Below are 57,671 nucleotides of genomic sequence, written 5' to 3'. Positions count from 1 at the left end.
GTAAAGCGTTTAAGGTCAGCTTACGTGAGGCTTCCCGTTTTCAGGTCTCTTGCTGCTCAGTTTTACCTTGCTGGATTGTTTCGCTGGCTTCGCTACGCTCTTCGGTATTAGCTTCGGGTGTTTCATGCTCGTTTTGGCGCGAGGGGCGATAGCAAAAGGTGGCCAGTATCGGAAAGTGGTCGGAGCCGAAGTAGCTAAGGCGCTGCATGCCGACTAAGGTGAAGTGCTCGGTCACAAAGATATGATCTAGGGGCCAGCGCAATACTGGATATTTTGCGTGAAAGGTGCTGAATAAGCCACGTCCCCGGCGTGGATCGAGCATGCCGCCAACACGGCAAAACAGTCGTGTTGTGCGTGACCAAGCCACATCGTTCAGATCGCCAGCGACCAATGTCGCTTGTGGATCTTCATGAATCTTTTTACCCACCAGCAGCAGCTCTGCATCCCGCCACAGGGATTTTTCACTTTCGCTGGGCGCTGGTGGTCGGGGGTGGAGTGCGTAAAAGCGAATTCTATCGCCGTTGGCTAGCGTTACGCGGGTATGAATGGACGGAATGTCGTCTTGAATCAGCCACTCGACGGAGGTGTCGGAGAGTTCGAGGTGCGAGTACAGGTGCATGCCGTAGAGGTTGTCGAGTGGGATTTTAACGCTGTGCGGCCACTGTTCTGCGAGCGCAGGATCCAGTTGATCCTGCCACCACTGATCTGACTCTAGGGTCAGTACAATGTCGGGCTGATGCTGTTTAATCATATCGATCAAGGGTTGAACTTGCCGATTCGGGGTCAGCACGTTAGCGATCAAAAGCGTGATCTTTTTATCTGCATCGTTACTCTCTGCCGCCTTAACCTGCACAGGCCACAACGTTGTGAAGGGCAAAATGTAATAGCCTTGAAATAGCACAGTGATACCCGAGGCGAGTAGGGCCACCCATAGCCAGGGGCCTGATTCAACCAAGGAAACGGCTAATAACCAGTTGATTAGGGCTAGGAAAGCGATCTGCAGGCGTGGGAATTCAAAACTGCGAATCCACCACCAGTGCAAATGTATGCGTGCTATCAGCGTCGCCAATAACAGCACGATCGCTATGCTTCCTAGCAAAATACCTGGCATGGTTTATCTCCCTGTAGATAACGACCAACAAATTGAAGCGCTAAGCCTAGCGCTAGAAGGTTGTAGGTGTCGAATTGAACATCTATTCGACATGGGAGTAAAGCCGGTGGGAAGAGGGCGCACAATGGGAAAGAGCTTGCAATTCAGTGATAAAAGCGTAAGATATGCATCCGTTGCAAGGCGTGCAGCTATCCAAATAGCGCACTCCAGATAGACTAATAGCAGATAGACAGATAGATGGCGTAATAGAACCATAGCTCAGTTGGTTAGAGCGCCACGTTGACATCGTGGAGGTCGGCGGTTCAAATCCGCCTGGTTCTACCAGTCTAATGTCGAGCCTTTTTTCAGGACCATAGCTCAGTTGGTTAGAGCGCCACGTTGACATCGTGGAGGTCGGCGGTTCAAATCCGCCTGGTCCTACCAGCTTTTATCAAAAACGCCCCAGGCATTTACTGCTTGGGGCGTTTTTGCGTGGACGTTATGTAGCGGCAGGCTCTATCAGGTCGGGCAGCTCGGTCTGGCGCATAAACGTTGCTACCAGCGCTTCAACACCGGCTTGATCTTGTTGAGTAAAGCGCGCATGCATTGGGCTATCCAGATCCAAGACGCCCCACAGACGGCCATCCACTACGATGGGAACCACTAGCTCAGAGCGAGAGTTGGCGTCGCAGGCAATATGGTCGGCAACCGCATGCACGTCGTCCACTCGCTGGGTGGTTTGCAGTCGGGCAGCCGCGCCGCATACGCCTTTGCTAAAGGGAATTGGATGGCAAGCGGGTTGACCCTGAAACGGGCCTAGGCCTAATACATTTGGCTGGCGCTGAAGGTAAAAGCCCACCCAGTTTAAGTTGCTAAGCTGTTGGTGAATAAAGGCACAGGTTTGCGCGCTGTTGGTCAGCCAATCGCGGGTATCGAGCAGTGCTTCAAGCTGGCGATTGAGGAGGGGGTAGTCAACACTGTTTTGCATTTGGCATCCTTCGCTACTAATGCAGCAGGCCGGCACTTTTGCATAGGGGGTTACCTATGCGTGCCGGCCTGCATGTTATCTATTGATGGCTAGTGTGCAGTGTTACTCGATCCAGCCAGGTACGGCTGCGCCTTTGAATAGCTCTTCGGCTTTCTCGATCACTTCATCGCGCTGATAAGCGTCGACCAGCTGGCGAATCTCTTCACGATCTTCGTCGCCGCCGCGCACTGCAATCAGGTTGACGTAAGGGGACTCGGGGCCCTCTTTGATTAAGGCATCATCCAGGCTTAAGCCAGCCGGCTGTGCGAAGGTGTTGTTGATGAACGCCATGTCCACATCGGGCAGCACGCGGGGTAGCTGGGCGGCTTCAATTTCGCGGAAACGGAAGTCGCGGGGGTTTTCCGCGATATCGATTGGTGTGGATTCTAGGAATTCAGGATCATTAAGGGTGATCAGGCCCTCGTTGTGCATCAAAATCAGCGCGCGTCCTTCATTGGAAGGGTCGTTGGGCAGCGCGATCTGAGCACCGTCAGGCAAGTCATCAATGCTGTCATATTTTTCGGAATAGGCGCCAATCGGGTAAACGAACGTATAGCCAGCGATGGCCAAATCATAGCCACGGTCGTCGACCATCGACTGTAAATAGGGCTCATGCTGGTAGGCATTGGCATCTAAGCTGCCGTCGGCCAGGGCGGCATTGGGAGTGACGTAGTCGGTAAACTCGATGATTTCGACATCAAGGTTGTACTCTTCTTTGGCAATGCGCGCTGCCACTTCCATCACTTCAGTTTCAGGGCCCGCAACAGTGCCCATTTTGATGCTGCGCGTTTCAGCATTGGCGACGTTAACCGCAAGCGCCAGGGCGGTAAGGCTACCGATAATTAGTTTTTGCATAAGATCTCTCCAGTGACGTTGTGCTTAATGGTGCAATGATGCGGCAATAAAAAACCGCTGTCTAATGCATTTTTGTTATAAAGGATGATTGATGTACGCAATGTCACTTACGGTCACTTTTGCGTACCAAGTAGTCGCCCAGGCTCTGAAAGCCCTGCACCATGATGACCAAGATCACCACCGTAATAAGCATGATGGTAGGGTTGAAACGGTTATAGCCGTAGCGAATGCCTAAGTCGCCGAGGCCGCCGCCGCCCACTGCGCCTGCCATGGCGGAGTAGCTGACCAGCGTCACAACGGTAATGGTTAAGCCTGTCATGATCCCACCGCGAGCCTCTGGAATTAGCACTTTGCGAATAATTTGCCAAGGCGTAGCCCCCATGGCTTGGGCGGCTTCAATTAACCCCGGCGAGATTTCATTAAGGGCCGCCTCGACCAATCGAGCGACAAACGGGATAGCGGCAATCGTCAGCGGTACCGACGCGGCATTAATACCAATCGAGGTACCCACCAGCATGCGTGTAAAAGGAATGATCGCCACCATCAAAATAATAAACGGGATGGAGCGGCCAACGTTGGTGACAATGCTCAGCACCTGATTAAGTACCGGCTTGGCTAATATTTGTCGCGGGCGAGTAACATAGAGCATCACCCCGAGAGGGAGGCCGACGAGGGTAGAGATCAATCCTGAAACGGCCACCATATAAAGGGTATCCAGCGTGGCCTGTAAAATTAAATCAATCATTGCGCTGGACATGGCCGAGTACCTCCACTTGCAGTTGATGAGATTCGAGATAGTGCATGGCTTGCTGGGTTTGCGTCGGCGAGCCTAGCAGCTCCGCAATCATCAGGCCCAGGGTGCGTTCCTGAATGGACTCTACTTTTGCTTGCAGAATGCTCACATCGACCCCGCATTCGCGAGCTAAGCGCGAAATCAACGGAGTTGAGACCGCGTCGCCCGAGAAGGTTAAGCGTACCACTGGATGGGTATGTTCACCGGGGGCATCAAGGAGCCTTTCGATTAGCTCTTTGGGGGGTGTTAGCTGTAGGAAGTCGTTGAGAAACTCACGTCCAAGTTGGGTGCGCGGGGCGGTAAAGAAGTCGCCGACTTCTGAATCCTCCACCAATTCGCCATCCGAAATCAGGCTCACCCGGTGGCAAATCGATTTGACCACTTCCATCTCGTGGGTAATCAGCAAGATGGTAATGCCCAGTTGATGGTTAATATCGCGCAGTAGCTCCAGTATGGAGCTGGTGGTTTGTGGGTCTAGCGCGGAGGTTGCCTCATCGCAGAGTAGTACTTGTGGTTTGCTGGCTAACGCTCGGGCGATTGCGACTCGCTGCTTCTGGCCACCGGAAAGCTGAGCGGGGTACTGATTGGCTTTATCTGCCAGACCGACCATTTCCAGCAGCGGAACAACGCGCTCTTGCACGGCACTCTGTTTTTGCCCCATTAATTCAAGCGGGAGTGCAACGTTGTCGAAAACCGTACGTGTAGTGAGCAGGTTGAAGTGCTGAAAAATCATGCCAATACGATGGCGTGCCCGGTTTAAGGCCGCGTTGCTCAGGCGGGTCATTTCTTGACCATCTACTGTGACGCTGCCGCTAGTCGGGCGTTCTAGCAAATTCACGCAGCGAATCAACGTGGACTTACCTGCGCCAGAAAGGCCGATGACGCCATGAATGGTGCCTTTAGGCACAGTGAGGTTTGCTGCTTTGAGCGCATGGACGGCGCTTGTGCCGCTTCCATATGTTTTACTGACGTTGCTAAGTTCAATCATGGCGTCTGCCTTGCTGGTAGGCCGAAGACGAAGTGCGGGAGAATAGGAGCAGGCGTAGGGCGGGGATAAAAAAAGCCACCCTCGTGGGTGGCCATTAACGCTGGACACACCCTTTTAGCTGCACTTCACTAGGCTGCTGGCCTGGTGGACGCCCGCAAGATGGGTACAAATCGGCGTCGTTTCATTTGCGCCAAAAGTCTAAAGATAGGCGGTTGGCATGTCAATTAGAAGCGAGGTGACTGCACAAAGATGAGGCACCAGTAGTAAGCTTGCAGATTACATCCATGATTTTTACGAGCTTAAGGAGCAGGGCGCTATGTTTACCGGCATTGTGCAGGGTGTGGCTACAGTGGAGGCGGTGCGCGAGCTAGATGATTTTCGCGTGCATGTGATAAAAATGCCGCCTGCGATGCGTGAGGGTCTTGAGATCGGGGCGTCTGTTGCTCATAACGGTGTTTGTTTAACGGTAACGTCGATAGAAGGCGATAGCGTTAGTTTTGATTTGATGCGTGAAACGCTACGTTTGACTAATCTTGGTGCAGTCACTCCTGGGCAATGCGTCAATATAGAGCGTGCTGCTCGTTTTGGTGATGAGATTGGTGGGCACTCGATGTCGGGGCACATCATTTCCATGGCAGACGTAGTGGCCATTGAAGAGGCGCCTAACAACCGTCGGCTGTGGTTTTCACTGCCGGAAAGACTGGGCCGATTTGTGTTTGAAAAGGGCTATATCGGGGTAGACGGTATCAGTTTGACGATCGGTGATGTACGCCACGCTGAGAACGGAGCTGTGGAGTTCAGCGTCAACTTAATCCCTGAAACGCTATCGCGCACCACACTTCAGGAGCGCGCGCCCGGGGATCAGGTCAACATCGAAATTGACCCACAAACTCAGGTGATTGTTGAAACCGTTGAGCGCGTGCTTGCTAAGCAAGGTAGGGCTCAGTAAAGCGGGACTAACAAAAAGCGGGGCACGGCAGCATCAGTAATGGTGTTTGTTGGTTTTTGGTTGACCGATCGGTTAGGTTGTGGCCTAAAGATTGCTTGGTATTCACTGGTGGGGCTCGCCCCGTCAATATTGGTCGCCTTGCTGAGGCGCTCGCATCAAGGCGAGCGTTTCGGTAGTATGTGCGGCTTTTCTCAGCACCCGAACGCATACAAATCATGCGGCGTTAGCGCTAAGGACAACAAACTTCATGAAACTTCTGGATAACTATTTCAAGCTCTCCGAGCAAAAAACCAACGTGAAGACAGAAGTTATCGCCGGGATTACCACCTTCCTGACGATGGCCTATATCATCTTTGTTAACCCGAGCATCCTGTCACAAGCAGGGATGGACTACGGCGCGGTGTTTGTGGCGACTTGCCTGGCGGCAGCGATTGGCTGTTTTGTCATGGGGCTGTGGGCCAATTATCCCATTGCTCAGGCACCAGGCATGGGGCTAAACGCCTTCTTCACCTACGGCGTGGTGCTGGGCATGGGATATACTTGGGAGGCCGCGTTGGGGGCGGTCTTCTTCTCTGGTTTAACGTTCTTCTTGTTAAGTATTTTTAAAATTCGCGAGTGGATCATTAACGCCATTCCAATGACGTTACGGCTGGGGATCGCCGCCGGTATTGGTCTGTTCCTGGCGATGATCGCGTTGAAAAACGCCGGCATTGTGGTTGCCAATCAGGCTACCTACGTGACGCTGGGTGATCTATCTCAACCACCGGCTATTTATGCGCTGCTAGGCTTTTTTGTGATTACCGCGCTGGCATACCTGAAAGTCACCGGTGCTGTGATGATTGGTATTTTGGGTGTGACCGTAGCGGCAATGGTGCTTGGCCATAATGAGTACGGTGGTCTTATGTCGATGCCACCCTCTATCGCGCCGACCTTTATGGCCATGGATTTAATGGGCGCCCTGGATGTGGCGATGCTCAGCGTGATCTTTGCCTTTCTATTTGTGGATCTATTTGATACTTCAGGCACGCTGGTCGGTGTTGCCCATCGTGGCAAGCTGCTAGACAAAGATGGCAAGTTGCCGCGTATTGGTCGTGCCATGATGGCTGACAGTACTGCGTCAATGGCGGGCGCCGCCTTGGGTACTTCCACGACAACAAGCTATATTGAATCAACCGCGGGCATCGCATCGGGTGGCCGTACTGGCTTGACGGCGGTAGTCGTGGGTGTTTTGTTTCTGATCAGCCTGTTTTTCGCACCGTTGGCGGGTTCGATTCCGGCCTACGCTACCGCGGGTGCGTTGCTGTATGTAGCGGTACTGATGGCGGGCAGCTTGGCCCACGCGAACTGGGAAGACCCCACCGATGCAGCGCCTGTGTTGATTGCTGCCCTAGCAATGCCGCTAACATTCTCGATTGCCGAAGGAATCGCGCTAGGCTTTATTAGCTACGTGGCGATCAAGACGCTTTCGGGCCGCTTTAGCGACCTGAACCCGGCGGTGATTATTTTGTCACTGCTGTTTGCGGCAAGATATCTTTTCTTGGTTTGATTAAACACCACCCCTTTTATTACTCAATGAGAGACGCGATGAGCATCTACGGCGACTATATTAAGTCCGTTATTCGCACGGTTCCCGATTGGCCTGAAAAGGGCGTGAATTTTCGCGATATTACCCCCTTGTTGCAAAATAGCGCTGCCTTTCGCAAGCTGATCGATAGCTTCGTACACCGCTACCAAGAGATGAACCTGGATGCCATTGCGGCCATTGATGCGCGAGGGTTTATTATTGGTGCGCCGCTCGCCTATGAGTTGGGCTGCAGCTTTGTGCCGGTGCGCAAGAAGGGCAAATTACCCTTCAAAACCATCAGCGAGACCTACACCCTGGAGTACGGTCATTCTGAAGTGGAACTGCACTCCGATGCGTTCCAGAAAGATGACCGTATCCTGCTAATGGATGACTTGATCGCCACCGGTGGCACCATGCTGGCAGCGGCCAATCTGATTCAGCGCAGCGGTGGTCAGGTGGTTGAAACGGCCACTATTATCGATCTGCCCGAGCTTGGCGGTTCACAAAAAATTCGCGATGCCGGTTACAGCGTATTCGCCGTTTGTTCTTTCACCGAAGACGAGTAATTCCCCATGAGCAGCGATCGTTATCACCAGCATTTCACTGTCTCCTGGGATCAGTTGCACCGGGATGTGCGCACCCTGTGTCATCAGATGATCGAGCGTGATTTCAAAGGCATTGTAGCGATTACCCGCGGCGGTTTAATTCCTGCCGCGCTAATAGCTCGAGAGCTTAATATCCGCTTGATCGATACCGTGTGTATTAAAAGCTATGACCATATGGATCAAGGCGGCCTGGATATTATGAAAGGCGTTGATCATGACGGTGAAGGCTGGTTGCTGGTCGATGACTTGGTGGATACAGGCAAAACAGCAAGGGCAGTGCGCAAAATGTTGCCAAAAGCTCACTTTGTGACTATCTACGCCAAGCCGGACGGTCGCCCCCTGGTGGATCAATACCTGACGGAAGTTTCCCAACAATGCTGGATTCAGTTCCCCTGGGATATGGGCGTTGCGTACGTTGAGCCGCTTGTCGATCAAATGAAGAGGTAATGATGGCCAATCCACTTCCCGGCGATTGGAGTCAGTGGCTGGGTAATGAGTTTCAGGCTGACTATATGCTGGCGCTAAAAGCCTTTTTGGCGCAGCAGAAAGCGGCCAAGAAAATTATCTACCCACACTCCACACAATGGTTTCGCGCATTTGAGCTGACGCCGTTGAGCGAAGTGAAGGTGGTTATTTTAGGCCAAGATCCCTATCACGGCCCTAATCAGGCTCATGGCTTATGTTTTTCCGTGCAGCCCGGTGTTCCTGTGCCGCCATCGTTGGTCAATATCTACAAAGAGTTGGCCACCGATGTCGGTTTCACCCCTGTGCGCCACGGCCATCTGGAAGCATGGGCCAAGCAGGGCGTGCTGTTGTTAAACACCTCGCTTACCGTTGAGCAGGGCAATGCGGCCTCGCATCGCGGTAAAGGGTGGGAGCCGTTCACCGACCGCGCCATTGAAACTGTTAGCCAGCACGCGCCGCCGTGTGTATTTCTGTTATGGGGAAGTCATGCGCGCCAGAAGAAGGCGTTAATCGACCAGGGGCGCCACTTAATACTTGAAGCCCCGCATCCTTCACCGCTCTCTGCGCACCGGGGCTTTTTCGGTACTCGGCATTTTTCCCAAGCCAATCAGTTTCTGCAGGCCCAGGGTCGAGCCCTCATTGAGTGGCAATTGCCGGAAACCCCTTAACCTCGTAAGTGGTTGCGGGTAGAATACGCGCAATTTTGTGCCTAGCTGATGCAACCCTGGTTGCCATTCTGAATCCCCCTGCAGTGAGGAAGTCCCATGAGTGTTTACGCCATTAACCATCCGCTTGTTCAACATAAGCTGGGACTGATGCGCGAAGCTGACTTGAGCACTAAAAGCTTTCGTGAACTGGCAGGTGAAGTCGCCAAGCTGTTGACCTATGAAGCAACCAAAGGTCTGGAGCTGGAAGATCATGAAATCCAGGGATGGAACGGCGAGCCGATTGCCACCCGTCGGCTAAAAGGTAAAAAAGTCACCGTTGTACCGATTCTGCGTGCTGGGCTCGGCATGCTGGAAGGCGTAACGGATCTGATTCCCAGTGCCCGGGTAAGCGTTGTCGGTCTATACCGCGATGAAGAGACGCTACAGCCGGTGCCTTATTTTGCCAAGTTTGCCAACGATATCGAAGAGCGCATGGCCATCGTGATTGACCCCATGCTGGCGACGGGTGGATCGATGGTGGCGACACTGGACATGCTGCGTGAACGCGGCTGTGAAAGTATGAAGGTGATTGTGCTCGTCGCCGCCCCTGAAGGCATCAAACGGGTACAAGATGCCTACCCTGATATTGAAATTTACACCGCCTCAATCGATGACCGGCTGGACGAAAATGGTTATATCGTCCCTGGGCTGGGTGATGCTGGCGACAAGATTTTCGGAACTCGCTAAGCGTCTTTAAATATATTGCCCCTTACGCCCAGCGTCAGGGGCATTTTTTTGCACTCCTGCTATCGAATAATTACTAGGGATTCACTTATGCGTGAAGCTACCAGTCAGGCTGAGTCGTGGCCGAAAGTCATCTTAACCGGCGCCCAAATGTTGTTTGTGGCGTTTGGTGCCCTGGTGTTAGTGCCTCTTCTGACCGGTCTTGACCCAAGTGTTGCACTGTTCACGGCCGGGGTGGGAACCCTAGTATTCCACGCGGTGACCAAACAGAGCGTGCCGGTTTTTTTGGCCTCATCGTTTGCTTTTATTGCCCCGATTCAAGGCTCTGTGGCGAGCTTCGGCGTGTCAGCGACCATGGGCGGGCTTATGGCGGCAGGGTTGGTCTATGTGGCGATCTCCCAGGCCGTGCGTTTAAAAGGTACTGCTTGGCTGCACCGCTTGCTTCCCGCTGTAGTGGTGGGGCCGGTGATTATGGTGATTGGCCTGGCGCTGGCACCGGTGGCGGTTAGCATGGCAACCGGGGAAACCAGTGACAACATCGGCTATGGCGCGGCAATCTTTCTCTCGATGACCAGTTTATTAGTGACGTTAGTGCTGGCCGTGTTTGGACGGGGGCTTCTTCGCTTAGTGCCGATTATCGGCGGCATTGTCACCGGCTATTTTTTAGCGCTGCTGATGGGTGTTGTGGACTTTACGCCTGTGCGTGAGGCGGCGTGGCTATCGATACCCAGCTTTACCGCACCCAGTTTTCACTGGGCGGCTATTCTGTTTATGATTCCGGTCGCGATTGCCCCGGCGGTAGAGCATATTGGCGATATGGTGGCGATTGGCTCGGTGACCCGCAAAAACTACCTGGAAAAGCCTGGTCTACATCGCACGCTGTTAGGCGATGGGTTGGCGACCAGCGTGGCAGCGCTATTCGGCGGGCCGCCGAATACGACCTACTCGGAAGTCACAGGGGCGGTAACCCTCACTCGGGCGTTTAATCCCAAGTACATGATCGTCGCCGCTATTATTGCCATTGTGCTGGCGTTTGTGTCCAAGCTTGGCGCGCTATTGCAGACCATTCCGGGCCCGGTAATGGGCGGTATAATGACGCTGTTGTTTGGCTCCATTGCGGTCGTCGGTATGAATACGCTGGTGCGCGCTGGTCAGTCGCTGACGGCACCCCGCAATTTAGTGGTGGTCTCACTAATACTGGTGTTCGGCATTGGTGGTATGCAGTTTGGCGGTGGCCAGTTCACCCTGCAGGGCGTTAGTCTTGCCGCCTTGGTGGGTATCGCGTTGAACTGGCTGTTACCCCGCGAGCAAGAGGGCGAGTAAGCTAATCGCCAGTAACACCGTGTGCATCGCAAGGATGACAGGTCATGTAAAGTGCGTTTAGAGATCATCAGGAGTGTCGGCAGCATGGAAAACGAACTAACCGCAGCTTTTCCAGTTCTGGGGATTGCTGCCTGGAGCGGTACCGGTAAAACCACGCTGTTAGAGAAGCTGCTGCCACGATTAGCCGAGTATGGTTTGAAGGTCGCTGTGATCAAGCATGCACACCACTCGTTTGATGTCGACCAGCCCGGCAAAGATAGCTTTAAGCTGCGCAGTGCAGGTGCCGCACCGGTACTGGTAGCTTCTCGTCAACGATTTGCGCTGATGCAGGAAACCCCCGGCCAGAAAGAGCCGGATTTAGCCCAGTTAATTGCCATGATGGCGCCGCACCAACCCGACTTGGTGATTGTCGAAGGTTTCAAGGCTTGGCCGATTCCCAAGCTGGTGTTATACCGCGATGGCATTGGTGATACGACTATTTTAACCGGCCAATGGGTTGAGGCAGCCGCGCTGAGCGCACCACCGCCTATAGACCTAGCGGCTACGGTGACCCAGTTAAATCTAGACGATAGCGAAGCAATAGCGAGCTGGATAGTCAGTTGGTTAAGCGCGAAAACCGACGCTAGATTCTCAAGTTCTTCGGCTTCAAGTATCTAAATTTCAAGTGCTTGGGCTTCAAGTGCTTGGGCTTTAAAAAAGAAACGGTGACAACATGTATCTAACCCATCTCAATACCCGTGGCGAAGCCAATATGGTAGATGTCGGCGATAAGCAAGAAACCCGCCGCGAAGCCGTCGCCTCGGGCCGCATTGTGATGCAGCCTGAAACGCTGAAATTGCTTAGCGATGGTGAATTGCCCAAGGGCGATGTGCTGGCCACAGCGAGAATCGCCGGTATCCAGGCCGCCAAGCGCACCCATGAGCTGATTCCTCTCTGCCATTCACTGGCGCTCTCCAAGGTGTCAGTTGAGTTCGATATTGATGTTGCCGAATCCTGCGTTCACGTGACCTCATTGTGTCGCTTAAATGGCCGCACCGGGGTTGAAATGGAAGCCCTTACTGCCGTCTCGGTAGCCTGTTTGACGCTTTACGATATGTGCAAAGCGGTCGATAAAGGTATGCGGATCGAGGCCATTCAGCTCGATAGCAAGCAGGGGGGGCTGCGCGGTGACTACCAGCGTATGAACTCCCAGGCGCCCATTGTTACTGGCGACGGTGTGGCTGGAGAAGTCAGCTTGGGCGAGCGCTGCCCTTCACCCTGCGTGCGGGTTAAGTTTTTAGCCGAACTGCGCGAGCGAGTAGGCGAAAGCGAGGCGGTTGTGAGCCTTGATCAACTGGCTAGCCGCGACATTAGCGGATTAAAGGCCGCACTAGTCGAGCAGGATAGTCGCTTTAAACAGCTCACTGACCAGCGCACGCTGTGTGCAATTAACCAAGTCATGTCCAATGACGAAGCGTTAGTGACCGATGATGACGAAGTGGCATTTTTCCCGCCAGTTACAGGGGGGTGAGTGTGGATAATAAGCTGGATATTAAAGTAGCGATTCAAGCAGCCCCATTCTCAATGGCCTACGGCTATGACGATGCCTTAGCGGGGCGTAGCGATATTGGCGCGGTGGTGAGTTTTACCGGCTTAGTGCGTGATTTTAATGAAAAACCGGATGTCACGGGGTTAACGCTGGAGCATTACCCGGGCATGACCGAGCGCACGTTGACAGACATTGGCGAACAGGCTTGGCAGCGCTGGTCGCTCCAGGCAGTGCGGATTATCCATCGCGTTGGCTATCTGGCGCCGGGTGACCCAATTGTGCGGGTGCTGGTGGCTAGTGCACACCGGCGTGAGGCATTCGAAGCCTGCGATTTTATAATGGATTACCTGAAAACCCAGGCGCCCTTCTGGAAGAAAGAGCATTCTACCCAGGGTGAGTATTGGGTCACAGAACGCCACTCTGATCAGCAGGATGCAGCGCGCTGGGAATGAGTTGCCGGGTCGCTGCGCTCCTCGCCGTGACACGAAACTGTCATTGCGAACGCAGTGAAGCAATCTCGGGGTTAGGCGTCAACGCTGGTTGAGATTGCCGCGTCGCTGCGCTCCTCGCAATGACAAATAAGAAGGCTCCTCGCAATAACACGAAACTGTCATTGCGAACGCAGTGAAGCAATCTCGGTTTTACTGCCATCTTGGTTTAGTTTGCCGCGTCGCTGCATTCGTTGCAATGATGCGGCTCTAACGGTTTGCGGCGCTTTCATACGCAGCAGATTCGGGCATTTCGGCGGCCATAATCTGTAGGTGCACGTCGGGCAGGTGCTGCATATGCTCCGCCAGCCAGTGAACCAACCGCGGCTGCAGTGCCTGACGCAAGTCGGAAAGCGTCTCAGCTGCAATCTCCTCAAGCTGATCATCCAACCAATCGCTAAAGCTATCTTCATCCAGCGGGCTGGCCCCAGAGGCATCCAACATCAAGCGGCCAATCCGTGCCCAGCCAGTGTCAGTCGCGGTCACCGGCAGCGCAAGATACAAGCTGCCGCGACGGGCCTTATTGACGTCATTCACCTCAAGACCGGGGTGGGGCACCACGCTGTTCTGGCTGACAATGCAGGGCGGCTGCGGGTAGCGTGTTTCACAGTGCAACCCGTGGCTATCAAAATTGATCATATCGCCGTTTACCGGCGTCAGTGGGGCGCTAATGCCCAGCTGGTTGGCGATGGCCTGGTGGGCCTGCTGATGGCGTGCTTCGCCATGCACCGGCATAAGATGCTTGGGCCTAACCCATTGATAGAGTTTGATCAGCTCATCCTGAGCAGGATGCCCTGTGGCGTGCAATTCAGGGTGATTGAACTCGTCATAGATGCTGACACCGAGATGCGCCAAACGCTTTTTAAGCTGTTCGATGGGGCGCTCATTGCCAGGAATGGCTTTGGCCGAGAAGATGACGTTATCGCCCGGCTGAAGATCCACATAGGGGTGACGGCCCTGGGCGAGACGCTGAAGTGCGGCGCGGGGCTCGCCCTGACTCCCGGTGGCGATAATCACCACTTCATCCCGAGGCAGGTAGCCAAGGTCGTGGTTGGGCACCAGCGGCGGCAGATCATCCATATAGCCTAACCCACGCGCGACGCTGACCATGCGCTCCATGGAGCGTCCCATTAAGCTGATACGACGGCCGCATCGATGCGCCGCGCGTCCTATCGCTAACACCCGGGCAAGATTGCTGGCAAAGCAAGAGATCACCACGCGGCCCTGGCAATTGCTGAGGGTTTTTGCCAACGCCCGGGCGACGTCCCCTTCGCTGCCAGAGTGGCCAGGCATTGGAGCGTTGGTGGAGTCGCCCACGACTAAGTCAATTGGTGCAAGCGCCTTGAATTGGGTGGCGCTGATCGGCGTGCCGATGATCGGTTCGGGGTCGAGTTTCCAGTCACCGGTATGCAAGACACGGTAGCCACCGGCGATCATCATTAACGCACAGCTCTCTGGGATCGAGTGCGTTAACAGCAAATAGCGCAGCGTGAACGGTCCGCTTTCCAGCGCCTCGCCAGGTTCAATGACATGGATAGCCGCGCTGCTAAGCTGATGCTCGGCAAACTTTAGCCGCAACAGGCCCGCCGCTAGCGGGGTGGCATAAATCGGACAGTTCCACACCGGCCAGAGCCAGGCCACCGCGCCAATGTGGTCTTCATGGCCGTGGGTGATAAACAGCGCTTTGGGTACAATCCCTAATGCTTTCGGCGTATCGAGATTGGGCACTTGTAGCGGTGAGTTGGGAAGATCCTGGCGGATCGTCATGCCGCAGTCCACGGCTATCCAGTGGTCGTCATAGCCGTATAGCGTTAGATTCATTCCAATCTCACCGCAGCCCCCCAGCGGCAAGATGCGCAGCGGTGGACGACGACGGGGACGAATTTGAACGCGTGGTGAATGCATCTGTTATGAAAAACCTAAAAAGTAGTGACTTAACTATACGGGAAGGCAGGGGCGGCTAACAATCATCCTTGGCCTTCCGATACAATATGCAGCCTAAGCCGCTGGTTTGTCATAATTACCTTAGAAATAGGTCAAGAGTAGCTCACATGTCTCATTATTATCGTTTAGTGGTTTCCTGTCCTGACCGGGTGGGGATTGTTGCAAGGGTCTCGAGTTTTATTGCCCAGCAGGGCGGCTCTATTACCGAAGCCAGCCAGCACTCTGATTTAGAAACCGGCTGCTTTTTTATGCGCTATGAAATTTTGGCGGATTCGGTAGGTATGACCGTAGAAGCGTTGCGTGAGGCGTTTGCGCCGGTAGCCAGCGAATTCAATATGCAGTGGTCACTGGTGGATACCCAACAACGTCGGCGGGTAGTACTGATGGTATCGCGAGAGTCACACTGCTTGGTCGATCTACTTTACCGCTGGCAAGCGGGTGAGCTGGATTGCGATATTGTTGGCGTTATCTCCAATCATGACGATATGCGTTCTTTGACAGAGTGGTACGGCATTCCATACCACCATGTGCCGGTAGACCCTGACAATAAGCAAGCCTCCTTTGCCAAGGTACAGGCCGAAATCGACAGCGCCCGCGCTGACTGCGTGGTGTTGGCACGCTATATGCAAATTCTGCCCCCTGATCTGTGTGCACGCTATGCGGGACGCGTGATCAATATCCATCACAGCTTTTTGCCCTCTTTTGCCGGGGCAAAACCCTACCACCAGGCTTACCAGCGGGGCGTAAAACTTATCGGGGCTACCTGCCATTATGTGACCGAGGAGCTCGATGCAGGCCCCATCATCGAACAGGATATTCATCGCGTTAGCCACTGTCATACGCCCACTGATCTAGTCCGCTTTGGCCGTGATGTAGAGAAGGCGGTGCTCGCTCGCGGGTTGCGTTGGCACTTAGAAGATCGCGTGCTGGTGCACGGCAATAAGACAGTGGTCTTTAGCTAGAGGCTCCCTAACGCCATCAACCCGAGAGGCCGCCATGTCATTCGCGCAAAGTGTTTTAGCGCCCTGGGCGCTGCTGTTTACCTGGCTACTCTCGCTAGGCGTTTTAGCGTGGGCACTTTGGGGGCGGCCCTGGCAGGTGTTGCTAGCGGATACGGCGCTTCAGCACCGCTGGCTAGGCGCCACGCTGGCAGTGCTGCTGATGTGGCAGCTTCGTGCGCAGGCGGTTGATTGGCTCACGCTGCACCTTGTTTTCACAGTATTAATGACACTCGTTTTTAAAGCACCATTAGCGCTGATTAGCAACGTGCTGATTAATATCGCTATGGTGGTCATTGGTCGCAACGAGTGGATGCTAATGGGGGCAAACGTACTGGTTACTGGTGTCGTCCCGGCGGCCGTTATTGGCACGGTATGGCGGTTGGTGGATCGCCGCCTACCGGATAACTTGATGGTGTTTCTATTTGCCTGTGGCTTTTTTGGTGCGGCGCTGGCAACGCTGGGAGGTGGGCTGGCGGCGGTACTGCTCATTATTGTTGCAGGTACTGATCCTGAGGCGATCTATCTCGCCCAGGAGTATGCGCGCTTCTTGCCTCTGTTAATGCCTTCAGAGGCGTTCATCACCGGCATGCTGTTGAGTATCCTGCTGGTCTATCACCCTAACTGGGTGGCCACCTTCAATGACCACCGCTATATCGACCTGCAATAGTGGTGGTTGCTAGCCGAGTGCCTGGCCATTACCGCCACGAATTACCCCTACACCAACGCCTTCGATATCGAGCGACTGGGATCGCAGGTCGATTTCAATGGGCGCAAAGTCGGGGTTTTCAGCAAATAGCGTCACTTGGTGCCCCTGGCGTTTGAAGCGTTTGACCGTTACTTCATCATCTAGTCGTGCTACTACAATCTGGCCATCGCGCACCCGGTCGGTGCGATGCACCGCTAATAAATCGCCTTCCAAAATACCAATATCTTTCATCGAAAGCCCGCGTACGCGCAGCAGGTAGTCGGCTTTGGGTGTAAAATACTCGGCTGGCAGGGGGCAGTAACGATCAATATGTTCAGCGGCTAAAATGGGGCTGCCAGCGGCCACCTCACCGATTACGGGCAGTCCAGTCGGCAGCGTCTCAACGTTGGCAGCAGGTAACGAGGTGACGGCGTTTTCCAGGACGTCTTGAGGTTCCTGGTTGGGCAGGCGGATGCCACGAGAGGTGTTGCGGATAATGCGAATAACGCCTTTGCGTTCCAGCGCGCGCAGGTGCTCTTCTGCAGCGTTGGGAGAGCGGAAGCCAAGTGCTTTGGCAATTTCGGCGCGGGTAGGAGGGTAGCCAAATTCGCCCATAGTCTTAACGATAAAATCAAACACGTGCTGTTGGCGAGCGGTTAGCGGACGCGACATACCAGACTCCATAAATTGTGAATAGACAGTAACAAGTTAAATGTCGACTTAATCAATGAGTGGTTAAGTATACAGTATGTTCCTCTGTCCAGTATATGGCTTGTCAGCGCCTATCGGTGATGCCTATGCAATTTTCCTAATCGTTTGAAACTAAGTTTCTGCTTATTTAACCAGCCACATTTTGTCAATAAATCAAGCGTTGAGCCCGGCAAAGTTATGGCATAGTATTTTGCTATGTTTTAAACACCTGTTTCCCTGGAGAGCGACATGGCTCAATCTGATACGGTGACACGTATACTCGATACCGCTGAGGTGCTGTTTGCAGAGCGGGGTTTTGCCGAAACGTCGCTGCGTAACATCACAAGCAAAGCGCGCGTTAACCTGGCCGCCGTCAATTACCACTTTGGTTCCAAAAAAGCCCTGATTCAGGCCGTTTTTTCGCGTTATCTGGATCCTTTTAATCAGCGTTTTCACACCGCTTTGGATGAGCTGGAAGGCCAACACGCTGGGCGCGTTATCCCGCTTGAAACACTGCTCGAAACCATGGCCACAACTGTTCTTGCGGTGCCAGCTGAGCGCAACAGTTTAAAAGTGTTTATGCGTCTGCTCGGTCTTGCCTACAGCCAGGCCCAGGGACATCTCCGGCGCCATATCCAGCAAGAGTACGGCGATGTATTTACCCGCTTCACCGAGCTTGTCCGTAAAGCAACGCCAAACCTGCCTGACGCAGAGCGTTTTTGGCGGCTACACTTTATGCTTGGCACGGTTATATTTACCCTGTCTGGCCTTGATGCACTGCGCGATATCGCGGAGAAGGATTATCACGAACAGGTCTCTGTGCGTGACTTGGTAAGGCGGCTGCTCCCGGTCGTTGTAGCTGCCATGAATGCGCCTTTACCTCTGACCCTTGAAGAAGCCAAGCCTGAAGAAGGAAAACATGCGAACGCCTACGCTAGCTGAGCTACCTCCGACTGATAATATCTGGCTGGAAATTGATACCACTCAACAGCAACTGCGCTGTTGGCGAGGACCTAAAGTGCTCCACGAGTGTGCAATTTCATCCGGTGCCGCTGGAAGCGGGGAGCTCAGTGGTAGTGGTCAAACGCCCCACGGCTGGCACTATGTGCGAGCCGCTATTGGTGGCAACATGCCCGAAAATGCCGTGTTTCGAGGCCGCCGCTGGACGGGCGAGATATTTTCAGCCGCGCTAGCTGAAGCTTATCCTAAACGTGACTGGATTTTGACCCGCATCCTGTGGCTGTGTGGATTGGAGAAGGGGGTGAACCGCGGTAAGCAGGTAGACTCTCAGCGGCGCTATATTTATCTTCACGGCACACCACCTGAGGAGCCCATGGGCGTTGCTGCTTCCCACGGCTGTATTCGTTTACGTAATAGTGATTTGCTGACCATTTTTTCTTTAGCGTTGCCGGGTACCCCTGTTTGGTTGCACGGTGGCCGTCAATGCTTTGATTAATCAGATTTTGACACCGCTAGACGATCGTCTAGAATCATCGCCCCTTTCAATGGATCTCTCACGATGACTCAACCGTTAGGCCCGGTCATGCTTGACCTTGAAGGCCCAAAATTGACGGCTGCAGAGAAACGCTTGTTGCTAGAACCGACGGTAGGGGGTGTCATTTTATTTGCCCGCAATGTCGAAAATGGCTATCAGGTGCGCCAGCTTTGTAGCGATATTCGCCGCGTGCGGGCTGATTTACTGCTTGCCGTGGATCAGGAAGGCGGTCGCGTGCAGCGCATTAAGGAGGGCTTAACACGTCTTCCTGCCATGGCGCGTATCGGCGAATGTTATCACGCTACCCCGGAAGATGGCCTGGCGTTAGCCAAAGATGCTGGTTGGCTGCTGGGGATGGAGATGGCCGCCTGCGGGCTGGATCTAAGCTTCGCTCCGGTATTGGATGTTGAGAGCGGCCTATCCAGTGTTATCGGTGACCGTAGTTTTAGTAGTGATCCTCTGCACGTGGCCCAACTGGGCAGTGCCTTTATTCAAGGGCTTCACGATGCCGGTATGGCCGCTGTGGGTAAGCATTTCCCGGGTCATGGCGGCGTTGCAGCGGACTCCCACGTTGCGCTACCGGTCGATGACCGCCCGCTAGACGTGATTAAACAGCATGATCTTGTGCCCTTTACCCAGTTAGCCTCACAGCTGGATGGGGTTATGCCTGCGCACGTTATTTATAGCGCTTTCGATACGCGCCCAGCGGGGTTTTCACCCACTTGGCTGGGCATGCTACGGGAATCGCTAGGCTTCAAAGGCTGCATTTTTTCAGATGATCTAAGTATGGCGGGCGCCCATGAAGCAGGAGACCCCAAAGCGCGTGCCCAGGCCGCACTTGCAGCAGGTTGCGATATGCTGCTGGTGTGTAATGACCGTACCGCCGCGCTTGATGTCATGCAAGCATGCCAAGGGGTCAATACCAAACGCCCCGCAAAGCTACGTTATGGCCGTGCGCGACCAGACCTGGACGCACTGAGTGCGCTGGGCCGTTGGCGGCGTGCCCACGCCAAGTTGGAAGCGCTAGCGGACAAGCCCAAGCCAAGCGCTGAATAGATCTCTTGCTCAAATAACTGAAGCTTTTAACCCGCGTGGAGTTGGTAGATGTCAAAGCTGGATAAAGAAGCCTTAGAGTCGTTGGACTCGATGCGCGAATTGATGGATAACGCCGACTGCCTTATTTCACAGCAAGAGGTAGAGCGGGCGCTTGACCGCATGGCGGAAGCGATCACACGAGATTTAGGCGATAAACTGCCAGTGTTTTACTGCGTGATGAATGGCGGCTTGATTACCACCGGGCACCTGCTGACCCGCTTGGGCTTCCCGCTGGAAGTGGATTATTTGCATGCCACCCGCTACCGCAACGAGCTGCGTGGCGGCGAGCTATTTTGGCGCGTTTCCCCAGAAGTGCCGATGGCCGGTCGCCATGTGGTTATTGTAGACGATATTTTGGATGAGGGCGCGACCCTGGCGGCGATTCTGGCTTACTGCGAAGAAGCCCAGGCCGCCAGTGTCACTACGGCAGTGCTGGTAGATAAACAGCACAACCGCAAAGCCGTACCCGGTTTAAAAGCTGACTATTGCAGCCTGGAAGTTGCCGACCGCTACGTGTTTGGCTTTGGCATGGATTACAAAGGGTACTGGCGCAACGCACCGGGAATTTTTGCCCCCAAAGGTATGTAATCCGCTGAGGGCTTGTGGTGATTTTTTACGCTTAGCGGGGCGAGAAACGCCTCGCTAAGCCCGTTTCGGCAATCATCCGCGTCGAAATTTCTTCTACCGAGAAGCGCGTTGCGTCAATAAACGGAATGTGCATAGTACGGTAGAGCGACTCTGCCTGTTCCACTTCTTGCAGGCACTTATCCATAGAGCTGTAACGGCTATTGGGGCGTCTTTCGTTGCGAATCGCCGATAAGCGTCGCGCATCGATGGTTAGGCCAAACAGCTTTTGCCGATGGGGTGCTAACGCCTTGGGTAGCTTGAGCATGCCGTCTTCATCTAGATCATCTTCTGTTAGCGGATAGTTAGCCGCTCGAATGCCAAACTGTAACGCCAGATAGAGTGAGGTAGGGGTTTTACCGCAGCGCGAAACGCCAACCAGGATGATATCGGCCTTATCATATTGGTGGGTGCGGGCACCATCGTCGTTATCCAGCGCAAAATGCACGGAATGAATACGATCCATATAGACGTCGTCGCTGCCAATCGAGTGAGTGCGGCCAACGCTGTAGGAAGAGTGCGTCTCTAACTCTTGCTCTAAGGGTTCTAAGAAAGTTGAAAATATATCGACTTTAAACCCGGATGCCTGACGAATAACGTCGCGAATCTGTTGATCCACAATGGTGTCAATGATGATCGGGCGGTGGCCGTCGCGGCTAGCTGTTGACTCAATAATCGCGGCTAATGCCTGAGCTTTTTCCAACGTGTCAATATAGGGCTTGGTCTGCATGTCGATCTCTACATCGCTGAACTGGGCCAATAAGCTTCGCCCTAGACTTTCCGCCGTAATCCCGGTGCCATCTGAAATAAAAAAAGCCGTACGCTTCATAACGCAATCCACTGGTGAGTGATTCGCCTATTGTGTGCCGAGGCGTTTGCCAGCACAACGTGTCATCGGCTGTCAGGACGGCGTCAAAGGCGTCTGACTACATAAATAGCCCAAAAAGCGCCGCTGTTGTAAAAATCCTCCACTCTCTTCGCTATTAGACCAATGGCGAATGTATCGGCGCGGTGCTAGGGTAGCTCAGTGTATTATCCATGGCCTACGGCATTAATGCCCATATCAGTGGCCATGCCGATATCTATGAGAGAGGGGGTTACGTGGAAGAGTACATTCTGTGGTTCGATCAGTTGGGCATGGCGGACGTCGAACGCGTAGGTGGTAAAAACGCCTCTCTGGGTGAAATGATTTCCAACCTGTCCGGTGCTGGCGTAACGGTTCCCGGCGGCTTTGCGACTACCGCCCATGCTTACCGTGAATTTCTCTCCCACGAAAGCTTAAACGAACGCATTAATACCACCCTGGCCCGCCTTGACGTCGACGATGTTAAGGCACTGGCTGAGGCGGGCCGCACCATTCGCCAGTGGATTATCGATACGCCGCTCCCCCCTAGCTTTGAAGCAGCCCTGCGTGATGCTTACGGCCAGTTGCAGCAACAGCACCCGCAACTGAAAGTGGCCGTGCGCAGCTCAGCGACCGCCGAAGACCTGCCTGATGCCTCCTTCGCAGGCCAGCAGGAAACCTTCCTCAATATTGAGGGCTTCGAGAATATCAAGCGTGCGGTGCATGAAGTCTTCGCCTCGCTATTTAATGACCGTGCGATCTCTTATCGTGTGCACCGCGGCTACGCCCACGAAAATGTCGCCTTGTCGGCAGGCATACAGAAAATGGTGCGCTCAGAGACCGGCGCAGCTGGCGTTATGTTTACTCTAGACACCGAATCCGGCTTTAAAGAGGCCGTTTTCGTCACCGCCTCTTGGGGCTTGGGTGAAACCGTGGTGCAGGGTGCCGTCAACCCCGATGAATTCTACGTGCACAAACCGACCCTGGCAGCAGGTCGCCCGGCCGTGCTACGCCGGAACCTAGGTTCCAAGCTAATCAAGATGGTTTACGGTCAGGACGCCAGCGCGGGTAAATCGGTGGAAACCGTCGATGTGCCGCACCAGGATCGGGGTCGTTTTTGTCTTAATGATCAGCAAGTGATGGATCTTGCTCGCCAAGCGATGACCATTGAACAGCACTACCAGCGGCCTATGGATATTGAGTGGGCGTTAGATGGTGATGACGGTGAGCTTTACATCGTTCAGGCGCGCCCTGAAACGGTGGTCTCCCAGCAGGAGGGCGGCAAGCTCGAGCGCTTTCAACTGCGTGAAAAAGGCCGCACGTTAATTACTGGCCGGGCAATTGGTCAGCGCATCGGCCGAGGTACTGTCAAAGTCGTACTCAGCCCTGACGATATGGATAAGATCCATGATGGCGATATCCTGGTCACTGATATGACTGACCCGGATTGGGAGCCAATCATGAAGCGGGCTTCCGCGATCGTCACCAATCGCGGCGGACGAACCTGCCACGCGGCGATCATCGCCCGTGAACTTGGCATTCCCGCAGTGGTCGGCTGTGGCGATGCCACTACCCAGTTAAAAGAAGGGGTCGACGTCACGGTCTCTTGCGCGGAAGGCGATACTGGCAATGTCTATGAGGGGCTGTTGGAGTTTGATTGCAAGGTCTCCAGCGTCGATGCAATGCCGGAAATTCCCTTCAAAATTATGATGAATGTGGGTAACCCTGATCGCGCCTTTGGCTTTGCCAGTTTGCCTCACGCTGGCGTGGGGTTAGCGCGTCTCGAATTTATCATTAACCGCATGATCGGCGTGCATCCCAAAGCGCTGTTGGAGTACAGCACGCTGCCAGTGGACTTGCAGCAGGTGATCGATTTACGTACCGCGGGCTATAGCGATCCGGTCAGCTTCTATGTCGATAAGCTGGTTGAAGGCATCTCTACATTGGCGGCGGCGTTCTATCCCCAGCGTGTCATCGTGCGGCTGTCAGACTTCAAGTCAAACGAATACGAAAACCTGATTGGCGGTAAACTCTATGAGCCGGGTGAAGAGAACCCCATGTTGGGTTTCCGGGGCGCATCACGCTACATTTCAGAGGCATTCCGACCCTGCTTTGAGCTTGAGTGTCGCGCGCTGAAGAGGGTGCGTGAAGAGATGGGTTTCGAGAATATCGAAATTATGGTGCCTTTTGTGCGTACCACCGACGAAGCGCGTGAGGTGGTAGAGCTACTGGCTGCAAACGGCCTGGAGCGCGGCGGCCCAACAGGCTTGAAAGTGATTATGATGTGCGAGCTGCCGGCTAACGCTTTGCTCGCCGATGAGTTCCTGGAGTATTTTGACGGTTTCTCCATCGGCTCAAACGACCTGACCCAGCTAACGTTAGGATTGGATCGTGACTCGGGTATCGTGGCGCATCTGTTTGACGAGCGTAATGGGGCGGTTAAAAAGCTCCTTGCCATGGCAATTCAGGCGTGCAAAGCGAAGGGTAAATATGTCGGTATCTGTGGGCAGGGGCCGTCAGACCATCCTGATCTGGCTAAGTGGTTGATGGAGCAGGGCATTGACTCTGTATCACTCAACCCCGACGCAGTACTGGAAACCTGGTTTATGCTCGCAGGCCAAACAATCGAATAGTTACATTTATTTTAACTAATTTACCGCCCGGCCATTGTGCCGGGCGTCGTTGTTTTTATAGGCTACTCTTTTGGAGTAGTTTTTCCGGAGTGGTTTTTCTGGAGTAGTCTTTTAATTTGTCGCGGAGAGCGCTGAGATGTCCCCAAAGTCAGTTAAGTTCGCGCTACCTGTTTTGCTGGTGGCGCCTTTATATAGCTGGGGGTTTAGCTATGAGACTCCTTCCATTTCGCCTGAAAGCGAGTCTGGTTACGAAGAGAAGCCGGGTTGGGCGGCGGAGTCGTTCGCGGTGGCCGCAGCCAACCCGTTAGCCACCGATGCCGGTTATCAAGTCCTTAAAGCCGGAGGCAACGCCATTGATGCGGCCATTGCGGTACAAATGGTGCTGAATTTGGTGGAGCCACAATCAAGCGGTATTGGCGGCGGTGCTTTTTTGATGCACTACGACGGCGACGAGGTTCGCGCCTACGATGGACGTGAAACGGCCCCCCAGGGCGTTAACGGCGAACTATTTTTACAGGATGGTGAGCCACTGGCGTTTAACGATGCCGTGGTTAGTGGTCTCTCCGTGGGCGTTCCGGGCACGCTGCGTATGCTTGAGAAGGCTCACGCTGAGCATGGTGAACTGGAATGGGCGGAGCTGTTTAAGCCAGCGATTACCTTAGCGGAAGAGGGCTTTGCTGTGAGTAATCGGCTGCACACCAGCCTTGAAAGCGATGAATTCTTGCGCCAAGACCCTCTGGCGAGCCAGTTTTATTACGATGCTGAAGGCGAGCCCATCGCCGTGGGCGAAATGCTCAAAAACCCTGCCTTAGCAGCGGTATTTCGCCAACTCGCTGAACAAGGCAGCGCCGCTCTGCATGAAGGAGCAGTGGCCGAAGATATCGTTGAGCGCGTTCAGAACCACCCTGAACGCCCAGGCAGCTTATCGATGGAAGATATGAGTGGCTATGAAGCGCTTGATCGCGAGCCGCTGTGCACGCCTTGGCAACAGTGGGAAGTATGTGGCTTCCCGCCGCCCTCGTCGGGTCATCTAACCATCATGCAGATTTTGGGCATGCTTGATCAGCAGCCGCTACTTGAAGCCCCGCTAGATGATGGTGCTTCCAGCAGCGGGTGGCTGCACCAGTTTTTAGAAGCTTCGCGCTTAGCGTTTGCGGATCGTGGCCGTTACATTGCCGACCCAGACTTTGTCGAGGCACCGGGTGGTGACTGGTCTCTGATGCTGGCGCCCAATTATCTTGAACAGCGTAGTGCACTTATCGACGAGATGAGTATGGGCGATAGCGCTGAACCCGGTAATCCTGGCGAGCTAAGCGTTAGCTGGGCAAGCCAGCCCGAACAGCCTGAGTACGGTACCAGCCATATCAGCATTATCGATGAGGAGGGTAACGCGGTGGCGATGACTACCACCATCGAGCAGGCATTTGGCTCGCGGATCATGTCTGATGGCGGCACGGGGCTAACCGGTGGTTTCCTGCTTAATAACGAACTCACCGACTTTTCATTTGTACCCGAGGTTGATGGCGAACCGGTGGCAAACCGAGTCGAGCCCGGTAAACGTCCGCGTTCGAGCATGAGTCCGACCCTGGTATTCAATCAGGACAGCGGTGAGTTGGTGGCAAGTCTTGGTTCTCCAGGCGGTGCTGCCATTATTCATTATACCGCCCGTACTTTAGTGGCCATGCGTGACTGGGGCTTGAGTGCGCAGGAAGCGCTCAACCTTCCCCATGCTATTACGCTCGGCGGGGATGTCTATGTGGAGGAGGGACGTTTCCCTGAGGCGACTATCGAGTCACTGCGCGAACGCGGCCATACGGTCAGCGAGCGCGAACTCACCAGCGGTCTCCAGGCCATTATGCGCCTTAGCGATGGCACCCTGTTTGGTGGCGCTGACCCCCGTCGCGAAGGTGTGGTAATGGGTGATTAAGTAAGCGCCTATTGGCGAAGCCAATTGCGCAACTTCACCAACATCAGCGCCCCGTCGCTCAATTCGCGCCGGTCTTGAATGAGTTCGCTTAAACGATCTGGGTAGTCGGTAATGATCGCATCGACACCCAGATCAATCAGCGTCGACATTCGCGCTCGATCATTGACAGTCCAGGCATGTATTTCATAGCCATATAGACGCGCTAAACGAACTTCTCCTTCCGTGATGCGGTTATGACGCAGTCCCAGTGCATCAAAGTCACGCCGGTTCAGTGTGCCAGGCAGTATCAGCTGGGCCAGCAAGGTCACGCGGAGTTCCGGTGCTTGGGTTTTGATATGCTTAACTAATGAAGGTGACATGGTTGCCATGCGCATGTCTAAGAGCGCATGGGGGAATCCGCACGCTGTATAGCCGTCGAATGCGCTTTGTTGGGTCGCCCAGCAGCGATAGCGCACGTCGCTCTCTGCATGTAAGGCCTCAATAACGGCATCGGCTAACGCCTGTTCTTGACCTGGTAGAGGCTTGATATCAATCATTAACCCTGCTTTGCCACGAACCCTTTCGAGTGCTTCGTCCAAGCCGGGAATATTCTCGCCTTGAAAAGCATCACCAAACCAACTGCCCACATCGAATTGACTAAGCTGCTCTCTGGTCAGTTCACCAAACTCACGGCTATCGCCGGTTAGCCGCGCCATACTGCGGTCGTGGTAGAGCATTACCTGCTGGTCACTGCTCAAACGTACGTCGATTTCGATATAGTCAGCGCCATCAATCAGTGACTGCTCTAACGCGGCTAGGGTGTTTTCAGGCGCGACCATAGAGCTGCCGCGGTGGGCAATCACCGCGACGTTGTCGCGTATCTCAAAGCTATTCAGGATCCACCACGCTTGAAGGCCGGCAAAAATCAGCACGCTGAGTTCAACCGCCCAGGCCAATTTGCCTGCGTTAATGTCTTCAGGAGGGGCTGCTGGACGGGGTTCGCGGTGAGCCAACTGCATATACAGGCAGGCGGAAAGCAGCGCATTGGCGGCAATACCGATAAACGTAATGGCCAGGGTGACCAGTACATAGCCGAGTAAGTAGGCGAGCATCGCCGGGATAAGCACGGCATTATATTCGGGTAGCCACCACAGTAACGGCGTAAATAGCCGGTCAAACAGCAGTGTCACCAACAGCGGCAGGCTAACGATCAGCACCAAAAGCAGCAACACCGCAGCGCCAATAGAGCGGCGCCAGCCACGGGTTAGGTTGACGCTGCGCTTAAGTGCCTGCCACGGGCTGCAGCGTTCCAGTGCCACTAGGGGCAGCGCCAATAGCCAGCGTAGGTAGAGCCATGACGCAGCCCATGCCCAAGCGACAATCAGCGGCAGTGCGCAGGCAATGAAATACCACAGGGCAGGTGGGCGCACGCGCTGTAGATAGTAGGGGTCTATACCGCTTAGCCAGACATCGTAAAGCCATGCGAGCCCGGCCATAAAGGGTGCCAGCAGTAATAAGTGAGTGCCTACTTGGAGTATGACCAGGCCTGCCAAAGCAGGCAGCCGTCGGGTACTCAGCCAGAGTGCTTCAAGGGCTAGCCGATAGTGATTGTCGCGGGGTCTGACGGCTACCTGCAGCATGCCCGCCTGCTGCCAATAAATAATCACAAAAGTGAAGCCAAGCCCTACCAGCATTCCGAGCAGTCCCAGCGGGCTGAAGAGTAGCCCAATCAACTCGTCGTTGGTGACCACGGTGCGGTTAAGTTGGGCTAGCAGCCCACGCGTCACCCAGGTGATCGCTGGCAGCAGCAAGGCTGAGGCGAGCAGGGTAAAAAACAGGTGGTAGGCGATCAGTGGGCGAAGATGATCGCGTAAGGTACGCAGTAAGGCTGAGCCAAGGTAGGTCAAAGGCTGCATCGTCATTAAACGGTAAGAATGAACCACCAGGGTGGCAGTAACCGCCACACCTGGCAAGGGGCTCTATTTAAAACAAGCTTGGTTAATACACAGCCGTTATTAAGCAAGGGGCAACTCATGCTCCGCAACAATAATGCCGTTGTTATCGGCATATAGCCACTGGCCAGGCCGCAGGGTGACACCGGCAAAGGTAACGTCGATGTCACGCTGTCCTTCGCCGCGTTTTTCACTTTTGCGCGGGTGGCTACCCAATGCCTGAACGCCAATGGGTAGGGCGGCAAGTATATCCACATCGCGTACGCAGCCGTACATAACGACTCCCGCCCAGCCGTTGGCGACTGCCTGCTCGGCGAGCATATCACCCAACATGGCGCAGCGGTGCGAGCCACCGGCATCAACCACCAGGACAGCGCCGTTACCCGGCTCGGCGACGGCTTGTTTAACCATGGAGTTATCTTCAAAGCACTTTATTGTACGAATGGGGCCGTAGAAGGCTTCAAGCCCACCAAAATTGACAAACAGCGGGTCAAGCACTGCCACATCTGGGTGTGCATCGCAGAGATCGGGCGTCACTATATCAATCGAATTCGTCATCATAGGCTCCTTTTATGAAAGGCTAGTACTAGCATAGGCAGCTAACCGAATCGTGCAAAAAAACGCCCCGCCCTGTAAAAACAGTGGCGGGGCGTTCGGTCATCGACTCAGAAAATGCAATTTGTCACATCGTCTGCGATGTTGCGAGCATCGGCGATGGGGCGGTCTATCTCAAGCACCTAACGAACGTTAGGCTTCTTGAGCGACCGGAATCACGTTTGAGGCGATCTTTTGATACTCCTCAATCTCGTGAAAGTTCATGTAACGATAAATCTCGCCCGCCATAGCGTCAAACTCACCCATATAGCGTTGATACTCTTCAACGCTGGGGAGGCGTCCTTCTACTGCGGCAACGGCCGCCAGTTCCGCCGAGGCGAGGTATACATTGGCACCATCACCCAAACGGTTCGGGAAGTTACGTGTAGACGTAGACACCACGGTGCTCTTAGCGGCAACGCGGGCCTGGTTACCCATACACAGTGAACAACCCGGCATCTCCATACGGGCACCGGCACGGCCGTAAATACCGTAGTAGCCTTCTTCAGTCAGCTGGTGCTGATCCATTTTCGTCGGTGGTGCCAGCCACAGGCGGGTTTTTAAACTGCCAGCAGGCTGCTTTTCAAGCAGTTTGCCAGCAGCCCGGAAGTGGCCGATGTTGGTCATGCATGAACCGATAAAGACTTCGTCGATTTTCTGGCCTGCCACTTCAGACAGCAGGCGCGCATCGTCCGGGTCATTCGGCGCACACAGAACCGGTTCTTTAATTTCAGCCAGATCAATTTCGATAACTTCGGTGTACTCGGCGTCTTGATCGGCACGCATCAGGCTTGGGTTAGCCAGCCACGCTTCCATGCCTTCAATACGACGGCTGATGGTGCGCTCGTCGCCGTAACCGTTGCCCATCATCCACTTCAGCAGCGTGATGTTGGACTTCAGATACTCGGTAACGCTCTCTTCTGACAGGGTAATAGTACAGCCAGCGGCAGAGCGCTCGGCGGACGCATCAGAAAGTTCAAAGGCTTGCTCTACGGTCAGATCTTCCAGACCTTCAATTTCCAACACGCGCCCGGAGAAGGCGTTTTTCTTGTTGGATTTATCAACGGTCAGCAAGCCTTGCTTGATGGCGTAGAGCGGAATAGCGTGAACCAGGTCGCGCAGGGTTACGCCAGGCTGGCGCTTGCCTTTAAAGCGAACCAGTACCGATTCCGGCATGTCCAGCGGCATGACGCCGGTGGCAGCGGCAAACGCGACTAGGCCCGAACCGGCTGGGAACGAGATGCCAAGCGGGAAACGGGTGTGCGAGTCGCCGCCGGTGCCCACGGTATCAGGCAGCAGCATACGGTTCAGCCAGCTGTGAATAATGCCGTCGCCAGGGCGCAGCGAAACGCCGCCACGGTTCATGATGAAGTCAGGCAGGGTATGGTGGGTATCCACATCAACCGGCTTCGGATAAGCGGCGGTATGGCAGAACGACTGCATGACCAGGTCGGCCTGAAAGCCCAGGCAGGCAAGGTCTTTCAGCTCATCACGAGTCATTGGCCCTGTGGTGTCTTGTGAGCCAACGGTGGTCATCTTGGGCTCGCAGTACATGCCGGGACGCACGCCGTCCAAGCCACACGCTTTACCGACCATTTTCTGCGCTAAAGTAAAGCCTTTACCGGTATCTTTGGGCTGATCAGGTAGGCGGAAAACGTCTGAAGTGGGTAGGCCCAGCGACTCACGCGCTTTACCGGTCAGGCCACGGCCAATGATCAGGGGAATACGGCCGCCAGCGCGTACTTCATCCAGAATCAGCTGTGTTTTAAGCTCGAAGGTGGTGAGTACATCATCGCTATCGTGTTTGCACACTTTACCTGCGTAAGGGTAAACATCGATGACATCGCCCATGTTCAGGTTAGTGACGTCCATCTCAACCGGCAGGGCGCCTGAATCTTCCATAGTATTAAAGAAGATAGGGGCAATTTTGCTGCCAAAACAGAAGCCGCCAGCACGCTTGTTGGGAGCGTAAGGGATATCGTCGCCGAAGAACCACAGGACAGAGTTGGTGGCTGACTTACGCGATGAACCGGTGCCAACAACGTCGCCTACGTATACGACCGGAAAACCTTTGGCTTTAACATCTTCAATCTGTTTGAGCGGGCCTGTGGTGCCTGGGGCGACAGGCTCAATACCGTCACGCTCGTTTTTAAGCATGGCATTGGCGTGCAGCGGAATATCCGGGCGAGACCAGGCGTCCGGCGCAGGAGACAGGTCATCGGTATTGGTTTCGCCAGGGACCTTAAACACGCTAAGGGTGATTTTTTCAGCCAGGGCCGGTTTAGACAGGAACCACTCGGCGTCTGCCCAGGACTGAATAACCTCTTTCGCGACGCTGTTGCCGTTCTTGGCGCGGCTTTCCACATCGTGGAAGGCGTCGAACATCAGCAGGGTGTGCTTGAGCTGTTCGCCTGCTTCACGGGCAAGCTCCTCGTTATCGAGTAGCTCCACCATTGAAACGATGTTGTAGCCACCCTGCATGGTGCCCAGCAGCTTAACGGCGTGAATCTTGTCGATCAGCGGGGAGCTTGCTTCACCTTTCGCAATGGCGGTGAGAAAGCCTGCTTTAACATAAGCGGCCTCGTCAACGCCCGGCGGGACGCGGTTGGTGATTAAATCGAGGATAAACTCCTCTTCACCGGCCGGTGGCGTTTTCAGTAGCTCAACCAGTGAGGCTACTTGTTCGGCGGTTAGGGGTTTGGGCGGGACGCCCTCGGCGGCACGTTCCTCGACATGTTGGCGATAAGCTTCAAGCACGTTGGGGCCCTCTCATTCACGTTTCATTTACTTTATGGTGACGGCCTGCACGTTGCACGGTGTTGGCCGCGCAGTTGTTGTAAAGTGGGGCCGGTCACATGTGACATACGCTTGACAAACAGCGTGTGGTTGGTTGGCTGAGATTCTACGGCAAACTGTCGACAATGTTAAGCTGGCAAGCAGAGACGGCTGTTGTACTTTATGTTGATGCCACAATTTCAACGGATCAAAAAAGCGCTTTTTATTAACCAATTGGCTTAAGTGAGGGGAATTTTTCTCCCATTTCATAGCCAACTGCTGGCTGTGCGGGTGTGATTGTCGTTACAGCGCGTTACCATACGCTTCGCTTTATAACCTCAAAGCCCTTTTTACTGTTGTGGTACTTACGTAGGTATGTTGATTAAAAGTGTGTGGAGCATTTTTAACCGCGCATCTACATTAGTAATTGTCGATTTAGATCAAGAAGAATGGAATTCAACAGGGAACTATGAGCGCCTTGCGCGCTTATATGTTGTACAATAATGAGATACAAGCTTGGTGATGGTATTATGTTGATACAACCTGGTATGTCACAGCCCGCTGTGCAAACGAGTGCTTTGCAAACGGCTGATCACGCGGTGAAAGCGGATGATCTATTGCCGGAAAGTTTGCACCAGTTTTTGGCCTGTGCAACGCCTGACGCGTGGCTGCGGTGGGCGCTCAAAAATCCAGAAACGCTGCTGATTGACCATGCGCAGTGTGAAAAAAAAGCCGCTTCTACCGCCATGAGTTTACTCTATCGCTACGTTGATCAGCCCCTTTTGTTAAGCAAAATGTCCCAATTAGCTCGGGAAGAACTGCTGCATTTTGAACAGGTGGTTGCGCTCATGGAGGCACGCGGAGTGGCTTACCAGCACCTAACCGCTTCACGTTACGCGGAAGGCCTCAGACGACATCTGCGCAGCAACGATCCCGAACGGCTAATTGATGTATTAATCATTGGTGCCCTTATCGAGGCACGTAGCTGTGAACGATTCGCTTGTTTAATTCCTTATTTAGATGAAGAGCTTGCCAGGTTTTATCGCACCCTGGTGAAGTCAGAAGGCCGTCATTTTGAGGACTACCTGCTACTTGCTCGCCAGCAGACATCGGAATCAATCGATGAGCGGATCGCTTTTTTTGTAGCGCGTGAAGCGGAGCTGATTACTTCGCCCGATACGGCTTTTCGTTTTCATAGCGGTGTGCCAGCTTAAGCCGCTTAGCCCGGCAGGATGATTATCATGCGCGATGCTCGTGAAACAGATCAGTTAACGCTCTTTGGTCACTTTTCGCTTACCCAGGGCGAAGACGTATTAACCCACTTCAGCTACGACAAAGTGAAAGCGCTGCTCGTTTATCTGCTGCTGCATCGTCAGCCGGTTAACCGGGCTGCGCTGGCCGAGTTGTTGTGGCCCGACCAAGGGTTATCTTCCGGCAGAACCAACCTCCGTCACGCGCTGCACTGTTTGCGCCAGTCATTAGGTGAGAGCGCAGATCAAGTGTTGAGCGTCTCCCGGCAAACGATTGCCTTCCAACTTCCTGCCCATTGGAAAGTCGACCTGCACACGCTGCAGCAGCTGCTTGAAGGGCCACGCGATTTAGACACCTTAGAAGCACTGATGACTTGCTACCAAGGTGACCTGATTGAAGAGCTTCAATTGGCAAGCTGTAGTGAATTCCAGCGCTGGTTAGTCCAAGTGCGTAACGAGTGGCGCCAACGCGTTATTCGTTTTGCTGAACAGGTGCTTGACGCCCACACCGATGTGCCCGACTTGATCCTGGAAACCTTGGTCAGTCGCTTTTCGGGCTATGGCCCGTTTCATGAGCGTTTGGTGCGCCAGTTGGCTGAGCAAAATCAAATGGCCGCTGCTCATGAACAGTATAATAGCTACTTGCAATTACTGGCGCTGTCAGGCCAGCAGCCTGAACCGAGTTTTTTGCAGCTAGCGAGCTATTGGTCTGATGGTCACCACGACCCCCGCATGATGAGCCCACAGGGTGCTTTTTCTCGCGCGCTGGCGGCTGACAGCAAGCCACTGCGTGAAGATGAAATTGAGCTGCGCCAGCTGTCTGTTATGGCTATCAGGTTGCGCTTGAAAGGGGAGTGGCAAGACCGAGCCGCGACCCGGCACTGCCTGACTCTGCAGTTAGAGCTGCTGCGCTGGTTAGAGCAGCAGTGCCATCACCTGGGCGGCTTCTGGTTGCCTGGCGCCACTGGCGGCCTGGGATTGGCGTGTTTCGGTACCCATGGGCCTGCTCACCAGTTGGCTGAGTTAGTGGCGCTCTATGAGCACTGCCGTCAGGCACTTCCCCAAGAAAGCGCCCGTCACTGGACTGGCGAAGACGACGTGCCGCAATTTGAGCTGGCGGCTGGTTTGCATAGCGGGCGAGTTGTCTACCTGCCTGAGCGACAATTGGCGGATCCCCTTGGGCAAGTTACCCAAACTTCTTTGGAATTAATGAGCGCGGCCGAAGGCAGTGAACTGGTTATCTCGCAAGAGGCCAGCCAGCACATGCCGCCAGCGCTTGATCTTCAGCCACGGCTGGTGTCGCGCTTGGTGGCCAGCGACGGTCGCGTACGTTTACGTGCCTTGGTGCTGGGCCAGAACGAGGGCGGCCGCGATGCGCTGCCACCCAGTTTGGTCGGGCGTGAAACCTCGCTGCGCACCTTGCGCGATGCGCTGGCGCGGGCAGGTATTGGTTTGCGTCAGAGCGTTTTAGTCCGCGGGGCGTCAGGTATGGGAAAATCGGCGCTGATGGTCGGTTTCCGCCAATTAGAACTTAGTCGCGATGCGGCTATTTGCTGGCAGCCCACCACGCGGCTATCGGTGCTAGATCCCTACGGCGTTGCCCGCACGCTGGTGGGTTGGTATCTCAAGCAACCGCTCACCGTTGAGGCGATTCACGCGCTGCAGGAAACGCTTGAGTTGGCTCAGCTTACACCCGAGCGCCAGCAGCTGTTGGAAGAGGCACTGGGGGTGCACGAAGTTCAGGAGAGCACCCAGCTTGCCCAAAGCGGTGAAGCCGTTGAACTGGTGGTGATGCTACTGCACCGCTTAATCGAGCGCCAAGCGACCACCCATACCCTGGTGCTAATGGTCGACGATCTGCAGTGGCTGGATGAGCCTTCCTTCAAAGTGCTCGCTGGGCTACAGGCACGTTTGCCGATCAATACCGCCTTTATGCTGGTGGCGAGCCACCATGGTCGCGAACTGTTGCCGGTGAAGCTGCACTGGGATCAGCAAATTAGTTTGGGAAATCTGGATCCTCTGCAGTCTTCCCGACTATTGTCACAGCTGTCACGGCGCTACCGCATTCACTTGAGCCCACGGCTACGCAACCAGATTATTGAGCGCTGCGATGGCGTGCCACTCTATATGCAGGAAATTTGTCGCCGCTTGGATATGGATCGTCGCGAAGGACGCAGTGTCCAGTTCGACGAACTCCCCAAAGGGTTACTGGGTTTATTGGCCAGCCGTATTGATCAACTGGAAAGCGATCGAGAAATTGCCCATGTGGCAGCGGTGTTAGGTAAGCGTTTCCGGTTGGATTTCCTACAAGAGTGCAGTGGCTGGGAAAAAGGGCGGCTGAACCAAGCGCTCGAACATATGCGCGCTTTGGAGATTGTTGAGCCGGTCGATAAGGAGAGCGGTGAGCACGAGTACCAGTTTAGCCATCAGTTGCTGCAAGAAGCTGCTTATCTTTCTTGCCCTCGAGATGTACGGGTTAAACTGCACCAGCAGGTAGTGACTTTAATTGAGGAGCGCTTCCCGGTATGGATTAGTCGTCACCCCGGTGATTTTGCCACCCATTTGCGCCGCAGCGGCCACTACGCCCGTGGCGCTCGCTATTTTGAGCTAGCTGCACGGGAGGCGCTAAAAGTCAGCGCTAACCGAACCGCGCTACGTATGGCCGATTTCGGTTTGGCGAGCCTGCGCCATGTTGAACATGAGATTGAGCGTGAGGTGAGTTTACTCACCGTGCGCGGCCAGGCGGCGTTCTCGTTAGAAGGCCACGGTTCGCCAACCGCTCATGAAAGCTTTGTGCGTGCGCGGGAGCTGCTGCGCGAATCGGGTGCCGATAGTCTGGAAGACCCTGAAGATCTCGAACAGATATTCCTGGTCAAATGGGGGCTTTGGGTGGGGCGTAGCCAGCGCTATGCCCATGCTGATGCTTTTGCACTGGCTTCAACTCTCGCTGATATCGCCGCGCGTCTTGAAGATCCTCGTTATCGTCGTTTGGCCGATTATGCCCGAGCCAACTGCGAGTATTGGGCCGGTCGTATTCAGCAGGCCCACGACCACCTGGATGAAATCGATCCGCTCAATGCGCAGATGATGATCGAATGGCTGCCATTCTCTGATCACCCGCAAGTCTCAGCCGCCTGTTTCCAGGGCTGGGCGCTGTGCCTGCGGGGTGATTATCAGCGTGCAGAGCGCCAGGTGTCGGCGGCGATTCGGCTGGCGGAGAAGATTGCTCACCCCGGTACCTTGGCGCTGGCACTTCTCTTTGCCGCTGCGCTCTATCGTCAGCTAGGCCACGTCCACTTGGCTGCTCGCCATGCCGAACGAGCGGCGGCAATGACGGGAACGCCCGATTTACAGCTGTGGCAAATTTCTAGCCAGTGCATCCTCGGCTGGCAACGAGCTCTGGCAGGTGATGCCTCCGGGTTGGCTCAGTTGCGCGATAGCCTAGATCAAATGGCGGAGCTGAATGGGCGCGACCGCTATCAGCGGCCGGTACTGTGGTACTCCGATGCCTGTATTGAGCTGGGCGAGTTAAATGCCGCAGAGGATTACCTTGACCAGTGCCTGGTGATTGCCCGAGAGCGTACTACGCTGTTTCTGCCTGAATTAGCCACTCAACTAGCCAAGGTACGTGACCTGTTGGGGCATCCCGCCAATGAAGTCAAAGCGCTGGCTGAAATGGCGATTAATCAGGCCCGGGAACACGGCAATCGCCATCAAGAGTTAGCGGCTCTTGAGCTATGGCTGACGCGCATTGAGCCCAACGACCAGCAGGCTAAAGAGAGCTTTAGGCAGTTGTTGAGTGAAGTCAGCCACAGTGATGCGCCGGTACTGACACGCTGGATTAGCTTGTTGGATCGCCGTTTGCCGCGGCCGGTAGGCGCTGAAGGTTGATAAGCTAAAGCAGGGCGCTGTTTATCGTGTGTCCTGTTCCAGCCAAGTTAAGGTGGCGAGTGCCTCTTCCCGGTGCTTGCCGCATACGCTAGCGTCAAAGTTAAAACGCTCGCAAACCCTAGGACGACTTGGGTCGCCAAATAGGCGGCACAGATTGTGCTCATCTAACTGCACGCAGCGAACGCCCGCCGGCTTGCCCTCAGGCATGCCGGGAATGGCTGACGTTATTGAGGGCGCGATGCAGCAGGCGCCACACCCAGCCCGACATCCTTCACTCATGGCATAGCACTTGATAAAGCACTGGGTATAGCACTTTGTATAGCACCGGGTGAAGACATCGCGATCGCACCCTTGTTGACACCCTCAAACGCTTGTATGCGCGTGATTACGCCGCTTTGTAAGGCCACTTCTTTTGCCAGCCAGGCGGCGATATTTTCTACCGTGGTGGGGCCGGGGAGGACTGCGCATAGCGACTGTGGCAACGTAATGGCGAAATCACCTTGGGCGGCCCTGTAGCCGCAAGTAAGGAAATCGTTATCGCGTTTGGTGATATCCGCTTCCTCGAGGAGATAGCGATTTTCCAGCCACTTAGCCCACTGTTGTTCAAGCTTTGGTTGCCGCACCCCCTGCTGAAAGATATGTAGCCGCGAACGGTGGCCGTGAGCGATACGCTGGCAGTTGCCTAGGTGGCGCTTAAGGCCATGCGTATAACCATAGGCAGCGCCATCAATGGCCTCATCGCTAAGCGTCAGGGTCACTTGGTGGACATTCTCTGGGCGCTGTTCTGTGAGCTGGTGGCTTAAATGCTCGGCGACCGTGTCAGTATCAATAGCCTGCCAGGGCAGTAAACTAAAGGCCTCTTTCGGCCCGCGTACTTCCATGGTGTAGGGGGTGGTGGTACGTATGCAGATGCCTTCAGGGCACTCCGTCACCGTGACCCCAGGTGCTTGAGTCGGTACCAGTAGTGTGTGGTCGAGTCCGCTGTCGAGCGTGCGTTTGATCCATGGCTTGACTTCACCAAAGTCGAACAGCATACCGTCTTCACCCAGCTCGCCATCGAGCACTGCGTCTACCTGCCAGCTACAGCCGACTAAGCCGCGCTGGGGACACCAGAGGGAGACATCAATATGGGTCAGTTGTTGAACAAATAAGGACATTAATCAAAACCTGCTAATTTGTGCATTTGCAGCGACAAACGCCACTGGGGGTTAGCCATACAGTAAGCGGTCGCTTCAGCGACAGTGCTCTTAGCCTGGTCGAGAGGGGCAAGATCCATCGGCTGTAGAAAAAAGTGGCGAAACCCCAGGCGTGAAAACTGCTCTGGGGGAGCGTCTGCCTGAGGGTAAACGAGCTTTAATTCGTCGCCTCGGGTAACCGCCAGCGGATTGCTACCCTTGGGGCTTACACAGAGCCAGTCAATGCCAGGGGGCGGCTTCAATGTACCGTTGGTTTCGACAGCCACCTCAAACCCATGGCTATGTAAAGTGGCAATCAACGCTGCGTCAAGCTGCAGCAAAGGCTCACCGCCGGTAAACACCACATAGGGCGTCGCATTGTTGTTATGGCTGGGCCAGAGCGCAGCAATATGCTCGGCCAGGGTCGTGGCGGTGGCAAATTTGCCGCCATTGATGCCGTTAGTGCCGATAAAATCCGTATCGCAAAAGGTACATTTAGCCGTTGACCGGTCAACCTCGCGGCCCGACCACAGGTTGCAGCCGCTAAACCGACAAAAAACGCTCGCTCTGCCAGCTTGGGCACCTTCCCCTTGCAGGGTATAAAACGCTTCTTTGACCTGATACATCAGCGCTGACCTACTGCGCTGTCTACGCTGTAAGTCAATGGATCGGTGACACCGTTGGCGGCAAAGGCGGCCAGTCGTTCGCGGCAGCTACCGCACACGCCGCAGGCAAGCTCGCGGCCTTCATAGCACGTCCAGGTATGGCGATAATCCAAACCCATGGCCAGGCCATCGCGCAGGATATCGGCCTTACTTGCAGTGAGATAGGGAGCGTGTAGCTCCACGGGTTCGAAGTTGGCAATGCCTGCTACATGATTCATCGCCTCAACAAATTCGGGGCGACAGTCGGGGTAGAGAACGTGGTCGCCGCCATGAGCGCCGTAATCGACTCGCTCTGCGCCAATGTTGACGGCTTTAGCGATCGCAAGGGAGAGCAGAATCATATTACGATTAGGCACCACGGTAGCGCGTAAGTTGTCCGCGCCATAATCACCCTGGGGCATTGTCTGGTCTGGGTCGGTGAGCGCTGAATTATCAATTAACCCGTGTATCGCACGAATATCGACCACCTGGTGGGGCAGCTCCAGTGAAGCGCATACTTGACGTGCAGTATCGAGTTCGCGGGCATGCCGCTGACCATAGTTAAACGAAAGCGCATGTACGTTAAGCCCTTCCCGCAGCGCGCGGTGAAGCACGGTAAAAGAGTCCATTCCACCGGAATAGATAACAACGGTCGTGGTTGCTGTGTCAGCAGCCAATGGGGGTAGTAATGACATGAGAAAACACTCTTTGTCGGAGAATTTATTAATCGCGAGCAGCGTTTAGCTGGCGCGGCGTTCCGGGGTCCGGTCCGGAAGGGCGGAAGTTTACGCAATAGCCGCTAATCTGACTAGTTTTAGCGCCCAATGGAGTACCGTGTTGAGGTAAAAAGTGCGTAGGCGGGCAGCATTAATATCAACATGCTACGCTATCCCTCCATGCTGTTAGAGGTAAACCAATGGCAACGATTGAACATAGTGAAATCATTAATGCGCCGCCCGAACGCGTTTTTGAACTATTGCGTCGCGTCGAGGATTTTGCCGATTACTCGGATTTGATTCGCTCGATTGAAACGTTGGGCGATAACCGTTATCGCTGGCACGTCCGTGCAGTGGGCATGGATTGGGCGTTTGATGTCATGGTCACCGAGATACAGCCACCCCATGTGCTTGCCTGGGAATCATTGGATGGCGTAAAAAACCAGGGTCGTTATCGCCTTCGCGAGGTTCCCGAAGGCACTGAGGTGGCGTTGACGCTCACTTATGAGATCCGCAATCGTCTGATGGAAAAAGCCGTTAACAAAGCGGCGAAGCCGCTAGTCGGCAAAGTCAGCCGACAAATTCTGGAACGTGTAGAGGCGCGTTTGAATGAATAATAGGTTTGTATGAATAGCCCGCCAAGACACCCTTGGCGTTGGGCGTTAGGGTTTACATGTTTTGCCATGTTGGCTTATGTCTGGCTTTGGTATTCGCCGGATTTGATGGCGGTGAAGCAGTGGGCTTCCCAAGCATCGCATTATCCTGTTGTTATTATAGGGGTGATGGTGATTATGGCTGTTACGTTAGCCATTGGATTACCCGGCAGTATTGGGCTGTGGTTAATTGCCCCCTTTTACCCACCGCTAGTGGCTACTGTAATGTTGACACTCAGCAGCGTGGCAGGTGCGTTGGGAGCGTATCAAATAGCTGCGCGCGCTGGAAAAAACTGGAACCCAAGCGGTTTAACGCTGAAGGTTATGAAGATGCTTGAGCAGCGTAGCGACTTAATGACCCAGTGTGCTCTGCGGATACTGCCTGGCTTTCCTCACTCGGTTATCAATTTTGCGGCAGGTTTACGTAGTATTTCCCTGAAGACGTATTTGTTGGCAGCAACGCTTGGTTTAGCGGTGAAATGGGGTGTTTACAGTAGTGCGATTTATGGCGCTTTGGAGGCAATTGAGGAGGAGAATGCGTTGCAATTTGATGTGTTGCTTCCATTAATAGCGCTGGCACTGTTGTTATTGATAGGCGCGTGGTTCAGGCGCCGCGTAGAGGCGGCGCGCAACGTTTATTGAGTCGGTGACCTTATTGGCGCTTATGCATTGAGGCGTCAAGGTGATCAACAACCTCTGCCCAGTCGGCATCCTCATCCACGGCTTCTTTTAAAAATTCTGCTTGGCCCTCGTTCCAGCAGGGGGCGTCAGCCAATGGCATTGTTTCTGGCAGTGGAGCATTGCGCTGGATAAAGCGTTCAATTGAATCAGCGTCAGATGCCAAGCCCAATTGCTCGAATAGTTCACTGAAATGGTGCACCGGTTTTTCCATAATCTGTTGCTCCTTCAGACGGTTAGAATGCTCCCTACAACATAGCTTGATTCTCAGTCTGCGCCACCCTTCAACTGCTTTGATTGACTAACGTTCACCGATTAGTGGCGTTAAAAAGCGCTGACGCTGGTCTTCTAACGTGAGTGGTTGTGCCAGTAGATGGGCCAGCTTGGTGAAAGCCGCTTCGGGCGTCATATCATCGCCTGCTAGAACGCCTGCATCGCTAAGGCCATGCCCCGCGGCATAAGCGCCCAGGTGGACACTGCCCTGTGGGCACTGGCTGATGGCGGCGAGTAATTTGCCTTCCCCGCTGGCCTTGGCGAGTACGTCCAGTAAGCTTGGGTCGTCGGGCAGGTTACCGGCGCCCCAGAGTTGTAGTAACGCTCCTTTAACCCGTGGGTCACTCAGCCAGGCGCTTAACTGCCAGGCCGACATGCCTGGCCAAAGAGCGATGCGAACGATCTCTCCTTGATTGACCAGTCGGTAGTCGGGGAGCTCGAAACGCGGCGCGCCACGCTGCTGGAGGCCAAGCCCGCGGCTCGGGTAATAAATATAATCGTCGCCTACTCGCTCCCCGAGCAGTGGGTAGTTGGGACTGGTGAACGCGTTGGCTGCTTCGCAGTGCTGTTTGATGGCACGGGCGCCACGCAGTAATTGCCCTGCAAAGTAAATAGCCACTTCTTGGAGCGCGTGCTTGGCGGCAAACTGCAGCGCGCCGTGCAAATTGTCTAAAGCATCGCTTCCGGGCGATTCCAATGGCAGCATTGAGCCCGTTATGACGACTGGTCGATCTAATCCCTGGAGTTGATAGGCAAGGCTAGCCGCGGTCCAACTGAGCGTATCGGTGCCGTGAATAATCACAAAACCGGCGTAGGTCGTTAGCTGGTCGTTAATATCGCCAGCGAGCTGTTGCCAGGTGAGCGGTGTAGCCGCACTAGAGTCAATCAGCGTGGTATAGCTGACGACCTCATAAGAGGGAAGTGATTGTTGTTGGGCAGGCGTTAGCTGTTTAAGAGCCGTCTCCATGCGAATGGCAAAATCACCGCTAGGCGCAAGCCCCTCAGCATGCTGTTGCATACCAATGGTTCCACCCGTGTAGATGACTAATATGCGCTCTTGGGTGGGAACGCTGTCGGCTAAAGGGGAGTAGGAAATCATTGCCATCTCCTGGTTTTTGTGCGAAAGCTGCTAATCAGAACGTGGGCGCGTTACAACTACTAAAAGTTCGCCGCTACGATCGTCTAAGCGATGATTGCGGCCTGCGAGCAGGGCAAAGCCACAGCATACCGTGATCAGGGCGATCAATAACCAAGCGATTTGTGACGTGTTGGCGCCTGATTGCAGCATAACCCCCACACCAAACGGACCGAGAGCGGCCAACGTATAACCACCACCCTGGACGAGCCCAGAAAGCTGACCGGCAAGGCGCGAGTTGGCCGTGCGTAATACTAACAGGCTTAGCGCCAGGCTAAAGCTGCCTCCTTGGCCGACACCAAGTAGTGTGGCACCGAACCATTGCCATGCTAGTGGCGCGATAAGCAGCATCCACAATCCAATGGCGGTGCTAAGTAGCACAAGTATTAGCGCGGGGCGTTGGTTACGCCCCATGCGGGCAAGCCAAGGGGCGCCCAGTGCGGAGGCAAGCTGGCACATAATAGATACTGCCATGGTCCAGCCCGCATCGGCCTCGTTATAGCCGCGATCAACCAGCAGTGTAGGCAGCCAGCCAAATACGATGTACGCCATCGAGGATTGAATGCCCATGAATAGCATGACGTGCCAGGTAAGCGGTTGCTTAAGAAGCCTTAAAATACCGCTTTTGGGCGATGCTGATGTGTTTGCCAGTGTGGTATGGGGCATATGGAAATGCCAAAGCAGCAACGCGAAGAGTGCAAGCAGTGACCAGCTCATTAAACTCGCCTGCCAGCTGCCCAGTAATTGGGTCAAAGGAACGCTAAACCCGGCACCTAACGCTCCTCCAAGGCAGAGCGCCATGGTGTATAAGCCGGTGAGCAGGTCGGCACTGTCGGGAAGTTCACGCTTAACCAAGGCCGGTAGCAGAGTGCCGCCAAGGCCAATTGCACAGCCTGCCATCGCTGAACCAACAAAGAGCACGCCTGGAATTGGCAAACCACGCAAAATTAGTCCTATTGCCAGCAGTAGCAGCGCTGCACTCAGCGCCCGTTCGCTGCCAATGCGTTTAGCCAAGGCAGGCGCAAGCGGGGCAGAGAGGCCTAAGAAAAGGACGGGAAGCGTGGTGAGTAACCCCGCTGCGGTAGCTGAAAGCCCTGCACTTTCTTGTAGGCGAGTAAGTAAAGGGGCAACCGAGGACATGGCGGGGCGTAGATTTAGCCCCACCACGACCATCAGCAAAATAAACGTAATTGAACGTCGCGATGCCATATAGATGCTTACTTAAGGCCAATGCTTACTTAAGGTGCGGACGCAAGTCTCCGCGAACGGCATCGAGCAGCGTAATGAAGTGATAATCCTGGGGGGTGTCCAAACAATCAACCCTAACGTTAGTGCGCATCCCTTTATCCATATTCAACTGGTCAAATATTTCTAACGTTAGTTTGCGTGCAGGCTTATCACCTGGCGCCATGATGCCATCTTCAAGGGTAAAGGTTTCAAGCAGGGTGACGCGTACGCGAGTGCTGTTGCCTTCGCTAAGCACACGGCGCACAAACAGCCAGCCCTCGCAAGGAAGTGCGTGATTGTCATCCCGTTCGCGTAAGAAAATCGTGCGGTAGCAGGCGCCTTCAACCGACGCTTTTTCAGCCATGCTGCGATAGGCTTGAACTACTTGATTCGCTGACGCTCGGGCGTCCTCTAAACGCTGCACGATTCCTTGATGTTCGCGGCTGAGCTGCTCTTGACGTTGAAACGTCAGCCATTGGCGGTACTCGGCCATCAATTGAGAAGACGCCATAATCACTCCGTGAAAGGTATTGGCTAAAATAGCTGCTGGAAACAGCGGCATGGAATATGCAAAGGCGACACCTTCGCATATTCCTGTGATCTGAGCTAGCGCCGCGCGCGGCGTTTACGCTCGCCGCCGGTATTGGCACTTTGGCCTTCGGGTTTGCGTTTAGCGCGTGGCTGACGTTGATTGCGCCTGCCATTCTCGATTGGCTCAGGTTTGATGCTGGGGTCAGGCTCAAAGCCCGGTTCAATGTGCTTTGGCAGCGTCTGTTTGATTAGCCGTTCAATATTGCCTAGCAGGGCGTCTTCATCAACACATACCAGTGAGACGGCTTCGCCATCGCTGCCAGCACGGCCAGTACGGCCAATGCGGTGGACATAATCTTCCGCCACGTTGGGCAGGTCGAAATTGACAACGTGGGGTAGTTCATTGATATCCAGACCGCGTGCTGCGATATCGGTGGCCACGAGAACCTGCAGGTCGCCACTCTTAAATGCCGTCAACGCGCGCGTGCGAGCTCCCTGGCTTTTATTACCATGGATCGCCATGGATGGGATGTTTTGCTTCGAGAGCTGCTCGGCAAGGCGGTTAGCGCCATGTTTGGTGCGCGTAAATACCAGTACTTGGAACCAGCCATTTTGCTGAATTAAGTGGGCCAGCAGTTCGCGTTTCTTCTCGCGGTCGACACGGTAAATGGCCTGCTCAATTTTATCGGCAGTGGCATTGCGCGGCGCTACTTCAATCATCGCCGGGTTATCCAGCAGCTGTTGTGCTAGGGTTTGGATCTCGTTAGAGAATGTCGCCGAAAATAGTAGGTTTTGGCGCTTTTTAGGCACCAGGCGTAGCAAGCGCTTTATGTCATGAATGAAGCCCATATCCAGCATTCGGTCAGCTTCATCAAGGACTAAAATCTCAACGCAGGAGAGATCCACGTGTCCCTGCTGGTGAAGATCCAACAGGCGACCTGGTGTGGCAACAAGCACATCCAAACCGGCTTTTAGTGCATCGATTTGAGGTTGTTGGCCGACACCACCAAAAATAATGTGGGAGCGCAGTGCCAGATGTTGACCATAGGTCGACACGCTTTCGCCTACCTGAGCGGCAAGCTCACGTGTAGGGGTGAGCACTAGTGCACGTACCTGACGTTTCTCAGGTCGTTTGCCGGTGTTTAGACGTTGCAGCATCGGTAGCGTAAAGCCAGCGGTTTTACCAGTGCCGGTTTGGGCGCTGGCCAGCATGTCGCGTCCTTCTAATACGACGGGGATAGCCTGTCGTTGTATCGGGGTAGGCTCGGTGTAACCTTGCGCTGTGACAGCGCGTAACAAATCGGCGTGCAGGCCAAGTTCAGAAAAGCTCATGCGTTCTCCGCAGTCACCTAGTGAGTTAATACCGGTAAATGGTTGTTATCACTAGGTGTAATGTTCAAAAAGCGAGGTTGATTCACCTTCGCGGCAACGAAGTGTGCCAGATAATTCAGCGTGCCGCGATGGTCGTTGGTTAGCCGTGGATGACCGTGACAGGAGACGTGAAGGTTATAGCGCGGAGGGCGCTATCATCTGATGTGCACAGACACACCAGAAAGCCTAGGCGTTAATAACACGTGTCAATAATAAGCCGTGTAGTGTAACACGCTTATGAGACCTCAGCTTGTTTAGCTGTCTCGATTCAGGGGGAAGGCTGCAAACGCAACTGCATTCAGCCTCACGTATTATTAGGGCCTAGTTGAAGTAATTGCCTTGACGTATTTCAGCGGCGATAAGCTCGGCGACCTGATCCCAGCTATCACTTAATGCGCGAACCAAGGCAGGGTAGCCATCCTCTGCAAGGGAGGTTTCGGCGTAGAAATTTTCCATTTCTAGCAGTTCACCGGCACCGTTAAGCAACTGCCATTGGCCACTAGCCACGGCGACACCGTCAAAGCGGCCCTGGAACTGATCAACGTTCAGGCGCAGGGTCAAGGCATTAGCCTGTTTTCCTTCCTCACGCATAACCCGCAGTGTTGGTAATGCATGCGTTAGGTTGGCGCGCAGTTTTCTTTCTAGCTGTCTGCCTAACCCTTCTGTCCACTGGTGATCCCGAGCGGCATTCAGCGTAATGTCGTCAAGCTGCATCACAATACCGTCGACATCCAGGTAGTGAGCAAGCCGAGGAGAACTCAGTATTAGCGTGCCCTCTGGCTGATTGGGTATGCTTGCCAATGGGTCGCTCGGTAACATGTAGCGTGCGGGTGGAGTGACGCTGCTAGCGCAGGCAGAAACCAGTGCGCAGATCAGCAACATTGGCAAGCATCTCACCCATGTCAGCATACTTACACCTTTAAACATTTTCGTCCCTGTCAACATATTCGTCCTTGTGAGCATATTCGTCCTTGTGAGCATAGTGGGCTCCTTAATCTCGTGGCGCACGAGGAATGGGATCTTGGGCATCCAGGTTATCAAACAGTAAAGCTCTGGGGTTGTCATTGAGCGTGCGGGTGAGTGGCTGCAAGTCACGCATCAAGCGATCCAATCGTTCAATGGCTGTTGTAAGTTCTTGATAGGCTGGCGATGAAGGGGATAAGCCCTGTAGCGTATTGCGTAGCTCATCCAGCGTCGCGTTAAGATTTCCTCCCACGGCCTGGGTTTCAGGGTCATTGAGCAACTGATTAAGAGAGGCGCTCACGTCGCGCACTTCATTCAGCATGGTCTCAGAAGCCTGCAGGTTGCGATCTAAACCGGCGAGCAGTGGTTCAACCTCAAGGGCGTTTAGCTTATCAAGTAAATCGGTTACCTGAGCCTGTATCTGGGCAAAGCCGCCTGGCACGGTGGGGAACACTGCGCGATCCGAGAAGCGCTCGGCAACATACTCATCGGCGAGGTCACGCTGGAAATTCAAGTCGACAAACAGGGCGCCCGTTAGCAGGCTGCCGCTTTTTAGTGAAGCGCGCAGCCCCAGGCCAAACATGCGCTGAAAACGCGCCTCCCACTCTTCAAGATTAATATCGCTATTTTCAATACCCAGGCGCTGAGGCTCAATCCTAATCAGGACGGGAATGGCAAAGCGTGCGCGAGAGTCTGGCTGCGGCGCGGTAAAGTTCCAGGGCACGGCGGCAACGGTGCCCATTCGCACACCGCGAAACTCTACCGGCGCTCCTTTGGAAAGACCGCGGACCGTTTCGTCTACCAGCAGCACATACTCCAAATAGCGGTTAAAGGTGCCTTCCCGTGCGGCGTTTTCATCGGCATAGAGGGTGAAGTGTGTATTGGCTTCAACCGGTTGCCCCATAGGTAGGTCTTCGGGCACGCCGAAGGTAACTCCGCCACCCAGTAGGGCCTCCAGGGATTCAACGTTAACGCGCACACCGTCGGCGTCTAAGCGGAAATCGATACCGCTAGACGTCCAGAATCGGGTGCTGTCGGTGACTAAATTGGTATACGGCTCCTCAATAAACACCTGGTGCTGCATGGTGCGTGAAAGAGGCTCAAAACTATTTTCTTCGATGCGTCCCACGGTATAGCCCTGGTAAGAGACCGGGTCACCTACCCGCAGTGAATTACCCAATTGACTCGTCAGGCTAAGACGCAGTCCTGCCTGGCCAGCGGGCGCAACTGGGGGAATATCGCTAACCGGGAACTCCCGTCGCGGTGCTTCCTCTGTGCCTGGCTCAAGCTGAATATAAGCGCCAGAGAGCACCGTGCCCAATCCACTGATGCCTTCACGGCCAATGCGCGGCTTGACCACCCAAAAACGGGTGTCTTCACGCAGCATATCCTCTACTTCTGGCTGGATGCTGGCGGTTAACACCGCATGGGAAAGGTCGTCAGACAAGCGCACACTCTGCACTCGGCCCACTTCGACATTGCGGCTGCGAATCAGCGTATTGCCCGCTTCAATACCCTCTGCATTCTCCATGGTCAGTGTCACTAAGGTTCCGCGACTGGCGTAGTTGTCATAAACCAGCCATAAACCAATGGCAATCGCGACAATAGGTACGACCCAAATGGGCGATAACCGGGTTTGACGTGATGTTTTGGCTTTATTTAGATCCTGACCGTTCGTTGGGTTGGGATTTGACGATGCTGGTTCATTAGCCATCAACAGGTTCCTTGGTGGCCGCTTTACGGCGAAGAAGAGAGTGACGAGGTGGAAGTGGAGTGTCCCAGATTAAGCGCGGATCAAAGCTCATTGCCGCTAACATGGTTAGCACAACCACCGCGCCAAAGGCGAGTGCCGCCGGGCCCGGTGTAATTGACATTAACGAGCCCGCGCGAATCAGCGCTACTAAAATGGCCACCACGAAAACATCAACCATTGACCAGCGACCGATAAATTCTGTTAAGCGATACAGCCGGGTGCGGCTTTGGGCGTTTAATACACTGCTTCGCCTAACGACCAAACAAAGCCAAGTTAATGCCACCAATTTGCCGACGGGGACGATCACGCTGGCAATAAAGATGATCATCGCAATCGGCCATGAGCCCATCTGAATCAGTTGCACTACACCGCCAATAATGGTTGAAGGTGAGGAGTTGCCCAAGCTGGTGGTGGTCATAATGGGGTATACATTAGCTGGAATGTACATGATGGCTGATGCACCGAGCAGCGCCCATGTGCGCTGCAAGCTGTTAGGTAGCCGCTGATGCAGCTTTTCATAGCAGCGAATGCAGCGCCCGCGGCCCTGTGGCGATAGGCGATTGATTAGCCCACAGGTGGGGCAGCCAGTTAGCCCTTGCTCGCCAGCAGGTAGTCCTGTTTCAGTGCCTTCGGGAGCCAGTGGTTCTCCCTCTAGCGAGAACCACATCCAATCGGCATCCAGGGACTGACTTGTCATCAGCAGCAGTAGTGCAAAAGCACAAAATGCCCAAAAGGAGATGCCTATTGTAACGTCAGCCAGCCCGGCTATTTTGATCAGGCTTACTAGCGCGCCGATGATAAAAACATCGGCCATCATCCACGGCGTTAAATGCGCCAGTGAGCGTGCAATATCACGGCTAAAGGGCAGGGGGCGATCACGGAGTAACCCAAACTGGAGCCAAAGTACGCCGACTAGATAAACCGCGGGTAGTACCACAATGGTCATAATAACGGCGATGGCGACCACTGGCTGGTGAAAACCAATCAGTGTGGTGGCGGTCTGCGTCAGCTCAATGCGGTTACTCACTCCGCTGACCGTAAAGCTAATAAAGGGGAACGACACTGCCATTATAAGCGCCGCAAGCGAGGCGATAGCCAGAGCCATGCTGCGCTGGGCTGGATAGCGGTGGCGTTTAACCAGCACGTGTGAGCAGCGCGGGCAGCTTGCTTTTTCTCCAGAGTTCAATGGCGGCAGCGCTGATACCCAATCGCACTCATGACAGGCGCGCAAACGCCGTCGCTGAGTTCTAGCCTCAGGTGGCAAGCGATCAACGAGGGGAGCATTGACCGGCAGTGTACGGCGTTTAATCAATCGTTGTGGAAGCAAAAACCAAAACTCTCAGTGCTAGCCCCTAGTAAAACCACTAGGATGTGGCGGATTAAGCTGTCAAATACGCAGATTAGCAAGTCTACATCGCTGAAATAATGCCTAAAAAACATAGGTTAGCCGCTTGACCAAGGCGTCAGTTTAGACAACGATGCTGCGGCGCAGTGTTAAACCGTTAAACCCGATCAGAGTGGCCGCGTAATTCTGCGCCGGATCAATTTCTCAGTGTCGCAAAATAGTGGCAAGAATTGCTAGTAATAACATCTTACTAACGTCGCTATGAAGTGGTACTTAGCGTCAGAAGCTGCGAACAGTGCTAATCATTATGCCATGAAGGAAATGAAATGTTGCTTCCCACATTAGCCGTTGTATTTGGTTTGATCCTACTGGTTTGGAGTGCCGAGAAGTTTATCGACGGCGCTGCGGCAACCTCGCGCTGGCTTGGCTTGTCGCCACTATTAATCGGGATGTTGGTTATCGGGTTTGGTACCTCGGCGCCGGAAATGATGGTGTCAGTACTGGCGGCGATGGACGGCAATCCTGGTTTGGCAGTTGGTAATGCCTACGGTTCCAATATTGCCAATATCGGTCTGATACTTGGCTTGATCGCGCTTATCGCGCCCCTTTCGGTTCACTCTAGCGTTATCCGTAAGGAGATGCCGATATTGATGCTGGTGATGCTAGCAACAGGCTTGATACTGTTGGACGGGTTTGTTGCGCGCTGGGAGGCCATTGGTCTTTTGCTGGCATTGGTTGTTTTTATTGTTGTCAGTATTTTGCGTTCTCGTAACCAACCCGAAGATTCAATCGAAGCTGAAGTCGCAGAAACCCTGGACAGCAAGCCGATGTCCAGGGGTAAAGCCATTATGTGGACGCTAGTGGGACTGGTGCTGTTAATCGCTAGCTCACGTCTGCTGGTATGGGGAGCCGTTGAAATCGCGCTGCGCTTCGGTGTGAGCGACTTGATTATTGGTCTGACCGTGGTAGCCATTGGCACATCACTGCCCGAACTAGCATCCTCTATCACCGCTTTGCGTCGCAAGGAACACGATATGGTGCTGGGTAATGTGGTCGGTTCTAACCTGTTTAACAGTTTGGCGGTCGTTGGGCTTGCGGGGGTGATTGCGCCTATTGAAGCCGGTCGGGAGGTACTGGTGCGCGACTGGAGCGTGATGACTGGCATGACGCTGCTAATGATCCTGTTTGCTTTTTCTTGGAGGGGCCGCCCACGGCGCATTAACCGTCTGGAAGGGGGTGTTCTGCTGGCGCTATTTGTCACGTACACCGGCTATATGGTCAGCGTCGTTATAATGTCTCGGTAGTGCGTTTATCGCCATAGCGCGTCTATCGCCATGGTGCGCCGCTATGGCCGTCAGTGCAGGGTGATTGGTGCGTCAATGCGACTCATCTTGGACAGTCGGAGACTGTCTTATAATGATTGTCCAAGAGGGGCGCTAATCTCAGAGTTTTAGCGTAAAGAAATAAGCTTAGTGCTTATAACTAAAAGTGTCGTGCCATAAAGGCTCTACTAAGCTTGTGTTAACCCATATGGGATACCGATTCAGGTCTTAGGAGAGTGAAATGGAACTTGATCCGCTGGTGTTATCGCGATTGCAATTTGCATTCGTTGTGTCGTTTCACGCTATCTTCCCAGTGTTTACGATTGGCTTGGCGTCCTACATCGCGCTGCTCCATGGCCTGTTCTTCAAAACGAAGAATCCTGCTTGGGATCGCCTCTCGCTATTCTGGACAAAGGTGTTTGCCGTTGTCTTTGGGATGGGGGTGGTGTCAGGCATCGTCATGTCATTCCAGTTTGGCACTAACTGGAGCAACTTTTCCCAGGCTTCTTCGAATTTCCTCGGCCCCATGCTCAGCTATGAAGTCGTCACTGCGTTCTTCTTAGAGGCAGCCTTCTTGGGCGTACTGCTATTCGGCCGCGGTAAGGTGCCTCAGGGGGTGCATTTATTTGCTGCCATTATGGTGGCGGTGGGCACCTTTATCTCTTCCTTCTGGATTCTATCGGCTAACAGCTGGCTGCATACGCCTGCCGGCGTTGAGCTGATCGACTTTCGCTTCCACGTGACTTCCTGGAGCGAGGCGATCTTTAACCCTTCGTTTCCCTACCGCTTTATGCACATGGCCGTTGCCTCGTTTTTGACCGGTGGCTTTGTTGTGGCAGGGGTGAGTGCCTGGTTTCTGTTACGTGACCGTGACCCGGAAGCAAACCGTCGCGCACTCTCCATGTGTCTCTGGTTATTGCTGTTTTTAGCACCCACCCAGGCGGTCATTGGCGATTTCCATGGCGTTAACACCTTAGAACACCAGCCGACGAAAGTGGCTGCTATGGAAGGGCACTGGGAGACCTCAGGCAATGTGCCGCTGCTGCTGTTTGCCATCCCTGACCAGGAAGCGCAAACCAACCATTTTGAGCTGGGTATTCCGAACTTGGCCAGCATCATCTTGACCCACTCTGTTGACGGGGAAGTGCCGGGTATAAGCGAAGTGCCGCCTGAAGAGCAGCCGCCAGTGCTGATCGTTTTCTGGGGCTTCCGTGTCATGGTGGGTATTGGTCTGCTAATGATTGCAGTGGCGCTGACAGGGCTGGTATTGCGCCGCAAAGGGCGTATTTACGACAAGCGGCTATTCTTAAAAGGCCTGACGGCAATGATTCCCATGCCCTTTGTTGCTGTCCTGGCTGGCTGGATCGTTACAGAGTCAGGCCGTTCCCCGTGGTTGGTTTACGGCATGATGACCCATGCTGAGGGTTTAACGCCTTCGCTGACTGGCCCCATGGCACTGTTCACACTGATTGGCTATGCCTTGGTCTACGGCGTGGTGTTTTATGCGGGTATTTATTACCTCACACGCGTAGTTCGCAACGGTATGCTGCCGGAAGAAGAGCGCGAAACGACCGACGAAAACTTCAAGCGCCCAATGCGGCCTTTGTCGGCGGCGCATACGCCTTTTGATGATGACGTTGATCCGGTGAGGAGCTAATCATGAGCTTGGAAATGTTTGATTTAACGTTGATCTGGGCCTTCATTATCGGTTTCGGCATCATGATGTATGTGCTGATGGATGGGTTTGATTTGGGGTTGGGCATTCTCTACCCCTTTGCGCCTGATGAAGATGCGCGGGATGTGATGATGAATTCGGTGGCGCCGATATGGGATGGCAACGAAACATGGCTGGTGCTTGGCGGCGCGGGGCTGTTAGGCGCCTTCCCTCTGGTCTATTCGGTGTTCTTGCCAGCGCTCTATATCGGTGTTTTCTTAATGCTGGCAGGGTTGATCTTTCGTGGCGTTGCCTTTGAATTTCGTTTCAAGTCACGCCGCAACAGACGCTGGTGGAACCGCGCCTTTTGTTGGGGATCCGCGATCGCCGCCTTTGCTCAAGGGGCTGTAGTAGGGGCCTATATCCAAGGCTTCCCGGTTGAAAACTTTGCCTACGTGGGTGGCGCGTTTGACTGGCTAACGCCTTTCTCAGTTCTTACCGGGCTTGGCTTAATGGCAGGTTACGCGCTGCTGGGGGCCACTTGGCTGATCTTGAAGTCAGAAGGACATGTGCAGGACTGGGCCTACAAAATCACTCCGTTGCTACTGGCGCTGGTGCTGTTTGTTTTCGCCGTGATTAGTTTGTGGACGCCGTTTGTGAATCCGCTGGTATGGGAGCGTTGGTTTGGCAATATTCAACTGATTTGGATTTTCCCCTTCCTCGCTCTGGCCTGTGCTTTTGTGGTTTTCCGTTCGGTACAAAAGCGTCGTGAAGGTGTGCCTTTCCTGGCGACTATCGGCATCTATGTCTTTACCTACCTAGGACTGATCGTCAGTAAATGGCCGGTGATTGTGCCCCCGAACTACACGTTGTGGGACGCGGCTTCTTCACCTGAATCACAGCTATTCCTGCTCGTCGGTATGGTATTTGTTATTCCGATTATATTGACCTATACCGCTTGGACCTATTGGGTGTTCCGCGGCAAGGTGCGTGTCGGCGAGGGATACCACTGATCCATGATAACTGAAGACGCGCTTTCTCTTACGCCGCGCAGTTGGCTGCAGGTGTTGGCTAAGGGAGAGCGTAAGCGCCTGCTGGGCGCTGCACTTTGCGGCGTGCTGGCAGGTAGTCAAACCATCGTCGTGGTCGTGGGCCTTGCCTGGCTGATTGATCAGTTGGTGGTTCAAGACCAATCGCCAATCTCTCTAGTACCCATGTTCTGCCTGCTGTTGGCCTGCGTGCTGTTACGCGCTGCTTTTCAGTGGGGGCATGAAACGCTGAGCTTGGACGCGAGCCTGCGAATTCGTCAGCGTGCCAGGGCTCAACTGCTGGATAAGTTATCTGCCTTAGGGCCGGTTTGGCTCACCAGCCAGCACAGTGGTTCCTTGGCCAATCAGGTGGTTGAACATATTGACGCGCTTGAAGGCTATTTCGCGCGTTTTTACCCACAACTGCGGATTACGCTCTGCTTGCCGCTATTGATACTAGCGGTGGCGGGGTGGCTAGATTATCTAGTGGCTCTGTTTCTACTGCTTTCAGCCCCATTGATTCCGCTTTTTATGGCGCTGGTGGGTATGGGAGCTGAGCGCCTTAATCGCGATCAGTTTGTGGCGGTATCGCGATTGTCAGCGCATTTTATTGACCGTGTGCGAGGCATGACCACGCTGCAGCTATTTGGCCGTACATCAGCCGCGCAGCAGGATGTTTGGTATGCCACTGATGGTTACCGGCGCCTTAGCATGCGTACGCTCCGGTTGGCATTTCTCTCATCGGCGGTGCTGGAGTTTTTTTCCTCAGTGGCGATTGCGGTCGTGGCTATGTATGTCGGTTTCGGCCTGCTGGGCTACATCGAGTATGGGCCGTCTCCTTCGCTGACGCTTTTTTCGGGTTTAGCGGTGTTGCTGCTGGCGCCTGAGTTTTTCCAGCCTCTGCGTACGCTTTCTCAGCACTACCATGATCGCGCAGCGGCACTTGGTGCTGCCGAAAGCATCGTGAATATACTCAATCAGCCAAGTTTGGTGAGCGAATATCGCGCTGTGGCGCCGCGGGCAGATAGGTCGGTCATTGAGTTAATGGCGGCTTGCGTTGCTTACCCAGGCCGTGGGCAGGTGATTGGCCCGATCAATCTCACTATTCAGCATGGCGAAGTAGTGGCCCTTAGCGGTGCCTCCGGTAGTGGGAAGTCGACGTTATTGGCCCTGCTCGCGGGCTTTATCGCACCCAGTGCTGGGGAGTATCGACGACAACAAAATAGCCGCTACGCATGGCTTGATCAGCAGCCCTGTCTTTTGCACGGCAGTTTAATTGATAACCTGCGCTTAGCGGCACCCGCAGCTTCCCGCGAAGAAATGCTTGCCGCGCTGCATCGTGCTGGTTTTGGGCCCCTATTAACACAGCTACCCGAGGGGCTGGATACGTTAATCGGCGAGCGTGGAGTAGGGTTGTCGGGTGGTCAAGCCCAGCGTTTGGCACTTGCCCGCGTATATCTTAGCGATGCGCCACTGCTGCTATTAGATGAGCCTACGGCGAGTTTAGACCAGGAGACTGAGCAGTTTGTTTTGGCGGCGTTGTTAGAGCTTGCCCACGAGGGGCGCACCCTGGTGATAGCGACCCATCATCCGGCAGTGGTCGCCGTTGCCCAGCGCCACTTTGCTTTTGAGCAGGATGAGCTGGTCGAGGTGATCTCATGATGGCTATTTATCGCGACTTCCGCCCTTGGCTGCTACTTTTAATGCGCCGTCGCAGGCGCTTTTTGTTGGGCGCTTTGCTAGTTTGGATCACTCTGATGGCCGGACTTGCATTGTTGGGTTTATCCGGTTGGTTTATTACTGCCAGCGCTCTTACCGGTATCGCCCTGGCCCTGGGTATTCCTGCACGGCTAGATGTGTATGTCCCCGGTGGTGGTATCCGTTTTTTCGCCTTGGCGCGCACCGTGGCGCGCTATGTTGAGCGTCTGTATAACCATAATACGGTGTTAACGCTGCTTGCCGACTTGCGTTATCGGGTATTTGGCTATTTGACGCGCTTTGACGACGCTCGCTTGCATGGTGAACGTGCCAGCGATTGGCTGAGCCGGTTAACGGCGGATATCGATACCCTAGATAACTTTTATCTGCGGCTCTTGGTGCCACCGTTGGTGGCGCTGCTTAGCGTGGTGGCAGTGTCGCTTTTTGTAGCTATTTGGTTGCCCGGGGTTGGCGTGCTGATGGCAGTGTCGCTGAGCTTGCTCTGGTTAGTGGCGACCCTGTTAGCTGCTGCCTGGGGATTTTCGCAAAGCTATCAGCAGGTGGTTGATCAGCAGTCGCTGCGTCGATTGGTGGTCGATCAAGTGCAGGCTTCTGCTGAGTTGATGAGCTACCGAACGACACAGTGGCACCGAGCGATGATTGCTAACCAAGAGCGGCAAACGTTCAACAACCAGCGTCGTTTGGGGCGTAAGGCGGCGCTAATAAACTGCCTAGTGAGTGTCATTAGCGGTTTACTGGTAGTGGCAGTGGTGTGGTTTGCTAGCCTTGTGTTTAGCCAGCAATTGGTACCGGGCCCTATTTTGGTGATGGCAGCTTTGATAGCGCTGGGAGCGAATGAGGCGTTTATTACGCTACCGGCTAGCTTTATCAAGTTGGGCTCTAGCTATGCAGCGGTGTGCCGGCTAAATGAGTTGACCAGTGACTCAATGTCGGCTGTCCCCGCCGTTGCGCTACCTGAAAATGTTGGCCTAAGCATTCAAGCTAATCAGCTTTCTCTGCGCTACTCACAAACATTAGAGCCCGCGTTAAGTTGTATTAGCCTGCAGCTGCCCGCTGGAAAGCGGGCGGTGATTACCGGCAATTCCGGTGCCGGAAAATCGTCTTTAGCCAGTCTGTTGATGGGGCGCTTAAAAGCCAACCAGGGTGAGGCGCTAGTTGGTGGCGTGCCAGCGTGGCAGCTCTCGGCCGAAAGCCGTGCAAATCACTTTGCCATGCTCACTCAGCAGGTCGATCTGTTTGATGCTTCTATTGCCGAGAATCTGCGTATTGCCAACCCTACTGCTAGCGTTGGCATTCTCTGGGAAGTATTAAAAGGGGTTGCCTTGGATGGCTGGGTTGAGCAGTTGCCGCAAGGATTAGCCACGGCGGTGGGCGAGAAAGGTCAGCAGCTTTCCGGGGGGCAAGGCCGGCGTTTGGCATTAGCGCGCTTGCTGCTATGCAATCCTCAAGTGGTGATTCTTGACGAGCCGTTTGCAGGCGTTGATGCGGCGACGGCCAAGCACATCGCGGCGACCCTGGATAAATGGCTGGTTGATCGAACGGCTATTTTCTTTGTCCATCAGGTTAGTTCGCTGAGTCTATTGCCTGGGGTCGAGTACCACTGGCATCTAGATGCCGGTAAACTTGAGCAATGCCCGCTTAAGTAATGAGTGGCATTGATCAATTGATAAGACAGCTAGGAGCCCTTCATGCACGAATTTTTACGTGATCTTCCCAAAGTAGAACTCCATTTGCATATCGAAGGCTCGTTGGAGCCTGAGTTAATGTTTGCTTTAGCGCAGCGCAATGGCATTGAGTTGCCTTATGCGACAGTTCAAGACGCCAAAGATGCCTACCACTTCAACGATCTGCAGGGTTTTTTGAATCTCTATTTTCAGGGTATGAGCGTACTTCGTAATGAAGAGGATTTTTACGATCTGGCGATGGATTATTTCAAGCGTGCGCGGGGAGAGGGCGTGGTGCATATCGACATGCACTTTGACCCCCAAGCGCATCTTCAGCGTGGCGTGCCGCTTGAAGTGGTAATGGCTGGGCTTTTAAAAGCTAAGCGAGAAGCAGAGGAAACCCTCGATCTCTCTATTGGTATGATCATGGCTTTTTTGCGCGATCGTCCAGCAGAAGAGGCGTTGCATGTGCTGGAACAGGCGGCGCCATACTGGAAGGTGCTGGATGCCATTGGCTTGGATAGCGCTGAGTTAAACAATCCTCCCGCTGACTTTGTCGACGTATTTGAGCGCGCGAAGCAGCTTGGGCTGGTCTGCGTGGCCCATGCCGGTGAAGAGGGGCCCGCTGAATATATTACAGAAGCCCTGGATCTGCTTGATGTTCAACGTATAGACCACGGTGTGCGCTGTTTAGAAAGTGATAAAGTAGTTAGGCGCTTGCGCGGCGAGCAAATTGTTTTAACGGTCTGCCCGCTTTCTAACGTCAGCTTGAAGGTGGTAGAGGATCTTCGCGATCATCCGCTCCCGAAGCTTTTGGCTGAAGGACTCAAAGTAACTATTAGTTCTGATGACCCCGCCTACTTTGGTGGCGGTATGCTGACTAATCATCTTGCTTGCGCCGAAGCGTTTGGCTGGGATAAAGCGGTCTTTCGCCAGCTAACTCGGAATGCTATCGAAGAGGCCTTTGCTACCCCTGAGCGACGCGAAGAGTTGATGGCTCGTTTGGCTGCAGCGTAAAGTGCTTACGCCAAGTTTATTTGCTAGGTGTGACGACTATATAAATGCAGGACTAGGTTTTTACTCATAAATGTTCAAATCGCTGTTGACCCTGACGGGAAATCGGGTAGTATACGCACACGTCAACGGGGCACGGCCTCGGCGACCAGCTCTTTAACAATTTGATCAGGTAATTCATGTGGGCGCTTGCTGACGTTGGTGACAAATCACCAAATATCAAGGCAAGCGGTCATGAGAACGAAAGTTTGAATGAATTCGTTTGAACCTTGAGCCAAGTTTGATCCGCTTTTGCTGTTTTCGGTTAGTCCGTCGATAGCGAGTAAGGATCACAATGATATTAAACTGAAGAGTTTGATCA

Annotated in this window: 52 protein-coding genes and 2 tRNA genes (1 of these 54 running past the window's edge); 31 read left to right on the top strand and 23 right to left on the bottom strand. The window is 54.2% G+C overall.

Annotated features, from left to right (window positions below):
• Positions 1-4, top strand: the 3' end of a protein-coding gene (locus tag J7J49_RS18235) for a class II fumarate hydratase (RefSeq protein WP_215094653.1). 1,373 nt of this gene lie to the left of the window's left edge; the window shows 4 of its 1,377 coding nt (coding positions 1,374-1,377); the start codon falls outside the window, past its left edge; the stop codon is at positions 2-4.
• Between the two features lie 36 nt (positions 5-40).
• On the opposite strand, the gene J7J49_RS18230 is transcribed toward J7J49_RS18235, so the two are convergent.
• Positions 41-1,111, bottom strand: coding sequence for an endonuclease/exonuclease/phosphatase family protein (locus tag J7J49_RS18230; RefSeq protein ID WP_215094652.1), 1,071 nt, complete (start codon positions 1,109-1,111; stop codon positions 41-43).
• 247 nt (positions 1,112-1,358) lie between these two features.
• Between J7J49_RS18230 and J7J49_RS18225 the strand changes: the two genes are divergently transcribed.
• Together J7J49_RS18225 and J7J49_RS18220 are read left to right on the top strand one after the other, a co-directional pair.
• A tRNA-Val gene (locus J7J49_RS18225) sits at positions 1,359-1,435 on the top strand.
• Between the two features lie 22 nt (positions 1,436-1,457).
• Positions 1,458-1,534: transfer RNA gene (locus J7J49_RS18220), tRNA-Val, on the top strand.
• A 55-nt stretch (positions 1,535-1,589) separates the two neighbouring features.
• Here J7J49_RS18220 and msrC read toward each other — a convergent pair.
• From msrC to J7J49_RS18200, 4 genes are all read right to left on the bottom strand, one after another.
• A complete protein-coding gene (gene msrC / locus J7J49_RS18215; RefSeq protein ID WP_215094650.1) occupies positions 1,590-2,078 on the bottom strand; it encodes a free L-methionine (R)-S-oxide reductase MsrC in 489 nt (162 codons plus the stop codon).
• A gap of 102 nt (positions 2,079-2,180) precedes the next feature.
• Positions 2,181-2,972: a MetQ/NlpA family ABC transporter substrate-binding protein gene (locus tag J7J49_RS18210; RefSeq protein WP_064233522.1), complete on the bottom strand. Its 792-nt coding sequence runs from the start codon at positions 2,970-2,972 to the stop codon at positions 2,181-2,183.
• Positions 2,973-3,075: 103 nt separating this feature from the next.
• The gene (locus J7J49_RS18205; protein WP_064233523.1) at positions 3,076-3,729 is read right to left on the bottom strand and encodes a methionine ABC transporter permease; all 654 of its coding nucleotides are present in this window, start codon (positions 3,727-3,729) and stop codon (positions 3,076-3,078) included.
• A complete protein-coding gene (locus J7J49_RS18200) occupies positions 3,710-4,753 on the bottom strand; it encodes a methionine ABC transporter ATP-binding protein (protein WP_064233524.1) in 1,044 nt (347 codons plus the stop codon). The genes J7J49_RS18205 and J7J49_RS18200 overlap by 20 nt, the downstream gene beginning before the upstream one ends.
• Positions 4,754-5,069: 316 nt before the next feature.
• Between J7J49_RS18200 and J7J49_RS18195 the strand changes: the two genes are divergently transcribed.
• The 10 genes from J7J49_RS18195 to moaE all read left to right on the top strand — a co-directional run bounded on the left by J7J49_RS18195 (position 5,070) and on the right by moaE (position 13,030).
• Entirely contained in the window at positions 5,070-5,702 is a 633-nt protein-coding gene (locus tag J7J49_RS18195) for a riboflavin synthase (protein WP_064233525.1), read from the top strand.
• Positions 5,703-5,949: 247 nt separating this feature from the next.
• Positions 5,950-7,248, top strand: a complete 1,299-nt coding sequence (locus J7J49_RS18190; RefSeq protein ID WP_064233526.1) for an NCS2 family permease — start codon at positions 5,950-5,952, stop codon at positions 7,246-7,248.
• A 38-nt stretch (positions 7,249-7,286) separates the two neighbouring features.
• Positions 7,287-7,832 (top strand): adenine phosphoribosyltransferase, encoded by a 546-nt coding sequence (locus J7J49_RS18185; RefSeq protein ID WP_007114414.1) that lies wholly within the window; start codon positions 7,287-7,289, stop codon positions 7,830-7,832.
• A 6-nt stretch (positions 7,833-7,838) separates the two neighbouring features.
• Positions 7,839-8,318, top strand: a complete 480-nt coding sequence (gene gpt, locus J7J49_RS18180; RefSeq protein WP_007114413.1) for a xanthine phosphoribosyltransferase — start codon at positions 7,839-7,841, stop codon at positions 8,316-8,318.
• Positions 8,319-8,320: 2 nt separating this feature from the next.
• The gene (ung, locus tag J7J49_RS18175) at positions 8,321-9,004 is read left to right on the top strand and encodes a uracil-DNA glycosylase (protein ID WP_215094736.1); all 684 of its coding nucleotides are present in this window, start codon (positions 8,321-8,323) and stop codon (positions 9,002-9,004) included.
• A 96-nt stretch (positions 9,005-9,100) separates the two neighbouring features.
• Positions 9,101-9,730: a uracil phosphoribosyltransferase gene (gene upp / locus J7J49_RS18170; protein ID WP_007114411.1), complete on the top strand. Its 630-nt coding sequence runs from the start codon at positions 9,101-9,103 to the stop codon at positions 9,728-9,730.
• Positions 9,731-9,817: 87 nt separating this feature from the next.
• The gene (locus J7J49_RS18165; protein ID WP_007114410.1) at positions 9,818-11,050 is read left to right on the top strand and encodes a uracil-xanthine permease family protein; all 1,233 of its coding nucleotides are present in this window, start codon (positions 9,818-9,820) and stop codon (positions 11,048-11,050) included.
• Between the two features lie 84 nt (positions 11,051-11,134).
• Positions 11,135-11,707, top strand: a complete 573-nt coding sequence (gene mobB / locus J7J49_RS18160; RefSeq protein ID WP_215094648.1) for a molybdopterin-guanine dinucleotide biosynthesis protein B — start codon at positions 11,135-11,137, stop codon at positions 11,705-11,707.
• Between the two features lie 55 nt (positions 11,708-11,762).
• Positions 11,763-12,560: a cyclic pyranopterin monophosphate synthase MoaC gene (gene moaC, locus J7J49_RS18155; RefSeq protein ID WP_215094646.1), complete on the top strand. Its 798-nt coding sequence runs from the start codon at positions 11,763-11,765 to the stop codon at positions 12,558-12,560.
• Between the two features lie 2 nt (positions 12,561-12,562).
• The gene (gene moaE, locus J7J49_RS18150; RefSeq protein ID WP_007114407.1) at positions 12,563-13,030 is read left to right on the top strand and encodes a molybdopterin synthase catalytic subunit MoaE; all 468 of its coding nucleotides are present in this window, start codon (positions 12,563-12,565) and stop codon (positions 13,028-13,030) included.
• Positions 13,031-13,276: 246 nt separating this feature from the next.
• On the opposite strand, the gene J7J49_RS18145 is transcribed toward moaE, so the two are convergent.
• Positions 13,277-14,887, bottom strand: coding sequence for a ribonuclease J (locus tag J7J49_RS18145; RefSeq protein WP_215094734.1), 1,611 nt, complete (start codon positions 14,885-14,887; stop codon positions 13,277-13,279).
• A gap of 230 nt (positions 14,888-15,117) precedes the next feature.
• Here J7J49_RS18145 and purU point away from each other — a divergent pair, with 230 nt between their 5' ends.
• On the top strand, positions 15,118-15,972 hold the full coding sequence (purU, locus tag J7J49_RS18140; protein WP_064233531.1) for a formyltetrahydrofolate deformylase: 855 nt from the start codon (positions 15,118-15,120) through the stop codon (positions 15,970-15,972).
• A 34-nt stretch (positions 15,973-16,006) separates the two neighbouring features.
• On the top strand, positions 16,007-16,678 hold the full coding sequence (locus J7J49_RS18135; protein WP_215094644.1) for an energy-coupling factor ABC transporter permease: 672 nt from the start codon (positions 16,007-16,009) through the stop codon (positions 16,676-16,678).
• A 9-nt stretch (positions 16,679-16,687) separates the two neighbouring features.
• On the opposite strand, the gene lexA is transcribed toward J7J49_RS18135, so the two are convergent.
• Positions 16,688-17,368 (bottom strand): transcriptional repressor LexA, encoded by a 681-nt coding sequence (lexA, locus tag J7J49_RS18130; RefSeq protein ID WP_064233533.1) that lies wholly within the window; start codon positions 17,366-17,368, stop codon positions 16,688-16,690.
• 267 nt (positions 17,369-17,635) lie between these two features.
• Between lexA and J7J49_RS18125 the strand changes: the two genes are divergently transcribed.
• From J7J49_RS18125 to J7J49_RS18110, 4 genes are all read left to right on the top strand, one after another.
• Positions 17,636-18,328 carry a TetR/AcrR family transcriptional regulator gene (locus J7J49_RS18125; RefSeq protein WP_064233534.1) on the top strand — a complete coding sequence of 231 codons (693 nt, stop codon included), beginning with the start codon at positions 17,636-17,638 and terminating at the stop codon, positions 18,326-18,328.
• Entirely contained in the window at positions 18,306-18,842 is a 537-nt protein-coding gene (locus J7J49_RS18120) for a L,D-transpeptidase (RefSeq protein ID WP_215094642.1), read from the top strand. Before J7J49_RS18125 ends, J7J49_RS18120 begins: the two co-directional genes overlap by 23 nt.
• Before the next feature lie 63 nt (positions 18,843-18,905).
• On the top strand, positions 18,906-19,937 hold the full coding sequence (gene nagZ, locus J7J49_RS18115; RefSeq protein WP_215094640.1) for a beta-N-acetylhexosaminidase: 1,032 nt from the start codon (positions 18,906-18,908) through the stop codon (positions 19,935-19,937).
• Between the two features lie 48 nt (positions 19,938-19,985).
• Complete coding sequence (locus tag J7J49_RS18110; protein ID WP_007114399.1) at positions 19,986-20,564, top strand: hypoxanthine-guanine phosphoribosyltransferase; 579 nt, start codon at positions 19,986-19,988, stop codon at positions 20,562-20,564.
• Between the two features lie 31 nt (positions 20,565-20,595).
• Here J7J49_RS18110 and ppsR read toward each other — a convergent pair whose 3' ends face one another.
• A complete protein-coding gene (gene ppsR, locus J7J49_RS18105) occupies positions 20,596-21,429 on the bottom strand; it encodes a posphoenolpyruvate synthetase regulatory kinase/phosphorylase PpsR (protein ID WP_064233538.1) in 834 nt (277 codons plus the stop codon).
• 272 nt (positions 21,430-21,701) lie between these two features.
• On the opposite strand from ppsR, the gene ppsA reads away from it, so the two are divergent.
• Both ppsA and ggt read left to right on the top strand, forming a co-directional pair.
• Positions 21,702-24,077, top strand: coding sequence for a phosphoenolpyruvate synthase (gene ppsA, locus J7J49_RS18100; protein ID WP_215094732.1), 2,376 nt, complete (start codon positions 21,702-21,704; stop codon positions 24,075-24,077).
• Positions 24,078-24,213: 136 nt separating this feature from the next.
• Complete coding sequence (gene ggt / locus J7J49_RS18095; protein ID WP_215094638.1) at positions 24,214-26,004, top strand: gamma-glutamyltransferase; 1,791 nt, start codon at positions 24,214-24,216, stop codon at positions 26,002-26,004.
• A gap of 8 nt (positions 26,005-26,012) precedes the next feature.
• Here the strand turns inward: ggt and J7J49_RS18090 are convergent, their stop codons facing one another.
• The 3 genes from J7J49_RS18090 to acnB form a co-directional block, all read right to left on the bottom strand.
• Positions 26,013-27,956, bottom strand: coding sequence for a glycerophosphodiester phosphodiesterase family protein (locus J7J49_RS18090; protein WP_215094636.1), 1,944 nt, complete (start codon positions 27,954-27,956; stop codon positions 26,013-26,015).
• Between the two features lie 42 nt (positions 27,957-27,998).
• Positions 27,999-28,496 carry a ribonuclease E activity regulator RraA gene (gene rraA, locus J7J49_RS18085; protein WP_502793520.1) on the bottom strand — a complete coding sequence of 166 codons (498 nt, stop codon included), beginning with the start codon at positions 28,494-28,496 and terminating at the stop codon, positions 27,999-28,001.
• 186 nt (positions 28,497-28,682) lie between these two features.
• Positions 28,683-31,286 (bottom strand): bifunctional aconitate hydratase 2/2-methylisocitrate dehydratase, encoded by a 2,604-nt coding sequence (gene acnB / locus J7J49_RS18080; RefSeq protein ID WP_215094632.1) that lies wholly within the window; start codon positions 31,284-31,286, stop codon positions 28,683-28,685.
• A gap of 548 nt (positions 31,287-31,834) precedes the next feature.
• Here acnB and J7J49_RS18075 point away from each other — a divergent pair.
• Complete coding sequence (locus J7J49_RS18075; protein WP_251048389.1) at positions 31,835-32,518, top strand: MiaE family protein; 684 nt, start codon at positions 31,835-31,837, stop codon at positions 32,516-32,518.
• A 27-nt stretch (positions 32,519-32,545) separates the two neighbouring features.
• Complete coding sequence (locus J7J49_RS18070) at positions 32,546-36,445, top strand: ATP-binding protein (RefSeq protein ID WP_215094630.1); 3,900 nt, start codon at positions 32,546-32,548, stop codon at positions 36,443-36,445.
• Positions 36,446-36,466: 21 nt separating this feature from the next.
• Here the strand turns inward: J7J49_RS18070 and J7J49_RS18065 are convergent, their stop codons facing one another.
• Genes J7J49_RS18065 through queC form a run of 4 tightly spaced genes read right to left on the bottom strand, consistent with a single transcriptional unit; the run spans position 36,467 to position 38,959 of the window.
• Positions 36,467-36,724, bottom strand: coding sequence for a YkgJ family cysteine cluster protein (locus J7J49_RS18065; RefSeq protein ID WP_082906607.1), 258 nt, complete (start codon positions 36,722-36,724; stop codon positions 36,467-36,469).
• Positions 36,721-37,602, bottom strand: a complete 882-nt coding sequence (locus J7J49_RS18060; RefSeq protein ID WP_215094627.1) for a 6-pyruvoyl trahydropterin synthase family protein — start codon at positions 37,600-37,602, stop codon at positions 36,721-36,723. The genes J7J49_RS18065 and J7J49_RS18060 overlap by 4 nt, the downstream gene beginning before the upstream one ends.
• Positions 37,602-38,246, bottom strand: coding sequence for a 7-carboxy-7-deazaguanine synthase (gene queE, locus J7J49_RS18055; RefSeq protein ID WP_215094625.1), 645 nt, complete (start codon positions 38,244-38,246; stop codon positions 37,602-37,604). The genes J7J49_RS18060 and queE overlap by 1 nt, the downstream gene beginning before the upstream one ends.
• Positions 38,246-38,959 (bottom strand): 7-cyano-7-deazaguanine synthase QueC, encoded by a 714-nt coding sequence (gene queC, locus J7J49_RS18050; protein WP_215094623.1) that lies wholly within the window; start codon positions 38,957-38,959, stop codon positions 38,246-38,248. Before queC ends, queE begins: the two co-directional genes overlap by 1 nt.
• A 221-nt stretch (positions 38,960-39,180) precedes the next feature.
• On the opposite strand from queC, the gene J7J49_RS18045 reads away from it, so the two are divergent.
• Positions 39,181-39,597, top strand: a complete 417-nt coding sequence (locus tag J7J49_RS18045; RefSeq protein WP_215094621.1) for an SRPBCC family protein — start codon at positions 39,181-39,183, stop codon at positions 39,595-39,597.
• A gap of 66 nt (positions 39,598-39,663) precedes the next feature.
• A complete protein-coding gene (locus J7J49_RS18040; protein WP_121499353.1) occupies positions 39,664-40,275 on the top strand; it encodes a TVP38/TMEM64 family protein in 612 nt (203 codons plus the stop codon).
• Between the two features lie 10 nt (positions 40,276-40,285).
• On the opposite strand, the gene J7J49_RS18035 is transcribed toward J7J49_RS18040, so the two are convergent.
• The 8 genes from J7J49_RS18035 to J7J49_RS18000 all read right to left on the bottom strand — a co-directional run bounded on the left by J7J49_RS18035 (position 40,286) and on the right by J7J49_RS18000 (position 48,891).
• Positions 40,286-40,525, bottom strand: a complete 240-nt coding sequence (locus tag J7J49_RS18035) for a DUF2789 domain-containing protein (protein WP_064233550.1) — start codon at positions 40,523-40,525, stop codon at positions 40,286-40,288.
• 87 nt (positions 40,526-40,612) lie between these two features.
• Entirely contained in the window at positions 40,613-41,689 is a 1,077-nt protein-coding gene (locus J7J49_RS18030; RefSeq protein ID WP_502793519.1) for an asparaginase, read from the bottom strand.
• Between the two features lie 24 nt (positions 41,690-41,713).
• Complete coding sequence (locus J7J49_RS18025) at positions 41,714-42,928, bottom strand: MFS transporter (RefSeq protein ID WP_215094617.1); 1,215 nt, start codon at positions 42,926-42,928, stop codon at positions 41,714-41,716.
• Between the two features lie 25 nt (positions 42,929-42,953).
• Complete coding sequence (locus tag J7J49_RS18020; RefSeq protein WP_215094615.1) at positions 42,954-43,457, bottom strand: hypothetical protein; 504 nt, start codon at positions 43,455-43,457, stop codon at positions 42,954-42,956.
• A 95-nt stretch (positions 43,458-43,552) separates the two neighbouring features.
• Entirely contained in the window at positions 43,553-44,809 is a 1,257-nt protein-coding gene (locus tag J7J49_RS18015) for a DEAD/DEAH box helicase (RefSeq protein WP_064233553.1), read from the bottom strand.
• Between the two features lie 360 nt (positions 44,810-45,169).
• The gene (locus J7J49_RS18010) at positions 45,170-45,757 is read right to left on the bottom strand and encodes a PqiC family protein (RefSeq protein WP_064233554.1); all 588 of its coding nucleotides are present in this window, start codon (positions 45,755-45,757) and stop codon (positions 45,170-45,172) included.
• Between the two features lie 82 nt (positions 45,758-45,839).
• Positions 45,840-47,525: an intermembrane transport protein PqiB gene (pqiB, locus tag J7J49_RS18005; protein WP_215094613.1), complete on the bottom strand. Its 1,686-nt coding sequence runs from the start codon at positions 47,523-47,525 to the stop codon at positions 45,840-45,842.
• Positions 47,518-48,891: a paraquat-inducible protein A gene (locus J7J49_RS18000; RefSeq protein WP_215094611.1), complete on the bottom strand. Its 1,374-nt coding sequence runs from the start codon at positions 48,889-48,891 to the stop codon at positions 47,518-47,520. The genes pqiB and J7J49_RS18000 overlap by 8 nt, the downstream gene beginning before the upstream one ends.
• Positions 48,892-49,235: 344 nt before the next feature.
• Here J7J49_RS18000 and J7J49_RS17995 point away from each other — a divergent pair, with 344 nt between their 5' ends.
• The 6 genes from J7J49_RS17995 (at position 49,236) to J7J49_RS17970 (ending at position 57,313) form a co-directional block, all read left to right on the top strand.
• Positions 49,236-50,213, top strand: a complete 978-nt coding sequence (locus tag J7J49_RS17995) for a calcium/sodium antiporter (RefSeq protein ID WP_215094609.1) — start codon at positions 49,236-49,238, stop codon at positions 50,211-50,213.
• 259 nt (positions 50,214-50,472) lie between these two features.
• The gene (locus J7J49_RS17990; RefSeq protein ID WP_215094607.1) at positions 50,473-51,888 is read left to right on the top strand and encodes a cytochrome ubiquinol oxidase subunit I; all 1,416 of its coding nucleotides are present in this window, start codon (positions 50,473-50,475) and stop codon (positions 51,886-51,888) included.
• Positions 51,889-51,896: 8 nt separating this feature from the next.
• Positions 51,897-52,898 carry a cytochrome d ubiquinol oxidase subunit II gene (gene cydB, locus J7J49_RS17985; RefSeq protein ID WP_064233587.1) on the top strand — a complete coding sequence of 334 codons (1,002 nt, stop codon included), beginning with the start codon at positions 51,897-51,899 and terminating at the stop codon, positions 52,896-52,898.
• A gap of 3 nt (positions 52,899-52,901) precedes the next feature.
• Positions 52,902-54,575, top strand: a complete 1,674-nt coding sequence (gene cydD, locus J7J49_RS17980; protein WP_215094604.1) for a thiol reductant ABC exporter subunit CydD — start codon at positions 52,902-52,904, stop codon at positions 54,573-54,575.
• Positions 54,572-56,278, top strand: a complete 1,707-nt coding sequence (gene cydC, locus J7J49_RS17975; protein ID WP_215094602.1) for a thiol reductant ABC exporter subunit CydC — start codon at positions 54,572-54,574, stop codon at positions 56,276-56,278. Before cydD ends, cydC begins: the two co-directional genes overlap by 4 nt.
• Positions 56,279-56,320: 42 nt before the next feature.
• Complete coding sequence (locus J7J49_RS17970; RefSeq protein ID WP_215094600.1) at positions 56,321-57,313, top strand: adenosine deaminase; 993 nt, start codon at positions 56,321-56,323, stop codon at positions 57,311-57,313.
• The last annotated feature ends 358 nt before the right edge of the window (positions 57,314-57,671 follow it).

Source organism: Halomonas sp. ISL-56 (assembly GCF_018612805.1).
Classification (GTDB): Bacteria; Pseudomonadota; Gammaproteobacteria; order Pseudomonadales; family Halomonadaceae; genus Vreelandella.
Note: the sequence above shows the minus strand (reverse complement) of the source record. Positions and strands in the feature narration are given on the sequence as shown.

Bases quoted from the DNA above. Each gene is read 5' to 3' on its own strand.
- J7J49_RS18210 (WP_064233522.1), bottom strand. From the start codon at position 2,972: ATGCAAAAACTAATTATCGGTAGCCTTACCGCCCTGGCGCTTGCGGTT.
- queE (WP_215094625.1), bottom strand. From the start codon at position 38,246: ATGTATCAGGTCAAAGAAGCGTTTTATACCCTGCAAGGGGAAGGTGCC.
- ppsR (WP_064233538.1), bottom strand. From the start codon at position 21,429: ATGAAGCGTACGGCTTTTTTTATTTCAGATGGCACCGGGATTACGGCG.
- nagZ (WP_215094640.1), top strand. From the start codon at position 18,906: ATGACTCAACCGTTAGGCCCGGTCATGCTTGACCTTGAAGGCCCAAAA.
- J7J49_RS18010 (WP_064233554.1), bottom strand. From the start codon at position 45,757: ATGCTGACATGGGTGAGATGCTTGCCAATGTTGCTGATCTGCGCACTG.
- J7J49_RS18040 (WP_121499353.1), top strand. From the start codon at position 39,664: ATGTTGGCTTATGTCTGGCTTTGGTATTCGCCGGATTTGATGGCGGTG.
- J7J49_RS18120 (WP_215094642.1), top strand. From the start codon at position 18,306: ATGCGAACGCCTACGCTAGCTGAGCTACCTCCGACTGATAATATCTGG.
- J7J49_RS17990 (WP_215094607.1), top strand. From the start codon at position 50,473: ATGGAACTTGATCCGCTGGTGTTATCGCGATTGCAATTTGCATTCGTT.
- ggt (WP_215094638.1), top strand. From the start codon at position 24,214: ATGTCCCCAAAGTCAGTTAAGTTCGCGCTACCTGTTTTGCTGGTGGCG.
- J7J49_RS18045 (WP_215094621.1), top strand. From the start codon at position 39,181: ATGGCAACGATTGAACATAGTGAAATCATTAATGCGCCGCCCGAACGC.
- J7J49_RS18075 (WP_251048389.1), top strand. From the start codon at position 31,835: ATGTTGATACAACCTGGTATGTCACAGCCCGCTGTGCAAACGAGTGCT.
- J7J49_RS18190 (WP_064233526.1), top strand. From the start codon at position 5,950: ATGAAACTTCTGGATAACTATTTCAAGCTCTCCGAGCAAAAAACCAAC.
- gpt (WP_007114413.1), top strand. From the start codon at position 7,839: ATGAGCAGCGATCGTTATCACCAGCATTTCACTGTCTCCTGGGATCAG.
- J7J49_RS18025 (WP_215094617.1), bottom strand. From the start codon at position 42,928: ATGGCATCGCGACGTTCAATTACGTTTATTTTGCTGATGGTCGTGGTG.
- lexA (WP_064233533.1), bottom strand. From the start codon at position 17,368: ATGTCGCGTCCGCTAACCGCTCGCCAACAGCACGTGTTTGATTTTATC.
- J7J49_RS18110 (WP_007114399.1), top strand. From the start codon at position 19,986: ATGTCAAAGCTGGATAAAGAAGCCTTAGAGTCGTTGGACTCGATGCGC.
- J7J49_RS17970 (WP_215094600.1), top strand. From the start codon at position 56,321: ATGCACGAATTTTTACGTGATCTTCCCAAAGTAGAACTCCATTTGCAT.
- J7J49_RS18035 (WP_064233550.1), bottom strand. From the start codon at position 40,525: ATGGAAAAACCGGTGCACCATTTCAGTGAACTATTCGAGCAATTGGGC.
- J7J49_RS18015 (WP_064233553.1), bottom strand. From the start codon at position 44,809: ATGAGCTTTTCTGAACTTGGCCTGCACGCCGATTTGTTACGCGCTGTC.
- J7J49_RS18145 (WP_215094734.1), bottom strand. From the start codon at position 14,887: ATGAATCTAACGCTATACGGCTATGACGACCACTGGATAGCCGTGGAC.
- J7J49_RS18185 (WP_007114414.1), top strand. From the start codon at position 7,287: ATGAGCATCTACGGCGACTATATTAAGTCCGTTATTCGCACGGTTCCC.
- J7J49_RS18020 (WP_215094615.1), bottom strand. From the start codon at position 43,457: ATGGCGTCTTCTCAATTGATGGCCGAGTACCGCCAATGGCTGACGTTT.
- J7J49_RS18195 (WP_064233525.1), top strand. From the start codon at position 5,070: ATGTTTACCGGCATTGTGCAGGGTGTGGCTACAGTGGAGGCGGTGCGC.
- upp (WP_007114411.1), top strand. From the start codon at position 9,101: ATGAGTGTTTACGCCATTAACCATCCGCTTGTTCAACATAAGCTGGGA.
- J7J49_RS17995 (WP_215094609.1), top strand. From the start codon at position 49,236: ATGTTGCTTCCCACATTAGCCGTTGTATTTGGTTTGATCCTACTGGTT.
- J7J49_RS18065 (WP_082906607.1), bottom strand. From the start codon at position 36,724: ATGAGTGAAGGATGTCGGGCTGGGTGTGGCGCCTGCTGCATCGCGCCC.
- ung (WP_215094736.1), top strand. From the start codon at position 8,321: ATGGCCAATCCACTTCCCGGCGATTGGAGTCAGTGGCTGGGTAATGAG.
- queC (WP_215094623.1), bottom strand. From the start codon at position 38,959: ATGTCATTACTACCCCCATTGGCTGCTGACACAGCAACCACGACCGTT.
- J7J49_RS18205 (WP_064233523.1), bottom strand. From the start codon at position 3,729: ATGTCCAGCGCAATGATTGATTTAATTTTACAGGCCACGCTGGATACC.
- J7J49_RS18230 (WP_215094652.1), bottom strand. From the start codon at position 1,111: ATGCCAGGTATTTTGCTAGGAAGCATAGCGATCGTGCTGTTATTGGCG.
- cydD (WP_215094604.1), top strand. From the start codon at position 52,902: ATGATAACTGAAGACGCGCTTTCTCTTACGCCGCGCAGTTGGCTGCAG.
- purU (WP_064233531.1), top strand. From the start codon at position 15,118: ATGTCTCATTATTATCGTTTAGTGGTTTCCTGTCCTGACCGGGTGGGG.
- J7J49_RS18165 (WP_007114410.1), top strand. From the start codon at position 9,818: ATGCGTGAAGCTACCAGTCAGGCTGAGTCGTGGCCGAAAGTCATCTTA.
- J7J49_RS18125 (WP_064233534.1), top strand. From the start codon at position 17,636: ATGGCTCAATCTGATACGGTGACACGTATACTCGATACCGCTGAGGTG.
- J7J49_RS18060 (WP_215094627.1), bottom strand. From the start codon at position 37,602: ATGTCCTTATTTGTTCAACAACTGACCCATATTGATGTCTCCCTCTGG.
- cydC (WP_215094602.1), top strand. From the start codon at position 54,572: ATGATGGCTATTTATCGCGACTTCCGCCCTTGGCTGCTACTTTTAATG.
- pqiB (WP_215094613.1), bottom strand. From the start codon at position 47,525: ATGGCTAATGAACCAGCATCGTCAAATCCCAACCCAACGAACGGTCAG.
- moaC (WP_215094646.1), top strand. From the start codon at position 11,763: ATGTATCTAACCCATCTCAATACCCGTGGCGAAGCCAATATGGTAGAT.
- msrC (WP_215094650.1), bottom strand. From the start codon at position 2,078: ATGCAAAACAGTGTTGACTACCCCCTCCTCAATCGCCAGCTTGAAGCA.
- J7J49_RS18070 (WP_215094630.1), top strand. From the start codon at position 32,546: ATGCGCGATGCTCGTGAAACAGATCAGTTAACGCTCTTTGGTCACTTT.
- mobB (WP_215094648.1), top strand. From the start codon at position 11,135: ATGGAAAACGAACTAACCGCAGCTTTTCCAGTTCTGGGGATTGCTGCC.
- rraA (WP_502793520.1), bottom strand. From the start codon at position 28,496: ATGATGACGAATTCGATTGATATAGTGACGCCCGATCTCTGCGATGCA.
- J7J49_RS18030 (WP_502793519.1), bottom strand. From the start codon at position 41,689: ATGGCAATGATTTCCTACTCCCCTTTAGCCGACAGCGTTCCCACCCAA.
- J7J49_RS18200 (WP_064233524.1), bottom strand. From the start codon at position 4,753: ATGATTGAACTTAGCAACGTCAGTAAAACATATGGAAGCGGCACAAGC.
- J7J49_RS18135 (WP_215094644.1), top strand. From the start codon at position 16,007: ATGTCATTCGCGCAAAGTGTTTTAGCGCCCTGGGCGCTGCTGTTTACC.